40 protein-coding genes (2 of these 40 only partly in view) are annotated in these 57,671 nt (G+C 63.6%); 31 read left to right on the forward strand and 9 right to left on the reverse strand.

The window, feature by feature from the left end; translation table 11 throughout:
* The 3 genes in view from JAB4_RS10975 to JAB4_RS10985 are tightly spaced (at most 41 nt apart) and all read right to left on the reverse strand, a layout consistent with a single transcriptional unit that may run on beyond the window.
* Positions 1 to 1,592 carry the 5' portion of a cobalt chelatase gene (locus JAB4_RS10975; protein WP_070223844.1) on the reverse strand. 142 nt of this gene lie to the left of the window's left edge, so 1,592 of the gene's 1,734 nt are visible here — the first part of the coding sequence; the start codon lies at positions 1,590 to 1,592; its stop codon lies beyond the left edge, outside the window.
* On the reverse strand, positions 1,589 to 2,563 hold the full coding sequence (locus JAB4_RS10980; protein WP_227742137.1) for an AAA family ATPase: 975 nt from the start codon (positions 2,561 to 2,563) through the stop codon (positions 1,589 to 1,591). The genes JAB4_RS10975 and JAB4_RS10980 overlap by 4 nt, the downstream gene beginning before the upstream one ends.
* Positions 2,564 to 2,604: 41 nt before the next feature.
* The gene (locus JAB4_RS10985; protein ID WP_070223846.1) at positions 2,605 to 3,447 is read right to left on the reverse strand and encodes an IclR family transcriptional regulator; all 843 of its coding nucleotides are present in this window, start codon (positions 3,445 to 3,447) and stop codon (positions 2,605 to 2,607) included.
* 217 nt (positions 3,448 to 3,664) lie between these two features.
* Between JAB4_RS10985 and xsc the strand changes: the two genes are divergently transcribed.
* The 14 genes from xsc to JAB4_RS11055 all read left to right on the forward strand — a co-directional run bounded on the left by xsc (position 3,665) and on the right by JAB4_RS11055 (position 29,454).
* Positions 3,665 to 5,473 (forward strand): sulfoacetaldehyde acetyltransferase, encoded by a 1,809-nt coding sequence (gene xsc / locus JAB4_RS10990; protein ID WP_070308483.1) that lies wholly within the window; start codon positions 3,665 to 3,667, stop codon positions 5,471 to 5,473.
* Positions 5,474 to 5,767: 294 nt separating this feature from the next.
* The gene (locus JAB4_RS10995; RefSeq protein WP_070219222.1) at positions 5,768 to 6,175 is read left to right on the forward strand and encodes a nuclear transport factor 2 family protein; all 408 of its coding nucleotides are present in this window, start codon (positions 5,768 to 5,770) and stop codon (positions 6,173 to 6,175) included.
* A 25-nt stretch (positions 6,176 to 6,200) separates the two neighbouring features.
* Positions 6,201 to 7,640, forward strand: coding sequence for an FAD-dependent oxidoreductase (locus JAB4_RS11000; protein WP_070219226.1), 1,440 nt, complete (start codon positions 6,201 to 6,203; stop codon positions 7,638 to 7,640).
* A gap of 114 nt (positions 7,641 to 7,754) precedes the next feature.
* Positions 7,755 to 8,816, forward strand: coding sequence for a taurine ABC transporter substrate-binding protein (tauA, locus tag JAB4_RS11005; protein ID WP_070219221.1), 1,062 nt, complete (start codon positions 7,755 to 7,757; stop codon positions 8,814 to 8,816).
* A 71-nt stretch (positions 8,817 to 8,887) separates the two neighbouring features.
* Positions 8,888 to 9,703: a taurine ABC transporter ATP-binding protein gene (locus JAB4_RS11010; RefSeq protein ID WP_070219220.1), complete on the forward strand. Its 816-nt coding sequence runs from the start codon at positions 8,888 to 8,890 to the stop codon at positions 9,701 to 9,703.
* A gap of 79 nt (positions 9,704 to 9,782) precedes the next feature.
* On the forward strand, positions 9,783 to 10,577 hold the full coding sequence (locus tag JAB4_RS11015) for an ABC transporter permease subunit (protein ID WP_070219225.1): 795 nt from the start codon (positions 9,783 to 9,785) through the stop codon (positions 10,575 to 10,577).
* Between the two features lie 292 nt (positions 10,578 to 10,869).
* The gene (locus JAB4_RS11020) at positions 10,870 to 12,303 is read left to right on the forward strand and encodes an amino acid permease (protein ID WP_070219219.1); all 1,434 of its coding nucleotides are present in this window, start codon (positions 10,870 to 10,872) and stop codon (positions 12,301 to 12,303) included.
* Positions 12,296 to 13,528, forward strand: a complete 1,233-nt coding sequence (locus JAB4_RS11025) for a molybdopterin-dependent oxidoreductase (protein ID WP_070219218.1) — start codon at positions 12,296 to 12,298, stop codon at positions 13,526 to 13,528. Before JAB4_RS11020 ends, JAB4_RS11025 begins: the two co-directional genes overlap by 8 nt.
* A 10-nt stretch (positions 13,529 to 13,538) precedes the next feature.
* Entirely contained in the window at positions 13,539 to 14,156 is a 618-nt protein-coding gene (locus tag JAB4_RS11030; protein WP_070219217.1) for a c-type cytochrome, read from the forward strand.
* Positions 14,157 to 14,801: 645 nt separating this feature from the next.
* Complete coding sequence (locus tag JAB4_RS11035; protein ID WP_227742138.1) at positions 14,802 to 16,460, forward strand: ShlB/FhaC/HecB family hemolysin secretion/activation protein; 1,659 nt, start codon at positions 14,802 to 14,804, stop codon at positions 16,458 to 16,460.
* Between the two features lie 32 nt (positions 16,461 to 16,492).
* Positions 16,493 to 24,259: a YDG domain-containing protein gene (locus tag JAB4_RS11040; protein ID WP_070219215.1), complete on the forward strand. Its 7,767-nt coding sequence runs from the start codon at positions 16,493 to 16,495 to the stop codon at positions 24,257 to 24,259.
* A gap of 153 nt (positions 24,260 to 24,412) precedes the next feature.
* Positions 24,413 to 25,255 (forward strand): sulfotransferase, encoded by an 843-nt coding sequence (locus JAB4_RS11045; RefSeq protein WP_070219214.1) that lies wholly within the window; start codon positions 24,413 to 24,415, stop codon positions 25,253 to 25,255.
* A gap of 290 nt (positions 25,256 to 25,545) precedes the next feature.
* On the forward strand, positions 25,546 to 26,997 hold the full coding sequence (locus JAB4_RS11050; protein ID WP_227742139.1) for a glycoside hydrolase family 19 protein: 1,452 nt from the start codon (positions 25,546 to 25,548) through the stop codon (positions 26,995 to 26,997).
* 102 nt (positions 26,998 to 27,099) lie between these two features.
* A complete protein-coding gene (locus JAB4_RS11055; RefSeq protein WP_071650168.1) occupies positions 27,100 to 29,454 on the forward strand; it encodes a glycosyl hydrolase family 18 protein in 2,355 nt (784 codons plus the stop codon).
* A 109-nt stretch (positions 29,455 to 29,563) separates the two neighbouring features.
* On the opposite strand, the gene JAB4_RS11060 is transcribed toward JAB4_RS11055, so the two are convergent.
* Positions 29,564 to 30,832, reverse strand: a complete 1,269-nt coding sequence (locus JAB4_RS11060; protein ID WP_070308472.1) for a carbohydrate porin — start codon at positions 30,830 to 30,832, stop codon at positions 29,564 to 29,566.
* Positions 30,833 to 31,248: 416 nt separating this feature from the next.
* On the opposite strand from JAB4_RS11060, the gene JAB4_RS11065 reads away from it, so the two are divergent.
* The 8 genes from JAB4_RS11065 to JAB4_RS11100 all read left to right on the forward strand — a co-directional run bounded on the left by JAB4_RS11065 (position 31,249) and on the right by JAB4_RS11100 (position 40,856).
* A complete protein-coding gene (locus JAB4_RS11065; protein WP_227742170.1) occupies positions 31,249 to 32,454 on the forward strand; it encodes a sugar ABC transporter substrate-binding protein in 1,206 nt (401 codons plus the stop codon).
* A 126-nt stretch (positions 32,455 to 32,580) separates the two neighbouring features.
* Positions 32,581 to 33,441: a sugar ABC transporter permease gene (locus JAB4_RS11070; RefSeq protein ID WP_070219872.1), complete on the forward strand. Its 861-nt coding sequence runs from the start codon at positions 32,581 to 32,583 to the stop codon at positions 33,439 to 33,441.
* Positions 33,442 to 33,451: 10 nt separating this feature from the next.
* A complete protein-coding gene (locus tag JAB4_RS11075; RefSeq protein ID WP_070219870.1) occupies positions 33,452 to 34,270 on the forward strand; it encodes a carbohydrate ABC transporter permease in 819 nt (272 codons plus the stop codon).
* Positions 34,271 to 34,290: 20 nt separating this feature from the next.
* Complete coding sequence (locus JAB4_RS11080) at positions 34,291 to 35,340, forward strand: ABC transporter ATP-binding protein (RefSeq protein WP_070219868.1); 1,050 nt, start codon at positions 34,291 to 34,293, stop codon at positions 35,338 to 35,340.
* Positions 35,340 to 36,815, forward strand: coding sequence for a mannitol dehydrogenase family protein (locus tag JAB4_RS11085; protein ID WP_070219866.1), 1,476 nt, complete (start codon positions 35,340 to 35,342; stop codon positions 36,813 to 36,815). Before JAB4_RS11080 ends, JAB4_RS11085 begins: the two co-directional genes overlap by 1 nt.
* Positions 36,816 to 36,830: 15 nt before the next feature.
* The gene (locus JAB4_RS11090; protein WP_070219864.1) at positions 36,831 to 37,748 is read left to right on the forward strand and encodes an AraC family transcriptional regulator; all 918 of its coding nucleotides are present in this window, start codon (positions 36,831 to 36,833) and stop codon (positions 37,746 to 37,748) included.
* 55 nt (positions 37,749 to 37,803) lie between these two features.
* Complete coding sequence (locus JAB4_RS11095; protein ID WP_070219862.1) at positions 37,804 to 38,730, forward strand: AraC family transcriptional regulator; 927 nt, start codon at positions 37,804 to 37,806, stop codon at positions 38,728 to 38,730.
* Positions 38,731 to 38,801: 71 nt separating this feature from the next.
* Complete coding sequence (locus JAB4_RS11100; protein WP_070219860.1) at positions 38,802 to 40,856, forward strand: esterase-like activity of phytase family protein; 2,055 nt, start codon at positions 38,802 to 38,804, stop codon at positions 40,854 to 40,856.
* Between the two features lie 186 nt (positions 40,857 to 41,042).
* Here JAB4_RS11100 and JAB4_RS11105 read toward each other — a convergent pair whose 3' ends face one another.
* Positions 41,043 to 43,133, reverse strand: a complete 2,091-nt coding sequence (locus JAB4_RS11105; RefSeq protein WP_070219858.1) for a S9 family peptidase — start codon at positions 43,131 to 43,133, stop codon at positions 41,043 to 41,045.
* Between the two features lie 118 nt (positions 43,134 to 43,251).
* Entirely contained in the window at positions 43,252 to 43,959 is a 708-nt protein-coding gene (locus tag JAB4_RS11110; protein WP_070219856.1) for a glutathione S-transferase family protein, read from the reverse strand.
* Positions 43,960 to 44,071: 112 nt separating this feature from the next.
* Here JAB4_RS11110 and JAB4_RS11115 point away from each other — a divergent pair, with 112 nt between their 5' ends.
* The 4 genes from JAB4_RS11115 (at position 44,072) to JAB4_RS11130 (ending at position 48,475) form a co-directional block, all read left to right on the forward strand.
* Positions 44,072 to 44,437: a helix-turn-helix domain-containing protein gene (locus JAB4_RS11115; RefSeq protein ID WP_070219853.1), complete on the forward strand. Its 366-nt coding sequence runs from the start codon at positions 44,072 to 44,074 to the stop codon at positions 44,435 to 44,437.
* Between the two features lie 60 nt (positions 44,438 to 44,497).
* Positions 44,498 to 45,094: a hypothetical protein gene (locus JAB4_RS11120; RefSeq protein WP_070308470.1), complete on the forward strand. Its 597-nt coding sequence runs from the start codon at positions 44,498 to 44,500 to the stop codon at positions 45,092 to 45,094.
* A gap of 377 nt (positions 45,095 to 45,471) precedes the next feature.
* A complete protein-coding gene (locus JAB4_RS11125; RefSeq protein WP_070219841.1) occupies positions 45,472 to 46,728 on the forward strand; it encodes an HD-GYP domain-containing protein in 1,257 nt (418 codons plus the stop codon).
* Between the two features lie 145 nt (positions 46,729 to 46,873).
* Positions 46,874 to 48,475, forward strand: coding sequence for a PAS domain-containing methyl-accepting chemotaxis protein (locus tag JAB4_RS11130; protein ID WP_070219840.1), 1,602 nt, complete (start codon positions 46,874 to 46,876; stop codon positions 48,473 to 48,475).
* On the opposite strand, the gene JAB4_RS11135 is transcribed toward JAB4_RS11130, so the two are convergent.
* From JAB4_RS11135 to JAB4_RS11145, 3 genes are all read right to left on the reverse strand, one after another.
* Positions 48,447 to 49,295: a DUF2071 domain-containing protein gene (locus tag JAB4_RS11135; RefSeq protein ID WP_083287280.1), complete on the reverse strand. Its 849-nt coding sequence runs from the start codon at positions 49,293 to 49,295 to the stop codon at positions 48,447 to 48,449. The two genes, JAB4_RS11130 and JAB4_RS11135, sit on opposite strands and share 29 nt — an antisense overlap.
* Positions 49,296 to 49,464: 169 nt before the next feature.
* A complete protein-coding gene (locus JAB4_RS11140; protein WP_070219838.1) occupies positions 49,465 to 50,247 on the reverse strand; it encodes a 3-hydroxybutyrate dehydrogenase in 783 nt (260 codons plus the stop codon).
* A gap of 71 nt (positions 50,248 to 50,318) precedes the next feature.
* Complete coding sequence (locus tag JAB4_RS11145; protein WP_070219837.1) at positions 50,319 to 51,407, reverse strand: AraC family transcriptional regulator; 1,089 nt, start codon at positions 51,405 to 51,407, stop codon at positions 50,319 to 50,321.
* A 139-nt stretch (positions 51,408 to 51,546) separates the two neighbouring features.
* Between JAB4_RS11145 and JAB4_RS11150 the strand changes: the two genes are divergently transcribed.
* The 5 genes from JAB4_RS11150 to JAB4_RS11170 all read left to right on the forward strand — a co-directional run.
* The gene (locus tag JAB4_RS11150) at positions 51,547 to 53,157 is read left to right on the forward strand and encodes an FAD-binding oxidoreductase (protein WP_070219882.1); all 1,611 of its coding nucleotides are present in this window, start codon (positions 51,547 to 51,549) and stop codon (positions 53,155 to 53,157) included.
* Complete coding sequence (locus JAB4_RS11155) at positions 53,154 to 54,722, forward strand: glycerol-3-phosphate dehydrogenase/oxidase (RefSeq protein ID WP_070300374.1); 1,569 nt, start codon at positions 53,154 to 53,156, stop codon at positions 54,720 to 54,722. The genes JAB4_RS11150 and JAB4_RS11155 overlap by 4 nt, the downstream gene beginning before the upstream one ends.
* Positions 54,646 to 55,074 (forward strand): hypothetical protein, encoded by a 429-nt coding sequence (locus JAB4_RS11160; protein ID WP_070219833.1) that lies wholly within the window; start codon positions 54,646 to 54,648, stop codon positions 55,072 to 55,074. The genes JAB4_RS11155 and JAB4_RS11160 overlap by 77 nt, the downstream gene beginning before the upstream one ends.
* Positions 55,075 to 55,077: 3 nt before the next feature.
* Positions 55,078 to 56,655, forward strand: a complete 1,578-nt coding sequence (locus tag JAB4_RS11165) for an FGGY-family carbohydrate kinase (protein ID WP_070219831.1) — start codon at positions 55,078 to 55,080, stop codon at positions 56,653 to 56,655.
* A gap of 241 nt (positions 56,656 to 56,896) precedes the next feature.
* Positions 56,897 to 57,671 carry the beginning of a TonB-dependent hemoglobin/transferrin/lactoferrin family receptor gene (locus tag JAB4_RS11170; protein ID WP_070219829.1) on the forward strand. Its footprint extends 1,487 nt past the window's final position, so the window shows 775 of its 2,262 coding nt (coding positions 1-775); it begins with the start codon at positions 56,897 to 56,899; its stop codon lies beyond the right edge, outside the window.

Raw genomic sequence — 57,671 nt, forward strand, 5'->3', positions numbered from 1 at the left:
GCGCCCTGCGCTTCGCGGCGCGCCACCACCTGTTTCAGATGTTGCGCCAGGTAAAACTCGTCGTTGGCCAGATTCGTGGCCGTATCCATCGGGCAACCATCTGACACGACGAGCAGGATGCGCCGCCGCTCCGGCCGCGCCAGCATGCGCGTGCACGCCCAATCCACAGCTTCGCCATCGACGCCTTCGCGGTACAGGTCCGCCTTCAGCAGGGCGGCGATATCGGGCCGCGCGCGGCGCCAGTTCGTCTCGCCATCCTTGAACACCATGTGTACGAGTTCGTTCAAGCGGCCCGGATGGGCGGGCGAGCGGGCGCGCAGCCAGTCGCGCTTGACGCGGCCCCCGTTCCACGCGCCCGTCGTAAAGCCCAGCAATTCCGTCGTGATGCCCGCCTGGTCCAGCGCGCGCAGCAATATGTCCAGCAGCACGGCCACGGATTCCGCATGCGTCTTCATGGAACCGGAGCAATCGACGAGAAAAGTCACCAGGCAATCGGCCTGGGGCAGGAATTGTTCCTTGCGGAACAAGCGGCGCTCGGAGGGCGAGCTGATCAGCTGCGCCAGGCGCCGGCCATCGATATAACCTTCTTCCTCGCCGAACGACCAGCCGTCGCGCTGGGGCACGGCCAGCAATTGCGTGAAGCGCCGGGCCAGGCGCGCCGTGTTGATGCCCAAGCTGGCGATGCGCGCATCCATGCGTTCGCGGTACTCGAGCAGCAGGGCGCGGCGCACGAGGTCGCCCGCCTTGTCTTCGCGGTCGTAGGCCGTGGAGTACGCCTTGTAGCCGCCAGCGCCATCGCTGAAGGCGCGGCTCTCGCCCAGCGGGGCGGCGTCTGGCACATTGTCGTTATCGCTGTCGAAATCGAGCAGCAGCTTGAAGGCTGCCCGCGCCTTGGCGTCGCCCCCGTCGTCCTGGTCTCCCTCGCGCGCCGCCTGCGCCTCTTTCAGCATGGCGTCGACGGCATGGGCGATGGCCAGCGCGTGGCGGGCAAAGGCAAGCTGGTCGGCGCGGTGGCGGCGCAAGCCCGCCAGGTCGCCGCTCAGTTGCGAGGAAACGGACCAGCGCGTCGCTTCGATGAAATCTTCCGTCTTTTCCAGCACGGGCCGGGCCGTCAGGCGCGACCAGCACATCTGGAACACTGTATACAAGAGCAAGCCCGATGCGCCTTCGGCCAGGCCGGAATCGTAGAACGCGTGCGACCAGGCCGTGAAACGGTGGCGCAGGTTGGCGATGACGCCGGCATGCTGATCTGGCGCCAGCGTTTCCACGCGCAGTTGCTCCAGCAGCTCGAAGACGAGCCGCGCCACGGGCTCGGGCGGGCACAGCGACTTGTGCAGGGCCGCATCCGTGTGCAGCAGGCGCAGGGCCACGCTGTCGGCCGCGCCGCGCAGCGAGGGCAAATCCTGCAGCGCCGCATCGGGCTGCAGATGCGCCGCGTGGATGGGCAGGGGGCGGTGGCCGTCGTGCAGGCGCCGTCCCCGGTAGCGTATCGCCGCTAGGCCGCTGAGCGCCCGGATGGCGCCTGCGCACAGTTCATCCGTTTCCTGCTGCTCGCGCGTGTAGGCGGCGGGCGCCGTCGCTTCGGCCTTCATGGCGCCGTCGCCAGCAATTCCTCGTTGAAACAGCGCTGGTAATACTCGGCGACCATGGGCCGCTCGGCCTCGTCGCATTTGTTGAGGAAGGACAGGCGGAAGGCCAGGGCCGGATCGCGGAAGATCTGGCAGTTTTCCGCCCAGGTGATTACCGTGCGCGGCGACATCAGGCACGCGAGGTCGCCCGCCGCATAGCCGTGGCGCGTGAGGCTGGCCACGGCCACCATGCGGCTTGCCAGCTGGCGGCCCGCGTCGTCATTCATGGCGGGGACACGCGCCAGCACGATGTCCGTTTCTTCGTCCTGCGGCAAATAGTTCAATGTGGCAACGATGTTCCAGCGGTCGATCTGCGCGTGATTGAGCACTTGCGTGCCGTGGTACATGCCGTTCAGGTTGCCCAGACCCACCGTGTTCGAGGTGGCGAACAGGCGGAAGTGGGGGTGGGGCGTGATGACCCGGTTCTGGTCGAGCAAAGTAAACTTGCCGTCGCGCTCGAGGATGCGCTGGATGACGAACATCACGTCGGGGCGGCCCGCGTCGTACTCGTCGAAGATCAGGGCCACGGGCCGTTGCAGCGACCAGGGCACGATGCCTTCCTGGAATTCCGTCACTTGCTGCTGTTCGCGCAGCACGATGGCGTCCTTGCCGACCAGATCCAGGCGGCTGATGTGGCCGTCGAGGTTGACGCGCACGCAGGGCCAGTTCAGGCGCGCCGCCACCTGCTCGATATGCGTGGATTTGCCCGTGCCGTGCAAGCCCTGCACCATCACGCGGCGGTTATGCGTGAAGCCGGCCAGGATGGCCAGGGTCACGTCCTTGTTGAAGCGGTAGGCGGGATCGATGTCGGGCACGTGCGGGTCGCGTTCCGTGAAGACGGGCACGAGCAGGTCGCTGTCGATATGGAACAGGCTGCGCACGGACTGCAAGGATTGCGCTGCGGCGGCGGGGGGATGTTGGCGTGAATCTGGCACCTTGTTCTCCTGGTCAAGCCGCAGCATGGGTGCCGCAGCGGTTATGAATTACCTGTCTGCAATGCGTCGTCGTCCCCGCCCGTCGTCGGCATGGTTTCCGATTCGATGGCGGCCAGGGCTTGCGCGGCGCGTTGCAATGCTGGCAAGAAATGTAAAGCCTTGTCGTGCGTCAAACGGATGATGGGCGCCTGGATGGCCACGGCCAGGTTCGAGCGGCCGTTCGGGTTCGGCACCAGCACGGCCACGCACAGCAGGCCGGGCAGGAATTCCTCGTCGTCCAGCGCATAGCCGTTGCGGCGCACCAGTTCCAGTTCGCGCTCGAGCTTGACGGGGTCCGTTTCCGTCTTGTCCGTAAAGCGCGTCAATTCCATGTGGCCCAGCAGGCGGCGCCGTTGCACAGGCGTCATTTGCGCCAGGAACAGCTTGCCGCTCGACGAGCAGTGCGCGGGCACCCGCGAACCCGGATGCAGGTAGAAGCGCAGCGGCGCCGCCGTTTCCACGCGGTCCAGGTACACCACTTCGCTGCCGCTGAAGGCCGTCAGGTTGCAGCTTTCGCCCACTTCCTCGACCAACTGGCGCAAGACCATGCGGCGGGCGCCATGGAAGGTGTTGTTAATCAAGAGGTTAGACGCCAGGCGGCGCAGGCGCACGCCCGTGCTGTAGTGGCGGCCGTCGCTTTCGCGCTGCAGCACGCCCACGCTTTCCAGCTGTTGCAGCATGCGGTGCAGGGTGGGCTTCGGCAGCCCCGTTTCTTCCACCAGCGCTTGCAGCGACAGCAACTGGTCTTTTTCGGCAATCACTTCCAGCAAGGCAAACAAACGCATCGTGGGCGTGTCGCCTTCCAGTTTTTCCGGCTCAAGTTTTGGGGATGAAATCATGTCCATGGTGGCCTCGGTTGGGTATCTGAGTGTTACATCAGCTTATTTCATTTTCGAACTCAAATTGTACCGTTTCCTCGAAATTCTGTTTGACTTTTGATTGCTGAACGCTTAAATTGAATTGTATATCAAATTTCGGAACAAAATATACCGTTTTTTGATAAATAAGTTGATAAATACGCTGCAGTTCATTACCACAGACCAGGAGACACCCATGAATGACATGACCGAGCAAAAAGCCGCCGCCGCAGCGGCCACCCCCACCGGCCCGCAAAAGATGACGCCTTCCGAAGCGTTCGTGGAAACCCTGGCCGCCAATGGCGTGACCGACATGTTCGGCATCATGGGCTCGGCCTTCATGGACCCGATGGACATTTTTGCCCCCGCCGGCATCCGCCTGATCCCCGTCGTGCACGAGCAGGGCGCTGGCCACATGGCTGACGGCTATGCCCGCGTCTCGGGCCGCCATGGCGTCGTCATCGGCCAGAACGGCCCCGGCATCAGCAATTGCGTCACGGCCATTGCCGCCGCCTACTGGGCGCATACGCCCGTCGTGATCATTACCCCCGAGACGGGCACGATGAGCATGGGCCTGGGCGGCTTCCAGGAAGCGAACCAGTTGCCGATGTTCGAGGAATTCACGAAATATCAAGGCCACGTGACCAATCCCGCCCGCATGGCCGAGTTCACGGGCCGCTGCTTCGACCGCGCCATGTCGGAAATGGGCCCGACGCAACTGAATATCCCGCGCGATTATTTCTATGGCGAAATCAAGGCGGAAATCCCGAAACCGAACCGCCTGGACCGCGGCGCCGGCGGCGAGCAAAGCCTGAACGATGCGGCCGAGCTCTTGGCCAAGGCCAAGTTCCCCGTGATCATCTCGGGCGGCGGTGTCGTCATGGGCGAAGCGATCGAAGAATGCAAGGCCCTGGCCGAACGCCTCGGTGCGCCCGTCGTGAACAGCTATCTGCACAACGACTCGTTTCCCGCCAGCCACCCGCTGTGGTGCGGCCCGCTCGGCTACCAGGGTTCCAAGGCGGCGATGAAACTGATCGCCAAGGCCGACGTCGTCGTCGCTTTGGGTTCGCGCCTGGGACCGTTCGGCACCTTGCCGCAGCACGGCATGGATTACTGGCCGAAGAACGCGAAGATCATCCAGATCGACGCCGACAACAAGATGCTGGGCCTGGTCAAAAAGATTTCGGTCGGCATCTGCGGCGATGCCAAGGCGGCCGCCAAAGCCATCCTGTCCCGCCTCGACGGCAAGAGCCTCGACTGCGACGCCACGCGCGACGCGCGCTATGCCACCGTGCAAGCCGAGAAGGCGGCGTGGGAAGAGGAGCTGACCAACTGGACCCATGAAAAAGATGCGTACAGCCTGGACATGATCGAAGAGCAAAAGAAAGAGCCGGGCAATTATTTGCACCCGCGCCAGGTCTTGCGCGAGCTGGAAAAAGCCATGCCGGAAGACGTGATGGTGTCGACCGACATCGGCAACATCAACTCGGTGGCCAACAGCTATCTGCGCTTTGAAAAGCCGCGCAGCTTCTTTGCGGCGATGAGCTTTGGCAACTGCGGCTACGCGTTCCCGACCATCATCGGCGCCAAGGTGGCAGCTCCCCACCGTCCGGCCGTGTCGTATGCGGGTGACGGCGCCTGGGGCATGAGTTTGATGGAAACGATGACCTGCGTGCGCCACAACATTCCCGTCACGGCCGTGGTGTTCCACAACCGCCAGTGGGGCGCGGAAAAGAAGAACCAGGTCGATTTCTACAACCGCCGCTTCGTTGCCGGCGAGCTCGACAACCAGAGTTTCGCGGAAATTGCGCGGGCCATGGGCGCCGAAGGCATCACGGTCGACAAGCTGGAAGACGTGGGGCCGGCCTTGAAGAAGGCGATCGACATGCAGATGAATGAAGGCAAGACGACCATCATCGAAATCATGTGCACGCGCGAGCTGGGCGACCCGTTCCGCCGCGATGCGCTGAGTAAACCAATTCGTCATCTGGATAAATATAAAGACTACGTTTGATGCGTTGAGGTTGTTGGATTACGCCCGTTGGGCTAATCCAACCTACCCAACCTACGCAATTTACGCGTGGTGCTGGCGTAGGTCGGATTAGCCGGGCAAAGCCCGGCGTAATCCGACAAAGCGTTGTGACCAAATTCTCACAGATTGTCACGAAAACATCATAATTTCAATAAAGAAGACAAAGCGTCCCGGTAATTGAATTATTTGATTTGACAAGGCCATGCTTAAGGCTTAAATTCAATAAAAGACAAAAAACGGAACGTAGCGTATCAAAAACGATTTACGGAGACCACCATGAACCACCCTGTACCGCACACCGACGCCGTCACCACCGACTTCCTGCAAGCCTTCGGCGATGCCTGGAACCGCCACGATATCGAGGCCCTGATGGCCGCCATGGCCGACGACTGCGAATTTCACGCCGTGGCCGGCCCTGACTTGCTGGGCAAGAGTTTTGTCGGCCGCGACGCCGTGCGCGCCGGTTTCGAGCTGGCCTGGCAAACCTTTCCCGACGCCGCCTGGCTCAACCCGGAGCACTTCGTCAGCGGCCAGCGCGGCGTGACGGAATCGACCTTTGCCGGCACCAAGGCGGACGGCACGCGTATCGAGGCGCGCATGGTCGACATCTTCACTTTCCGCGACGGCAAGATCGCCGTGAAGAACGCCTTCCGCAAGGATCGCCCACCCGTCGTCAAAGCTTAAGCCAGTACGTTCACCGGGAATGATCATGAACAAACCTGTCGACACTCCATCTGACGTATTGGGCAACAGCACCGCCGCCCGCACGCCCTACGATCCCGCCTTCGATCCGCTGGTGGCCCAGCGCCCCGGCCACGGCAATGCCTACGCGCCCACCTACTGGATCGGCACGGCCGGCGAGCCGCCCGCCGACGACGGCCCCATCACGCATGACATCGACGTCGACGTGGCCATCATCGGCTCGGGTTTTACCGGTCTCTCCTGCGCCATCTTCCTTGCCCAGGAACACGGCATCAAGGCTACCGTGCTGGAAGCGAACCGGGTCAGCTGGGGCTGCAGCACGCGCAACGGCGGCCAGGCGCAATGCACGACGGGCCGCCTGAAGCGCTCGCAGTGGATCGCCCGTTACGGCATGGACACGGCCCTCAAATTGCACACGGAAGTGTGCGACGCGATGGAAACCTTCAAGAAGATCACGGCCGACATCGATTGCGACCCGCAGCCGGGCGGCCACCTGTACATCGCCCACAAAGCGAAAGCCATGCCCGCGCTGGAAAAAGAGGCCAAGGTCATGCGCGAGATCTTCAAGTACGACGCCCGCATCCTCGACGCCGACACCGTCAAGCGCGAATTCGTCGACGACAAGGAAGCGGCCGGCGCGCTGCACGAGCCGGAAGGCATCGGTATCCACGCGGGCAAGCTGGCCTTCGGCTACCTGCGCAAGGCCCGTGCGCTGGGCGCCAAGGTACACCCGTCCAGCCCCGTGATGGGCTGGGAAACGCGCAACGGCGTGCATTATCTGCAAACGCCGGGCGGCGTGGTGCGGGCCCGCTCTGTGGCCGTGGCCACGGGCGGCTACACCTCGCCCCATCTGCATCCGCAAGTGAAGAACCGCTTGCTGCCGATTCTGTCGAACTCGCTCGTCACGCGTCCGTTGACCCCGGCGGAAATCGAGGCGTGCAACTTCCGCACCCACCAGGTGATCACCGATACGCGCATTCTGCGCCACTACTACCGCCTGATGCCGGATAACCGCGTGCAGATCGGCAGCCGCAGTGCCATCACGGGCGCCGACGCGCCGGACGACAGATATAAACAGTTTTTGATCAACGATCTGCACCGCAAGTTCCCCGCGCTGACCGGTATTCCCATCGATTACTCGTGGTGGGGCTGGGTCGACGTCAGCCACGACATGATGCCGCGCATCGTGCAACCGGACCCCAAGCAATCGATTTTCTATTCACTCGGTTACGGCGGCAACGGCGTCATGTACTCGGCGCAGGCGGGCCGTCGCATGGCCGAACGCATCGCGGGCAAGGCCAGCGACACGGGCTTGCCGATCTTCAATTCGAAATTGCCGTATCCCAACATGATGGAACTGGTCGAGTCGCAAGCGTTCGCCCCGTTCCGCCGCCTGGGCCAGCGTTTCCTGTACCGCTGGTATCACTTGAAGGATGAAGTGTTTTAAATAGCAGTAGCCGTACTAAGCCGCCGCATGGTTGACAAAGAGCAAACAGCGGCGCCTCCCGCAAGGGATGAGATTGCCCGAACGTTCACACATAACAATAACTTGGAGTGAGACATGAACACATACACGAGCAAAAACGCGAGCAAAACGGTTTTTTCAACGCTGCGCCGCGCCGTTCTCGGCACCCTGGTGCTGGGCGTGGCGGTCGCATCGAGCGGCACGGCCTTCGCGCAGGGCAAGGAAGTAACGATTGCCTACCAGGAAATCAACGGCCCCTTCCTGGTGGCGATCGCCAGCGGCGAAGTGGAAAAGACCACCGGCTATAAAATCAACTGGCGCAAGTTCGACTCGGGCGCCAAGGTCGCCACGGGCATGGCGTCCGGCGACGTGCAGATCGGCGTCATCGGTTCCAGCCCGTTGACGGCGGCCGTCAGCCGCGGCGTCGACCTGCAGCTGTTCTGGATCATCGACGACATCAACGAAGCCGAAGCGATGGTGGCCCGCAATGGCGCCGGCATCAGCAAACCCACCGACTTGCGCGGCAAGAAGATCGCCGTGCCGTTTGTTTCCACCACGCACTTCCACACCATGTTCGCGCTGGAAACGTGGGGCATCAAGCCCACGGAAGTGAAATTGCTCAACATGCAGCCGAACCAGATCGCCGCCGCCTGGGAACGGGGCGACATCGACGCGGCCTTCGTGTGGGATCCGGCCTTGAGCAAACTCAAGCAAAACGGCAAGGTGCTCGTCACTTCCGGCGAACTGAGCAAGAAGGGCAAGGCCACGTTTGACGGCATGGCCGTCGAGCGCGCCTGGGGTGAGGCGAATGCCGATTTCATGGCCAAGTTCGTCAAGGTGATGGCCGCCGCCGATGCCGACTACCGCGCCAATCCGAAGGCGTGGACCATCGATTCCCCACAAGTGAAAGCCAACGTCAAGCATTCGGGCGCGGCTGCCAAGGACGTGGCCGCTTCCGTGGCCCTGTACGCCTACCCATCCTTGCAGGAACAGGCGTCGCCGGCCTGGCTCGGTGGCGGCGCGAAGGGCGGCGTGGCGCAAGCCTTGCTGGCCACGGCGCAATTTTTGAAAGCTGAAGGCAAGATCGACACCCTGGCTCCCGATTACGCCAAATATGTGACACCCAGGTATGCACAGGCCGCCGGCCTGCTGAAGTAAACGTTGTGCGATGGCGCGCCTGCGGGCGCGCTGACTGAACAGAGTGCGTTGAACAGAACTGTGGGGACACGATGGAAAATCTGTACGTCAAGGATGTCAGCGTGATTTATCCGGGCAAGACGGCCGGTGAACGCGTACATGCCTTAAATAATATCAATCTCACCATCAATAGCGGCGACTTTGTCGTCGCGCTCGGTGCTTCCGGTTGCGGCAAGACAACCTTGCTGAGCCTGATGGCGGGTTTTATCGCCCCATCCAAGGGGGAAATCATGCTCGGGGACAATAAAGTGGAAGGGCCGGGCGCCGACCGTGGCGTCGTGTTCCAGAAACACGCCTTGCTGCCATGGCTGAACGTGATGGAAAACGTGGAATTCGGCCTGAAGCTGCAAGGCGTGCCGAAAGCCGTGCGGCGCGAACAGGCGGCCAAGAACCTGGCGCTGGTCGGCTTGAAGGACTTTCACGACAATATGATTTATCAATTGTCGGGCGGCATGCAGCAAAGGGTCGGCATCGCCCGCGCCCTGACCAGCAATCCCGCCATGCTGCTGATGGATGAACCGATGGCGGCGCTCGATGCGCTGACCCGCGAAACCATCCAGGAATTGCTGCTCGATATCTGGGCCAAGTCCAGCACCATGTTCTTCTTCATTACCCACAGCGTCGACGAGGCGCTGTTCCTGGCGAACCGGCTGATCGTCATGTCGCCCCGTCCGGGCCGCATCACGCACACGTATGAACTCGATTTCAACAAGCGCTTCCTCGAATGCCGCGATGCGCGCGCCGTGAAATCGAGCCCGGACTTCATCAAGATGCGCGAAACAGTGCTCAACATCATTTATGGCGACGAGCGCGCCGTCAATAAAGAGCTGGAGGTGTCCCATGCATAGCCCATCCGCCGTGGGATTTCCTCCCACCAACGCCAAGCGCGCCAGCTTTTTTGGCCGCCTGTTCGCTCCCCGCTGCGCCATGCCCGGCGAAGCGTTCGGCGCGCCGGGGCAGGGCAATTCCAGCCGCATCGCCACCGTCACCGTCATCGCCGTGCTCTTGCTGTGGTTTGGCGTGACGGCCAGCGGCCTCGTGAAACCGCTGTTCCTGCCGTCGCCGCAAGCCGTGTATGAAAAATTCATCATGGCGGCCACCACCGGTTTCGGCGGCGCCACCCTGTGGGAACATACCGTTGCCAGCCTGGTGCGCGTGTTCGGCGCCTTCGGCCTGGCTTGCCTGTTCGCCATCCCCGTCGGCGTGATGATGGGCGTGAACCGCGTGGCGCGCGGCATCTTCGATCCCTTGATCGAGTTCTACCGTCCGCTGCCGCCGCTTGCTTACTTGCCACTGGTTATCATCTGGTTCGGCATCGGCGAGTTTTCGAAGGTCTACCTGATCTTCCTGGCCATCTTCGCGCCGATGGCCATCGCGGCCCGCGCCGGCGTCAGTTCCGTGTCGCTGGAGCAAATCCACGCCGCGTACTCGATGGGCGCCACCCGTTTCCAGGTGATCGTGCACGTGATCCTGCGCGCAGCGATTCCGGAAATCCTCACCGGCATGCGCATCGGCATCGGCGTGGGCTGGACTACCCTGGTGGCGGGCGAGATGGTGGCGGCCACGCGCGGCCTCGGCTACATGGTGCTGAGCGCCTCCGAGTTCCTCGCCAGCGATGTCGTGATCATGGGCATCATCGTGATCGGCTTCTTCGCTTTCCTGTTTGATTTGATGATGCGCTACCTCGAACGTACCCTCGTGCCATGGAAGGGCAAGGTGTAAGACGTTCCCGGGAGTGGCGCTAATGCCACAAGTGTTGCCGCCGCTCCCATTTTTTAACCAGCAATAACTGAGCCATACCCCGTACGTATCCTCCAGCGCGCTTGCCCCTTGGGCGCCGCGCCGGGCCGCTGCATTTCCAGATTGACTTATGGCATGCAGCCAACCAGACTGATTTGATGATGTATCGATGCTGCTTGACGGTGTTGCCCAAATAAAACAAAGCCGCGCGGCAGGAACCGGCCGCAGCAGGCGAGGGCGCACCGGGCTTCAGAGATTTTCAGGAGACAAAAACATGATTAGCGAATCGCATAACAGTACCGGCTTGCAGCACTCGCTGAAGCAACGCCACATGAGCATGATCGCCATCGGCGGCGTGATCGGCGCCGGCCTCTTTGTCGGCAGCGGCGTCATCGCCAAGGCTGCCGGCCCGGCCGCCATCCTATCCTTCCTGCTCACGGGCGGCCTGGTCGTCCTGATCATGCGCATGCTGGGCGAGCTGGCCTCGTCCCTGCCCGTGGTCGGCTCCTTTTACGAATATGCGCGCCTGGCCTTCGACGACAAGCCGAAGGTCTCGAAATTCCTCGGCTTCATGAGCGGCTGGATGTACTGGTATTTCTGGGTCGTCGTCGTGGCGCTGGAAGCCATCGCCGGCGCCAAGCTGGTCAACTTCTGGCTGCCCGACGTGCCCTCGTGGGCCATCAGCCTGGTGTTGCTCGTGTCGATGACGGTGCTCAACCTGTTCTCGGTGAAAGCGTTTGGCGAATTCGAGTTCTGGTTCGCCTCGATCAAGGTGGTCGCCATCGTCGTCTTCCTGTTCGTCGGCGCCCTGTTCATCACGGGCAGCTTGCCTAACAGCATCCCAAGCCTGGGCTTTTTGACCAGCCATGGCGGCTTCATGCCGCACGGCTGGGGCCCCGTGCTCAGCGGCGCCGTCGCTGCCACGGCCTTTTATTCGGGCGCCGAGATCGTCACCATCGCGGCCGCCGAAACGTCGGACCCGGCCAAGGCCATCGCCCGCGCCACCAATTCCGTCGTCATGCGCGTGCTGATGTTTTATGTGGGGTCCATGTTCGTCGTCGTCTGCATCGTGCCCTGGGATTCGCCGGCCATCGCCACGCCTTTCGTCAGCGCCCTGACCGTCATGAACATCCCGTACGCGGCCCACATCATGAACGCCATCATTTTGACGGCCGTGCTGTCGGCCCTGAACTCCAGCCTGTACGCCTCGTCGCGCATGATCTTCGCGCTGACGCGCCGTGGCGACGCGCCCACGGGCCTGGTCAAGCTGAGCAAGAATGGCGTGCCGATTCGCGCCATCCTGTTCAGCACCTTGTTTGCCTACTTCGCCATTGCCGTCTCGTATGTGTCGGCCGACCTGGTCTTCCCCTTCATCGTGAACTCCTACGGCATCCTGATCCTGTTCGTGTACTTGCTCATTGCGATATCTCAATTGCGTTTGCGCCGCCGCCTGGAACGCGAATGCCCGGAACGCATCAAGGTGCGCATGTGGCTGTTCCCCTATCTGACGTATTTCACCATCTTCGCCATGCTGGTGATCCTGGGCGCCATGAGCGTGTCGTCCGATACGGAGCAGCGCGTGTCGTTCTGGTTCGGCCTGTTGAGCGTGGCCATCATGAGCGTCATGTACTACATCAAGAAGCTGGTCAACGATGACCGCAACGGCGGCGAAGCGGCCGACACCAAAGTGGAGCTCAAACATGTCTGATACGACCTTGTTGCCTGCTGGCCGGCGCCGCTTCCTGCGCACGACGGCCGCCCTGGGCGCCGCCGCCGTGGCGGGGCCTGGGTCAGCCTTGGCTGCCTCCGCTTCCCTTACCTTGCCGTTTGAAAACGGCGAGCGCGAACTGGTGGCCTTCCCGCAAAAGCGCCCGCTGATCCTACTGACCAGCCGACCGCCCCAGCTGGAAACGCCGTTCAGCGTGTTCAACGAAGGCGCGATCACGCCCAACGACGCGTTCTTCGTGCGCTATCACTGGAGCGGCCTGCCCACCAGCATCGATGGCGGCAGCTATCGCTTGCGCATCGGCGGCCTCGTCAAGACGCCACTGGAACTGTCGCTGGCGGAACTGAAACAGCTGGCCGACCCCGTCGACGTGGTGGCCGTGACGCAATGTTCGGGCAACAGCCGCGGCTTCTTCGCCCCGCGCGCGAATGGCGGGCAGCTGGGCAATGGCGCCATGGGCAATGCCCGCTGGACGGGCGTCCCCCTGAAAACCGTGCTGGAAAAGGCCGGCATCGCGGCCAGTGCCGTGCAGGTGGCCTTCAACGGCCTGGAAACGCCGCCCGTGGGCGACGGCCCCGACTTCCAGAAAGCCTTGTCCGTCGAGCACATCATGGCCGGCGACGTGATGCTGGCCTGGGCCATGAATGGCGAGGACATTCCTTTCTTGAACGGCTATCCGCTGCGCCTGATCGTGCCGGGCTTCTATGGCACTTACTGGGTCAAGCACCTGAGCGACATCACCGTGCTCGACAAGCCGTTTGACGGCTTCTGGATGAGCACGGGCTACCGTATCCCCGACAACGGTTCCGGTTTCATCGAGCCGGGGACACCGGTGGGCAAGACGACGCCGATCAGCCGCCTCAACGTGCGCTCCTTCATCACCAGCGTGCAGGATGGCGCGCAAGTGAAGGCGGGGCGCGACCTGGCCTTGCGCGGCATCGCCTTCGATGGCGGGCAGGGCATCAGCGAGGTGACCGTGTCGGTGGACGGCGGCCAGACGTGGCAGGAAGCAACGCTGGGCAAGGACCTGGGACGTTTCTCGTTTCGCGAGTGGACGATGGTGATGAAGGCGCCGCGCAAGGGCAAGCATGTGCTGATGGTGCGCGCCGTCAACCGCATCGGCCAGAGCCAGCCGATGAAAGCCCTGTGGAATCCCATGGGTTATATGCGCAACGTGGTGGAAACCACGCGCATTCAGGCAGTGTGAGGAGAACCGGATGCTGATCAGAACACTCGCCACCGCCGTGGCCTTGATGCTTGCCGGCAGCGCCGGCGCACTGGAAATCCAGCTGCCGCCGGAAACGGCGGCCTATAAACCCAGCGAATTGCCCGGCTACCAGCTGGTGCAGCGCAACTGCATGACGTGCCACGCGGCCCAGTATGCATCGAGCCAGCCGCCCGCTTCGCCGCGCGCTTACTGGGAGGCGACCGTCAAGAAGATGAAAAAGCCGTTCGGCGCCCAGTTTGACGATGCGGACATGCCGGCCATGGTCGATTACCTGGTGAAAACCTATGGCGCGGAGCGGGGCGCCGCCGCGCCTGCCGCCGCAGTGAAGCCCGCCGCAGCGGCTGTCCCTGCCGCCAGCGGCAAGGATGTGAAAACCTTGCTGGCGGCGAACGGCTGCATGGCATGCCACGCCCTCGACCAGAAGGTGATCGGCCCCGGCTTTGCGGAAGTGGCCGCCAGATACAAGGGCAAGGACAGCGTCGCTGCCGTGGCGGCCAACATCCGCAATGGCGGGGCCGGCAAATGGGGCCCCGTGCCCATGCCGCCATTCAGCCAGCTCAGCGTAGCCGATGCGGCCACGCTGGCCAAATATGTGCTGTCCAGATAAGACCCGGCCAGCGCGGCCGCGTCGCTGATCTTCTCTTCCTTTCCGCCGGCATCCGGCGTGGCCGATGCCTGCCACGCCGGTTTTCCTCGCCGCGATCATATGCGCCGCCCGCTCCCCGCGTGGCCGCCATAAATAAGTTTCCATTCCTAATATTTATTCATTGATTATCTATTTTTTGCAAGAATGTGACATGTTAATTTGCAGCAAAAAAGTGTGTCATCAGATGAACATGCACATATGTAAAAAATAACATTGTTTTATATTGTGATAATGCCAATCTCTTGTTCATTTCGCATGCATGGTGCGCTCATGGAATAGCATGTCGATAGTGACAGCGATGCAATTTTGTTGTGTTATGACAACGAATTTCTTGCCGGAAAGGCGCATTTTCACGGTGTTTTGCGAATTTTAAGGGCATCCCTGTCGAGACCGCACCAATGTGGTGAAAGAGCTCATCAGATAGGTATTTTCTCGCCTGATGACGGGCTAAAATGGGTCAATGTTGCTGAGGGGAATTTATTTTTTTGTTGTCATTGTATTTGACAATGATGCTAAAAAAATACGTCCTTTGCAGCTCTTGTATTCCCCGTCAGCACAGCCGCCAGCGGCTTGCCTGGCGCGGGCGCGCCGCCTGAAAGGATGACCTTGAACACCACATTATTTCCATTGACCTTGCTGGCGCTGATCCAGACCGCCTGGGCCGTCGATCCTCCGGGCGCAGGCAGCCAGCTGCAGCAGATTCCCGCCGCGCCCCAGCTGCCGAAAGCGCCGCCAGCCATCCGCGTACAGCAGGGCAATGTGCCGGCCACGACGGTGGGCGATACCACGCGCATCACCGTACAGCGCCTGCGGATCACGGCGCCGCCCGTCTTTGCCGAAAGCGAACTGGTCGCCGCCACGGGTTTCGTGCCCGGGAGCGAGCTGACCCTGGGCGAATTGCGCACCATGGCGTCAAAAATTGCCAGTTATTACCAGAACCATGGCTATTTTCTTGCGCAGGCCTATCTGCCGGCGCAGGATATCGAGGATGGCGTCGTCGCCATCGACGTGCTGCCGGGCCGTTATGGTCAGGTGCAGCTGCGCAATCAGAGCACGCTGTCCGACGGCCTGGCCGGCACGATACTGGCCGGGCTCGACGGGCAAGTGATCGCCACGCCGCCGCTGGAGCGGCGCTTACTGCTGCTGTCGGACTTGCCGGGCGTGCAGGTGAGCTCGACCCTGGCGCCGGGGGCGTCCTTGGGCGCGTCCGACCTGATCGTCGACGTGCAGCCCGGTTCGCGTTTCAACGGCAGCATCGACCTGGATAACCAGGGCAACCGCTACACAGGCCGCAACCGCATCGGCGCCACCCTGAACATCAACGAGCTGGCCGGCATAGGCGACGTGGCCACCGTGCGCGCCTTCACTTCGGCCGATGGCTTGAACTACGGCCGCCTGGCCTATCAGGGACAGGCTGGCCTGTTGCGCCTGGGCGGCGCCTACACGTATATGGATTACAAGCTGGGCAAGGAATTTGCCGTGCTCGACGCCAAGGGAACGGCGAAGATCGCCAGCGCGTATGCCAGTTATCCGCTGATCCGCTCGCGCAGCAACAATCTGTATGCGCAAGTGAGCTACGACGACAAGACATTCCAGGACAGGACGGAATCGACGGGCAGCGTCAACGACAAGACAGCCAAGGTGTGGATGCTGAACCTGAATGGCGATGGCAAGGACGGCTGGGGCGGCGGTGGCGTGAGCACGTATTCGGTGACCTACACCACGGGCAAGATCGATATCGAGACGCCGGTGGCCTTGCTGATCGATCAGCTGACGGTGAAAAGCAACGGCCACTTCAACAAGCTTGCCTTCAATGCGGCGCGCGTGCAAAGCCTGGGCGGCGAGACCAGCTTGTTCGGCGTGATCAGCGGCCAGGCGGCCTCGAAAAACCTCGATGTTTCCGAAAAGATGGGCATCGGCGGCGTGGGCGGCGTGCGCGCCTATCCGGGCGGCGAGGCGTATGGCGACCAGGGCTATGTGCTGAATGTGGAATTGCGCCAAAACATCACGGCGTTCACGGCGTTTCCCGGCCAGCTGCAGGTGCTGGCCTTTGCCGACACGGGCACCGTCAAGCTGAACCGCGACGCCTGGGGCGCGGGCGAGAACCGCCGCACCCTGAGCGGCGCCGGCGTGGGCGTGACGTGGACGGGCGCCAATGCGCTCGTCCTGAAGGCGTATTACGCGCACAAGCTGGGCAATGCCAAGGCGACTTCCGCACCGGATGCGGCAGGCCGTTTCTGGCTGCAAGCCATTAAATACTTCTAATTAAGACAAGTTAATAGAATCAGGACACTGCCATGAACCGCATCTACCGCTCCATCTGGAACCAGGCCACCGGCGCCTACGCCGCCGTTTCCGAAAACGTCAAATCCGCCGGCAAGCGCTCGCTGCCCGGATGCAGCGGGGGCGGGGCGCATTTTGCCTTGACCGGCATGGCGGCGGCGCTGATGCTCGGTTATGGCTCCTTGGCGCTGGCGGGGCCGGCGGGCGGCACGGTGGTGGCGGGCCAGGCAACGATCAATGGCGCACCGGGCGCCACGGTGATCAGGCAGGGCAGCCAGAACGCCGTGATCAACTGGGCCAGTTTCAATATCGGCAAGGGCGAATCGGTGCAGTTCCAGCAGCCCAACAGCAACGCGGTGGCCCTGAACCGCGTTCTGGGCGGCGACGGTACTACCATCCTGGGCAACTTGTCGGCCAACGGCAAGGTGTTCATCGTCAATCCGAACGGCATCCTGTTCGGCCAGGGCGCGTCCGTGAACACGGCCGGGCTGGTGGCGTCCACCCTGGACATCAGCAACGCCGACTTCATGGCGGGCAAGTACCAGTTTTCCGGCAATGGCACGGGGAAAGTCCTGAACCAGGGCAGCATCAGCGCGCCGGGCGGCTATGTGGCCCTGCTGGGCGCGCACGTCTCGAATAAAGGCACGATCCAGGCACGTCTGGGTTCGGTAGCCCTGGCCGCGGGCAAGGCGATCACCCTGGACGTGGCCGGTGACGGCTTGCTCAATGTGGCCGTCAACGCAGGCGCCGTGGGCGCTTTGGTCAACAATGGCGGCCTGATCCAGGCCGACGGCGGCAGCGTGGTGCTCACGGCGCAGGCGGCGGGCGACTTGCTGAAAACCGCCGTCAACAACACGGGCGTGATCGAGGCGCACACGATAGCCACGCGCGGCGGCACGATCAAGTTGCTGGGTGACATGCAAAGCGGCACGGTGAACGCGGCCGGCACCCTGGACGCCAGCGCGTCCGACGGCGGCAATGGCGGCTTCATCGATACGTCGGCCGCGCACGTGAAGATCGACGATGCGCTGAAGGTGACGACGGCATCGAGCAAGGGCCTGGCCGGCACCTGGCTGATCGACCCGACCGACTTCAATATCGCCGTTTCCGGCGGCGACATGACGGGCGCTTTCCTGAGCAACTCCTTGAAATCGGGCAATGTGCAAATCCAGAGCGTGTCGGGCGGCAGCGGCACGCAGGGCAACATCAACGTCAACGACAACATCAACTGGACCGCCAACAAGCTGACCCTGACGGCACAGAACAACATCAACATCAACAAGGCCATGCGCGGCGCAGGCACGGCCAGCCTGGCGCTCGAATACGGCCAGAGCGGGGTCGCCGCCGGCAATCTGTCGACGTACAACGTCAAGGCCGAAGTGGATTTGCCATCGGGCAATAACTTCAGCACCAAGCTGGGCAGCAATGGCAGCGTGACCGTGTATCAGGTGATCAACAGCCTGGGCGCCTTCAACAGCACCACCGGCAGCGACGTGCAGGGCATGCAGGGCAATTTGTCCGGCAAGTACGTGCTGGGCAGCAATATCGATGCGCGCGGCACCTCCGGCTGGGATGGCGGCAAGGGATTTGCGCCCATCGGCAGCGATGCGGCGCCTTTCACGGGCACGCTCGATGGCCTGGGCCATGAAATCGTGGGGTTGACGATCAACCGCCCTGACGTGCCTGTCGGGATGTTCGGCAATATCGGCGCTGCCGCTGCCGTGCGCAATATGGGTTTTAGCGGCGTCAGCGTTGCCGGATCGGCCGCCAACTATAGCAGCACCTATGCGGGCATAGGCGCACTGGCTGCCGTCAACAGCGGCAAGATCGATAATGTGTATAGCAGTGGTGCCGTGAGCGCCTCCGGTTATGTCAATCTGGGCGGCCTGGTGGGCATCAATGCCGGAACGATCAGCAATAGCCGCGTCTCCGGCACGGTCGTCTCCGCGGGCGATCCCGGGCCGGGCGGCTACGGCGCGGCAGGCGGCTTTGTGGGCCTCAACGCCGTAGGCGGCTTGATCAAGAACAGTTCCAGCTCCGCCACCACCAGCTCCACGCGCTACGTGGCGGCCGGGCTGGTGGTCACCAACTCCGGTGCGATCAGCGATAGCTATGCGACGGGCACCGTGAACGCAGGAGCCAACTATGGCGGCGGCCTGGTCAGCTTTAATAATGGCAGTATCAGCAATAGTTACGCGACCGGCGCGATGAACGCCTCGGGCAGTGCCGGCGGCCTGGTGGGGACCAATAACAGCGGCAGCGCGACCATCAGCAATAGCTACGCGACGGGCAAGGTCACCTCCACCGGCGGCTATGTCGGCGGCCTGGTGGGCCTGTTGCGTGGAACCTTGAGCAACAGCTATGCGACGGGCGACGTGCAGACCACCGGGCTGGCCGGCGGCGTGGTCGGCTACAACGTGGGCGGCACCATCACGAATGTCTATACCACCGGCAAGGTGACGGGCGGCGGCGCCAGCGTGGGCGCCATCGTCGGCGAGCACAACGGCGGTAGCGTCAACCGCGCCTATTTTGACAGCACGATCAATTCCGGCCTGAATGGCATCGGCCGAAGCTTCAATGGCGCCACCTCGAATGCGCAAGGGCTGAGCACGGCGCAGATGCTGGTATCGAGTAATTATGTGGGGTTCAATTTCACGGCCACGGGCGGCGCCACCGGCAATAATTGGGTGGCGGTCAGCGCCGACGGCACCCTCAATGGCGCTGCCGGCACGCGCCCCATGCTGGCGTCGGAGTGGTCAAATACCATCAATTCGGCGCACCAGCTGCAATTGATGGCGATGAACAAGACAGCCAGCTACACGCTGGGCAGCAGCTTCAGCGCCGCCACGACGGCGGCCAATGGCCAGGATATCTGGGGAACCACTGGCTTCATCCCCGTCGGCGCGGCAGGTTCGGCCTTCACGGGCAGCCTCGACGGCACCGGCCATATCATTTCCAGTCTGACCATTGCCAAGGCGGGCGTGAACAACGTGGGCCTGTTCGGCGCCATCGGCAGCGGCGGGGTGGTGGCGAATGTGGGCTTGTCCGGCGGCAGCGTAGCGGGCGGCACGAATGTGGGCGCCCTGGCCGGCAGCAATGCCGGCACGATCAGCGGCAGCTTTGCCACCAGCGGCGTGACGAGCACGTCCACCGGAGGCGGCCTGGTGGGCAGCAATACGGGCACGGTGGCGGACAGCTATGCCAGCGGGGCCGTGAGCGGCACCAGCATCGTCGGCGGCCTCGTCGGCAGCAATGGCGGCAGCATCGCCAACAGTTATGCGAACGGCAGCGTGAGCGGTTCCAGCAATGTGGGCGGCCTGGTGGGCGCCAGTACGGGCAGCACTACGGGCAGCTATTGGGACACGACGGCCAGCGGCCAGGCGAACAGCATGGGTGGTACCGCCATGACGACGGCGCAGCTGAAAAACCTGTCGAATTACACGGGCGCCGGCTGGGAACTGGCGCAGATGTGGGTGGTCTACGACGGCCAGAGCGCGCCTTTCCTGCGCTCGTTCATGAAGCAGATCGCCGTGCGCGTTTCCTACGACAGCAAGGTGTATGACGGCGTGGCCTACGCAGGCGGCAGCAATAGCGTCACCTACTCGAACACGGTGGATGGCGCCAACCTGCTCGGTACGGTCGTGTATGCGGGCAATGCCGCCGGCGCCGTCAATGCGGGCACCTATGGCGTGTCGGCCAGCGGCCTGTACGCTTCGGGTGGCCAGTCCGGCTACGCCATCAGCTATATCGATGGCGGCCTGGTGATCACGCCCAAGTCCGTCACCCTGAGCGGCGCGGCGGTGGGCGACAAAGTGTACGACGGCACCACCGTGGCCGCCATCAGCGGCACCCTGAACGGCGTGCTGGCGGGCGACCTGGCCAATGTCAGTTCGACCGTGAATGGCACGTTTGTCAGCAAGAATGCCGGCAACGGCATCGCCGTGACGGTCAACGCGGCCCTGGGCGGCAGCGCCGGCGGCAACTATGCGCTGGTGCCCGTGAACGGCTTGACGGGCAATATCAGCAAGGCCACCATCAGCGGCGTGAGCGGTATTGTTGCTGGAAATAAAGTGTATGACGGCACCGCCACGGCCAGCCTGAACACGGCGGGCGCCACGTTCGCGGGCATGATCGGTGGCGACAGTCTGAGCGTGTCGGGCGCCAGCGGCAGTTTTGCCGACAAGAATGCAGGCACAGGCAAGACGGTCAGCATCAGCGGCATCGTACTGGGCGGCACGGATGCCGGCAACTACAACCTGACCGGCACCACGGCCAGCAGCAGCGCCGATATCAGCAAGGCCACCCTCAGCGGCGTGACCGGTATCGTTGCCGGAAATAAAGTGTATGACGGCGGCCAGGCCGCCAGCCTGAACATGGCTGGGGCGTCGTTCACGGGGATGGTGGGCGGCGACAACCTGACGGTCTCGGGCGCCAGCGGCAGTTTTGCCGACAAGAACGCGGGCACAGGCAAGACGGTCAATATCAGCGGCATGGTCCTGGGCGGCACGGATGCTGGTAATTATAATTTCACCAATACTTTGGCCAGCAGCACAGCCAACATCAGCAAGGCCACCATCAGCGGCGTGAGCGGTATTGTTGCTGGAAATAAAGTGTATGACGGCACTGCCACGGCCAGCCTGAACACGGCGGGCGCCACGTTTGCGGGCATGATCGGTGGCGACAGCCTGAGCGTGGCGGGCGCCAGCGGCAGTTTTGCCGACAAGAACGCGGGCACAGGCAAGACGGTCAGCATCAGCGGCATCGTGCTGGGCGGCACGGATGCCGGCAACTACAATTTGACCGGCACCACGGCCAGCGGCAGCGCCGATATCAGCAAGGCCACCATCAGCGGCGTGACCGGTATCGTTGCCGGAAATAAAGTGTACGACGGCGGTGTGGTCGCCAGCCTGAACATGGCTGGGGCGTCGTTCACGGGGATGGTGGGCGGCGACAACCTGACGGTCTCGGGCGCCAGCGGCAGTTTTGTCGACAAGAACGCGGGCACAGGCAAGACGGTCAATATCAGCGGCATGGTCCTGGGCGGCACAGACGCTGGAAATTATGATTTTACCAACGCTACCGCCAGCAGCACGGCCAATATCAGCAAGGCCACCATCAGCGGCGTGAGCGGCATTGTTGCTGGAAATAAAGTGTATGACGGCAGCACGGCCGCCAGCCTGGATGCGGCGGGCGCCACGTTTGCGGGCATGATCGGTGGCGACAGCCTGAGCGTGTCGGGCGCCAGCGGCAGTTTTGCCGACAAGAATGCAGGCACAGGCAAGATGGTCAGCATCAGCGGCATCGTGCTGGGCGGCACGGATGCCGGCAACTACAATTTGACCGGCACCACGGCCAGCGGCAGCGCCGATATCAGCAAGGCCACCATCAGTGGCGTGACCGGTATCGTTGCCGGAAATAAAGTGTACGACGGCAGCACGGCCGTCAGCCTGAACACGGCTGGCGCCGCTTTCAGCGGCATGGCCGGCGGCGACAACCTGACGGTATCGAACGCGACCGCCTCCTTCAGCGACAAGAACGCGGGCAATGGCAAGACGGTCAATGTCAGCGGCATCGTGCTGGGCGGCACGGACGCAGGCAATTACAACCTGGCCAGCGACACGGCCAGCAGCAGTGCCAATATCAGCGCCAAGGCGCTGACGCTGACGGGCTTTACCGGCAACAATAAAGTCTACGACGGCACAGCCAGTGCGAACCTGACCGGCGGCACCCTGAATGGCCTGGTCAATTCGGAAACCCTGGCCTTCACTGTCCAGGGGGCAAGCTACAGCGACAAGAACGCGGGCACGGGCAAGGCCATTACGGTGGGCGGCGTGAGCTTGAGCGACGGCAGCGGCCTGGCCGGCAACTACACGCTGAGTACGCCAAACGGCATGACGGGCGATATCGCGAAGGCAACGATTTCCAGCATTAGCGGTTTGAGCGCCCTGGACAAGATCTATAACGGCAACCTCAACGTCAGCCTCAGTCCCGGCCAGGCGGTGATCAACGGCAAGATTGCTGGCGACGATGTGCAATTGTTCAGCGCGAGCGGTGCATTCACGGATAAAAACGTGGGCAGCAACAAGGCCGTCAATATCACGACTATCACCTTGTCCGGCAGCGATCTGGTCAATTATGACTTCCTCAACAATACGGCCAGCGCCACGGCCAGTATCACGCCCAAGGCCGTCACGCTCTCCGGTGTGACTGCCGGCAATAAAGTCTACGATGGCACGACAGCGGCAGTCTTGTCGGGCGGCACCCTGACCGGCATGGTCGCGGATGAAACGCTGGGCTTCAGCGGCGGTGTCGGCAGCTTTAGCGACAAGAATGCCGGTACCGGCAAGGTGGTGACCATCAGCGGCGCCAGCTTGCAGGATGGCACTGGCCTGGCCAGCAATTATGCCTTCAGCAGTCCCGCCAACGTGAACGCCGACATCAGCAAGGCGACCATCAGCGGCGTGACAAACGTGGGTGTCAACAACAAGACCTATGATGGCTCGGCCATGGCCACGCTCAACGGCGCGGCGACCTTCAATGGCATGGTGAACGGCGACAGCCTGACCGTGGCCGGCAACGGCGCCTTCAGCGACAAGAATGCGGGCACGGGCAAGACGGTGGCGGTCAGCGGCATCACGCTCGGCGGCGCCGATGCGGACAATTACAACCTTGCCAGCACGGTTGCCAGTGGCACGGCCAGCATCACGCCGGCGTCCATCAGCGCTATTTCCGGCATCGTGGCGGCAAACAAGGTGTATGACGGCGGCACGGCGGCCAGCCTGAATCTGGCGGGCGCCAGCTTCAATGGCATGGTGGCCGGCGACGTCCTGAGCCTGGCTGGCGGGCCCGTCCTTGGCGCGTTCAGCGACAAGAATGCGGCAACGGGCAAGACCGTGAATATCAGCGGTCTGGGCCTGGCCGGCGCCGATGCGGGCAATTACGTATTGGCCAGCAGCCTGGCCAGCAACACGGCCGATATCACGCCGGCGGCCCTGACGGTCAGCGCCACCGGCATCAACAAGGTGTACGACGCCACCACGAACGCCGCCGTTTCCTTGCGCGACAACCGTATCGGCAATGATCAGCTCAATATTGCCAGCAATGGCGCCAGTTTCAGCGACAAGAATGCGGGCGCGGGCAAGACGGTGACGGTGGCGGGCATACGCCTGAGCGGGGCCGATGCGGGCAATTACGTGGTCAACACCACGGCCAGCACCACGGCCACGATCTCGCAGGCACTGCTGACGGTGAAAGTCGACAATGCGGCAAAAGACCAGGGACGCGCCAATCCCGACTTCAGCGCCAGCTACAGCGGCTTGCTCGGCGGCGACACGCTGGCCACCGAAGTGAGCGGTCAGCTGGCCTTCGGCACGCCGGCGACGACGGCTTCCGCGGCAGGCAATTATCTGGTCTCGGCCTCGGGCCAGGCGTCGACCAATTACGCCCTGAATTATGTGGACGGCGTGCTGAAAGTCAATCCGACGGAAGCGCTGCAAAGCGCCGTTGCGAACGTGATCGCGGCTGTTGCCGTGGCGCCGTCGCAGGGCAATATGGTGCAGGCCGACATGATCGTCAGCGGCGAGACGGCGCCAGGCAAGCCTGCCGCCGCGCAGGATGCGCCGCGCGAGGGAGAGAAGGGTGGCTCGGGCAGCGCACCGCTGGTGCAACTGGCCGGCAACGTCGTCAGCAATGTCTTGCCAGGCCTGCGCCTGAGCGTGGTGGACAGCGGCTTGCGCTTGCCGGTTGAGGTTTCCGTCGGTACGCGCCAGGACAGCCAGTAAGGTCCGCCGCGTCACCAGATGCCGGCGCCGGAGTGCCGCTTCGTGTTTCGAGGCGGCATTTTCATGCCTTCGCATCGTCGCAACACTTTTACAATGGCTGCATCATCCTTGTTTTCCGTCAGAGGCGCAGCGCTGAACAGAAAGTACAATCGCATGACATCCCATTTCATCGGCGTGGCAGGCTTGCCACGCGCCGGTTCCACCTTGCTGTGCCAGCTGCTGGCGCAGCATCCCGACTTGCATTGCGAAGGCAATAGCTCGCCCTTGTGCAACGCCTTGCTGGGCATGCGGCGCATGGTCAGCGACGACGCTTTTTTCCTGTCGCAGCTCGACAGCACCTTCGACGCCAGTTACGGCCACCTGAAAACGGCCATGCAGGGCTTTCTGCGCGGCTGGTACCGGGATTGCGGCAAGCAGGGCGTGGTCGACAAGAACCGCGCCTGGCTGCATTGCGTGGAAATGCTGCTGCAGCTGGCGCCGGAAGCGAAGATCATCGTCTGCGTGCGTGAACTGGGCCAGGTCTACGGCTCCATCGAAGCGCAGCACCAGCGCACCATCCTGCTCGATTTTGTCGACCATCTGGCCGATTTTGACCGCCTGGGCCGGGCTGACATGCTGTTTGCCAAGGACCGCACCATCGGCGCTCCCCTGAGTTCCCTGCATGCCGTGCTGGACCTGCCTGCCGAAGTGCAGCAAAAGCTGTATTTCGTGCGCTTCGAAGACTTGATGGCGCGGCCCGTGGAATGCATGTCCCACCTGTACACCTGGCTGGGCCTGGCACCGTTCCAGATCGACCCGCACGATCTTGCCGTGGGTATCCAGGAAAGCGACAGCCACTACCGCATGAAATACACGCACCGCCAGCAGGCGACGATCAGCGCGCCCGGGCAGCATGCGATTCCGCCGCGCATCCAGGCGCAGATCGAAAGCGCCTATGGCTGGTTTTACGACCTGTATTATCCGCAACACCAACGTGCGGCAACGCCATCGGCCTGAAAACACCTGCGGCAGTGCCAATACCACTTGCCGCAGTGCTGCCGGCGCGGTATTGCCGGCAGTTGTCTTGAAAACGCCTTTTTTCTCTCTTCCCACTCTTCGCTTGCCGCACCGTGGCCGCGCCGCCTGAAGTCACTGGTATTGTAAAAAACACCGTATTATAAAACCACTTGACTACCAATTTTCGGCGTCGCATTCTTGGTGCAGAAAGCCGACGCTTCGCTGTGCTTTCTTTACGTACAACATAAAAAGCTACTTCGATAGTTTTCGTATAACGTTCAGGAGACACTGTGAAGACACGGCAAATTAGCCGGCTGGCCTCGCCCTTGATGGCTGGCCTGCTGGGCAGCGCGCTGCTCGCTTGCGGCGGCAATTCCACCACCGAACCCCCATCGACCCTGCTGGCCGCCACGGCCGCCAGCGACAGTTGCGCAGCCTGGAGCGCCAGCGCCGTCTACACGGCGGGCCAGTGCGCCGTCTACGACGGCAAGGTATACCGGGCCAAATGGTGGGTGCAGGGCACGGCGCCGAACAACGACCAGTGGGGACCGTGGCGTCTCGATACCACCACGCCGACGCCCACCCCGACGCCGACGCCAACGCCAACGCCTACACCCACGCCCACGCCCACGCCTACTCCCACGCCGGGCGTGCCCACCAGGGCCCAGGCCGAGGCGAACGAGGCGGCGCTGACGAACAACGATTTCTTCCGCAAAGTCAAGGCGTCGATCCGCACGCTGGGCAATGCGGCCGTCGAAGCCGTCCAGCCTGGACTGGCCGGCAATCCGCTCAACGTCAAGCGCGTCGAACGTCTGCTGCCGGCGGCGAAGTGGGATTATTATTTTGCCGCGCGCGATACAAGCTATACCTACCAGCGCTTCCTGCAAGCGGTGGCCAAGTTTCCCGCCGTGTGCGACGACTACAGCGACGGGCGCAATGCGGACGCCATCTGCCGCCACAGCCTGGCCACCATGTTCGCCCATTTCGGGCAGGAAACGGGCGACCATAACGCCAGCAGCCCGCTGCCGCAATGGCGCCAGGGCTTGAAGTATTTGCGCGAACTGGGCTGCGACGAGACGGGCGCCGGCTGCGGCTACAACGTCGAGTGCGCCGATCCCGTCTTCAACAAGGTATGGACGTGCGGCAAGAATGCCGACGGCAGCTTCAAGAAGTATTTCGGCCGCGGCGCCAAGCAGCTGTCGTACAACTACAACTACGGCCCGTTCTCGCAAGCCATGCATGACGGCGACCAGTCCGTGCTGCTGAAAAATCCCGACCTCGTCGCCTCGACCTGGCTGAACCTGGCGTCGGCCACTTTCTTCTTTGTCTATCCGCAACCGCCGAAACCATCGATGCTGCACGTGCTCGACGGCACCTGGGTGCCGAACGCGGCCGATACGACGGCAGGCGCGGGCAATAATTTCGCCACCACCATCATGATCATCAACGCCGAATGCGGGCAGGGCACGGAAAAGCAGGCCGCGCAAAACCGTATCGATTACTACAAGCAATTTGCCGCCGACATGGGCTGGGATTATTCCGGCGAACAGCTGTCCTGCGCCAACATGCAACGCTTCACCCCGGCCAGTTCCGCTGCCTACAACATCTATTGGGAAAAGAACTGGAGCGCCGGTGGCGAGAACCAATGCCAGCTGGTCAGCTATCAAACCCCGTACAGCGCCTTGCTGGCCGGGAACTACGTGAAATGCGTGGAAGCCAACTGGAATGTGAAGTTGCAGTAGCAGTCTATGCAGGACAGCCGGCCAGGGATAACAGTTGACAAGAGCCCCTCGAGGGGCCTGCAACAGCTCTCGATGTAAAACCATAACGGAGACCAATACAACATGAAATCGAATGCATTATTGATGGCCCTGCTCAGCGGCGTGCTCGTCGCTTGCGGCGGGGGCCAGGAAGGCACGACCGCCACGCCAAACACCTTGCTCGCCGCCGTGGAAGCGTGCGCCGTCTGGGATGCCGCCACCGTCTACACGGGCGGCCAGTGCGTGACGTACCAGGGTGTCACCTACAAGGCCAAATGGTGGACGCAAGGCAATGTCCCCAGCGCGGCCGACCAGTGGGGCCCCTGGGCCGTGACGGATACGCCAACTCCGACACCAACGCCGACCCCGACCCCGACGCCGACGCCGACACCGACACCGACTCCGACTCCGACCCCAACGCCGACCCCAACGCCGACTCCCACGCCAACCCCCACGCCAACCCCCACGGCTTGCCGTCCCGACGGCCTGATTTCGGCCGTGCCGAATGTGCCGTATTGCAAGGTATATGACGCGAATGGGCGCGAAGTGCTGGGCAATGGCTTGAACCGGCGCATCGTCGGCTATTTCGCCAGCTGGCGCACGGGTGTCGATGGCAGCCCGACTTACCTGGTGAATAACCTGCCTTGGGATAAGATCACCCACCTGAATTATGCGTTCGCTTCCGTCGATCCGGCCACGTCGAAGATCGCCATCGGCAGCGGCGCGGCCAATCCCGATACGGGCCTCACCTGGCCGAACGTGCCGGCCGCGGCCATGGACCCGTCCCTGCCGTACAAGGGCCATTTCAACTTGCTGGCCCAATACAAGAAGAAGTATCCGGGCGTGAAACTGATGATTTCCGTGGGCGGCTGGGCCGGCAGCGGCGGCTTCTACACGGCCACGACGAACGCGGACGGCAGCATCAACACGGCCGGCATCAACACTCTGGCCGACTCGATGGTGGCCTTCGTGCGCCAGTACAACTTCTTCGATGGCGTCGACGTCGATTACGAACACCCGACCACCAACAATGAAGCGGGTAATCCGAACGACTTCGCCGTGTCGAAACCGCGGCTGGCCGGGCTGATGACGAGCTACAACGTGCTGCTGAAAGTGCTGCGCCAGAAGCTCGACGAAGCGGCCGTGCAGGACAATAAATACTATCTGCTCACCATCGCCGGTTCCGCCTCGGGCTGGGTCTTGCGGGGCGAGGAAAATATGTCGGGATTGAAATATCTCGATTACGCCAGCCTGATGAGCTATGACTTGCACGGTGCGTGGAATCAGTACGTGGGACCGAACGCGGCGCTGTTTGACGATGGCAACGATGGCGAATTGCGTGCCGGTAACGCCTACCAGTTCCAGAACATCGGCTACCTGAACACGGACTGGGCCTACCGCTACTACCGGGGCGCCATGCAGGCGGGCCGCATCAATATCGGCGTGCCGTTCTACACGCGGGGCTGGAAGGATGTGACGGGCGGCACCAATGGCTTGTGGGGCACGACGCCGCTGATCAGCTCCACCGTCACCTGCGCCGGCACCAAGACGTGCGGCACGGGCGCCACCGGCATCGACAACGTGTGGTACGACCTCGATACACAAGGCAAGCCCACGCCAGGCGGCGGCAACCCCATCTGGCATGCATTGAACTTGCAAAACGGCATCGTTCCAAGCTACCTGGACGCGTATAAAGTCACGGACAAGGCGCTGGTGGGCACGTATGTGCCGTACTACAGCAGCACCATGGTGGCGCCGTGGCTGTGGAATGCGACCAAGAAAGTGTTTATTTCCACGGAAACCACGCAGTCGATCGCGGCCAAGGCCCAGTACATCGTCAACAACAATATCGGCGGCGTGATGATCTGGGAAATGGCGGGCGACTATGCCTGGGATGCCACGCGTAATGGCGGCAAGGGCGAGTACTTCATGGGCACCACCTTGACGGACGTGCTGTACCAGGCATTCCGCACGGCTGGCGCGTACGGCAACAAGCGCGCCGAAATCGCCATGCCGGGCACGGCGGCCAACGTCAGCATCACCCTGGGCGGCTGGAAGCTGGGCGACAACAACTTCCCCATCAACCCGGTGATGACGGTGAAGAACAACACCACATCGACCCTGCCGGGCGGCACCGTGGTGGAGTTCGACTATCCCGTGTCGGCACCGTCGGACATGAGCGACCAGTCCGGCTTCGGTTTGACGGTGATCAATGCCGGCTACACGGGGCCGAACAATATCGGCGGCTTCACGAAGAACTACAACCGGGCCCGCTTTGCGATTCCCGCCTGGCAATCGCTGGCGCCGGGCGGCTCCGTGGCGCTGACCCTGAACTACCGTTTGCCGATCTCGGGACCGGCCAACTACACGGTCACCGTCGGCGGCACCAAGTATGCCTTGACGCAGGAGTATCCGGAACTGCCGGTGGCCTTGCCGTAAGTTGAATCCGGCAGGGTAAACAGAAAAGGGCGGAATCGAGGTTCCGCCCTTTTTTCGGGGTCAGACCCGTCGGGTCTGACCCCAGCCTTTGCTTCTGGGTTGTTTCAGCTTAAAACCACGTCTCCACCTGGAAACCATAGGAAGTACCGCTGGTATTGTTGTTGTAGATCGGGCCGCCGTTGTTCGACGCATTGACCGAGGCGGTGGCCGCATCGTTCCATTTGCCGTAGGTCACGAAAGCGCGCAGTTCAGGGCGCGACCACAGGCCAGGGCCGGCCGAGATCGTCGGGGCGATGGTCAGCTTGGTCAGGCGCTTGGCCGGCAGGCCGCCCGCTTGCGTCACGCGGTCCGTGCCCAGTTCGCCCACCAGCTTGAAGTTGTTGGTGAACGCGTACACGGGACGCACGCCGACCGAGGTCCAGGTCGAGGAACCGTTGGCGTTCGATTCGTCTTTTTGCCACAGGGCGACGAATTCCATGCCGAAATTGGCCATCGGCTGGATCGCCATGTCATTGAAGATGCGCGTGCGTTTCACGTCCGAACCGAAATTGGTGTCGCCCGACGCGCCGAACTGCGCGCCCTTGCCGGTGCCGGGACCGACGCCGTACTGCACGCCGAAGGTATTGCCGCCGCCGAACACTTTCGCCTGGCGGTGGAAGGCCGACAATTGCCAGCCGTTATGCTTCTGGCCGTAAGCGTCGTTGTCCTTGCCTTCGCCGATGATGTAGGTCGCGGCCAGGTCCAGGGTACCGTTTTCATTGACGGGAATCTCGCCGTAGATGAAGTTCTGGCGCACGGCCGATTTGGTGCTGACGACGCCGGTCTTCGACACGGTGTTGATGTCGTTGTCCTTGAAGAAAGCGTACGAGAATTTACCGGGGCCGGCAGGAATGCGGTCCAGGCCGGCGCCCGTCCCGTTCATGTTGATGTACTGCAAGTCCAGCATGTGGATGTCAGGACGGTAGTAGAAGCGCTTGCCGATCCAGGCCGTGCCGCCGTTCAGGAAATCGAGTCCCTGTGCTTCGACATAGGCCTTGACGATGCCCAGTTTGTTGTCGCCGAAATCCGAGTTGGGCGCGTAAGCGTTGACCCAGATGGTGGCCAGATAGTTCACGCCGCCGGACTGGGCGACGGACTTGGTGTAGCCGAATTCCGTGTAGGCGTCGCACTCATTGCCCAGACGATATTTCATGGTATTGCCGCCCAGACCGAAGCAGCCTTGCGAACCGCCGCCGCCCGAGGTGTTGCTGCCAGCGCCGGCGCGCAGGTAGCCATGGAAGCCTTCGGCGTCGCTTGGGTACATGGGGTCGGCCATGGCGGAAGCGCTGGCAATGGCCAGGAGCAGGGCAGGTAAAGTTTTCAATGCAGTGCGATTCATGCGGTCTCCAGAAGAATGTTGGTGGTAGCGGTGGCGCCCCGAAAGGCCGGTCACCGCACACGGTCTAATGCCGAAAACCAAGTCTAGCAGCGCTTTTTTAACCACCCTGATACAAATCGAACAAGTACCGATACTTTCTTTCAAAGTGTTGTTTTTACTCAATATCGATACTCTGGTGCATGGAGGGGGTGCAAAAGAGTATCGAATTGCGGTTTTGGAGTATCAGAAAGTATCAAAGTCCGGTGCTACATTGTGGTCGTGGTGCTAAGTACCTGAGCATTGCCAACGACAAAAAACACTGGAGACACACAATGAAACGTTCCGCCATTGCCGCGCTGTGCGCCGGCGCGCTCTGCCTCAGCTCGTCCGCTTTTGCCGCAACCGACCTCGTCATCGCCACCGTCAACAACGGCCACATGATCGAAATGCAAAAGCTCAGCAAGTTCTTCGAGCAAGCCAATCCCGACATCAAGCTCAAGTGGGTGACCCTGGAAGAGGGCGTCTTGCGCCAGCGCATGACCACCGATATCGCCACCAAGGGCGGCCAGTTCGACGTGATGACCATCGGCCTGTATGAGACGCCCATCTGGGGCAAGAAAAACTGGCTGATCCCGATCAAGCCGGACGCCAAATACGATATCGACGATCTGCTGCCCGCCATCCGCGAGGGACTGTCCGGCGACGGCAAGCTGTACGCGTCGCCGTTCTATGGCGAAAGCTCGATGATCATGTACCGCAGCGACCTGGTCAAAAAGGCGGGCGTGACGATCGAAGACCGCCCCAGCTGGAACCAGCTGCGCGACGTGGCGGCCAAGCTGCACGATCCGGCCAACGGCGTGTACGGCATCTGCCTGCGCGGCAAGCCGGGCTGGGGCGACAACATGGCGCTGATCACCACCATGGCCAATTCCTACGGCGGCCAGCTGTTCGACATGCAATGGAAGCCGCAATTTACCAGCAAGCCGTGGAAGGACGCGGTCACCATGTATGTCGACCTGATGAAGAAATACGGCCCGCCGGGCGCGGCGGCCAACAGCTTCAATGAAAACCTCGCGCTGTTCAACCAGGGCAAGTGCGGCATCTGGATCGACGCGACGATCGCCGCCTCCTTCATCACCGATCCGAAGCAAAGCAAGGTGGCCGACAAGGTGGCGTTCGCCCAGTCGCCCGTCGGCGTGACGGAGCGGGGCGCCAACTGGCTGTGGATCTGGTCGCTGGCGATTCCATCGAGCTCGAAGCATCCGAACGAAGCGCAGCGCTTCATCAACTGGGCCACCTCGCCCGATTACGTGAAACTGGTGGCCAAGGAAACGAGCTGGGCCAACGTGCCGACGGGCACGCGCAAGTCGACGTATGCGAGCCCCGAGTTCCAGAAAGTGGCGAAATTTGCCGCCGCCGAAGGCAAGGCCCTGGCCACCACACGCGCCGTGCAAAGCACCTTGCCGCCGTCGCCGTACGTGGGCGTGCAATTCGCGTCGATTCCCGAATTCCAGGTGATCGGCGTGGCCGCCGGCCAGCAGATGGCGGCAGCGCTGCTGGGCAAGGTGACGGTGGAGCAGGCGCTGGAGTTGTCGCAGCAGACGGCGGAACGTGAGATGCGCAAGGGTGGGTACTACAAGTAAGACCTTTCTTGCCGTCTGGTTTATCAACAGGCGAAGAGATTGGTGGCTTAAAACTGGGGTCAGACCCGACGGGTCTGACCCCGGATTTCTGTTGATGATCATTCCCTCACGTCCCAAGAGTATCCTATGAAACGCATTATCCCCCGGACTTTGCTGACGCCGGCCGTGCTTGCCGTCTCCGTCATTTCCGTGATCCCGTTGCTGATCACCCTGTATTACGCGTTCGTGCGCTATTCCATGCTCGATCCGAGCGGCCATCCTTTCCATGGTCTGGCCAATTTCCACTTTTTCTTTACCGATGCCTCGTTCCTGCCGGCCTTGCAGAACACGTTCACCTTGCTGTTTTCCGTCATGCTGATCACGGTGGTGCTGGGCACGGCGCTGGGCTTGCTGATCAATGAAGCGTTCCCGGGGCGCGCCATCGTGCGCGTGCTGCTGATTTCGCCCTTCCTCGTCATGCCGGCCGTCAATGCCCTGATGTGGAAGAACATGCTGCTCAACCCGATCTACGGCCTGTTTGCGCAAATCAGCCTCTTCTTTGGCGCCACGCCCGTCGACTGGCTGTCGGCCCACCCCCTGTTTTCCATCATCATGATGGTCTCCTGGCAATGGCTGCCGTTTGCCTGCCTGATCTTCATGACGGCCCTGCAATCGATGGACCGCGAACAGCTGGAAGCGGCGCGCATGGATGGCGCCACCTATCTGCAGCAACTGCGTTACCTCTACATTCCCCACCTGGGCCGCGCCGTCTCGGTGGTGCTGATGATCGAGATGATCTTCCTGCTGTCGATCTTTGCGGAAATCTTTACCACCACGGGCGGCGGTCCCGGCTTCGACACGACCACCATCACCTTCATGATCTATCAGCAGGCACTGCTGTCGTATGACGTGGGAGCGGCTTCGGCCGGCGCCCTGTTCGCCGTGCTCATCGCCAACATCGCCGCCTTCTTCCTGATGCGCGTCATCGGCAAGAATCTGTCGAAATAAGGAGACCTTGATGCATAGCAAACTCAATCTGTATGGCCGCACGGCCGCCGCCTGGCTGTGCGCGCTGCTGCTGTTCTTTCCCATCTTCTGGTTGGGTCTGATGGCCTTCAAGACGGAAGGGCAAGCCATTTCCACGCCGCCGCTGCTGTTTTTCACGCCGACCCTGGACAGCTTCCGTGAAGTGCTGGCGCGCGACAATTACTTCGGCTACGCGTGGAACTCGCTGTTTACCAGCGTGGTGTCGACGGCCATCGGCCTCTTGATCGCCATCCCGGCCGCGTATTCGATGGCCTTCTTTCCCACGGGCGGCACCATCGGCTTGCTGAAATTCATGCTCAGTTCGCGCTACATGCCCGGCGTGGGCGCGCTGATGCCCATCTATATCTGCTACCAGTACTTCGGCCTGCTCGATACGCGCATCGGCCTGACCATCATGTTCATGCTGATGAACCTGCCCATCATGATCTGGCTGCTGTACACGAGCATGAAGGAGCTGCCGCGCGAAATCCTCGAGGCCTCGCGCATGGACGGCGCCACCGTGTGGGACGAGTTCCGCCACGTCGTGCTGCCCCTGTCCGTGGGCGGCATCGCTTCCACGGCGCTGGTCTGCATGGTGTGGTCGTGGAATGAATCGTTCTGGTCGCTGAACCTGGGCGCCTCCAACGCGGGCACCCTGGCCTGGCTCATCGCTTCGTATTCGAGCCCGGAAGGCCTGTTCTGGGCCAAATTGTCGGCCGCTTCGCTGATGGCCATCGCGCCCATCATGGCACTGGGCTGGTTCTGCCAGAAGCAGTTAGTACAAGGCATGACCTTTGGCGCAGTCAAATAATTAAAGAATTGAGAAAAATCATGGCTTACCTTCAACTGAGCAATATCGAGAAATTCTTTGGCGAGCACCGCGCCATCAAGGGCATCGACCTGGACATTCAACAGGGCGAGTTCGTCGTCTTCGTCGGGCCGTCCGGCTGCGGCAAATCCACCCTGCTGCGCCTGATCGCGGGCCTGGAACCGATCGACGGCGGCAAGCTGTCGCTCGACGGGCGCGACATCACGGCGCTGCCGTCGTCCAAGCGCGACCTGGCGATGGTGTTCCAGTCGTACGCGCTGTATCCGCACATGACGGTGTTCCAGAACATGTCGTTCGCGCTGAAACTGGCCGGCGTCGATCCGGCCATCATCCGCGAGAAAGTCGACAAGGCGGCGGCCATCCTCGACCTTGGGCGTTACCTGGAGCGCACGCCGAAGGAATTGTCGGGCGGCCAGCGCCAGCGGGTGGCCATCGGCCGCGCCATCGTGCGCGACCCGAAAGTGTTTCTGTTCGACGAGCCGCTGTCGAACCTCGATGCGGCCCTGCGCGTGCAGACGCGCATCGAGATCGCCAAGCTGCACCGCGAGCTGGGCGCCACCACCATCTATGTCACGCACGACCAGGTCGAGGCGATGACCCTGGCCGACCGCGTGGTGGTGCTGCGCGACGGCCAGATCGAGCAGCATGGCTCACCCCTGGAATTGTATGACCGCCCGGCGAACCGCTTCGTCGCGCAATTCATCGGCACGCCCAGCATGAACGTGGTGCCGGCCGATGCGGCGCCGCAGCTGCTGGCGCAGGCGGGCAGCGCGGCGCAGGCGGACGGTTTTGTCGGCATCCGCCCCGAGCACGTGCACCTGGGCGCGGCGCAGCCGGGCAGCGTGCCCGTCACCGTCGACCTGGTGGAGTCCTTGGGCGTGGAAACGCTGACCTATGTGCGCTTGCCGAACAATGTGCAGGTGGTGTCGCGCGGCGCGGAGCGCAGCAGCCTGCAGCCGGGCCAGCAGACCCACCTGACGTTCGAGCCGGGCTTCGTCCATTATTTCGACCGCGCCGGCAAGACCTACGCGGCGGCGAAAGGAGCGCTGTAATGGAAGCGATCGCATTGAAGCAATCGAACCTGGCCAAGCTGCCAGGGAACGTGGCCGTGCCTGCGTATGCGCGCGAGACGCTCGTGCCCGGCATCGTGCACATCGGCGTGGGCGGTTTTTTTCGCGCCCACCAGGCCGTGTATCTCGACGATTTGCTGGCCTTGCCAGGCAACGCAGAATGGGGATACTGCGGCGTGGGCTTGCTCGCGATTGATGCGGCCATGCGCGACGCCATGCGGGCGCAGGACGGTTTATATACGGTGGTCGAGCGCAGCGCGGCCGGCGACTCGGCACGTATCATCGGCTGCATCGGCGACTACCTGTATGCGCCCGACGAGCCGCAAGCCGTGCTGGAAAAGCTGGCCGACCCCGGCACGCGCATCGTCGCGCTGACCATCACCGAGGGCGGCTATTACGTCAACCAGGGCACGGGCGAATTCGATGCGCAGCACCCCGACATCGTGCAGGAACTGGCGCACCCGGAGGCGCCGCGCTGCTCGTTCGGCTACCTGGCCGCCGCCCTGGCCCTGCGCCGCCAGCGGGGACTGGCGCCATTTACCATCATGTCCTGCGATAACCTGCAAAACAATGGCGATGTGACGCGCAAGATGCTGCTGGCCTTTGTCGCCTTGCGCGACGCAGAACTGGCGCGCTGGCTGGCCACGCATGGCAGCTTCCCCAACAGCATGGTCGACCGCATCACGCCGGCCACCACGGATGAACACCGGGCGCTGGTGCGCGACAGCTTCGGCATCGTCGACGCCTGGCCCGTCGTGTGCGAACCGTTCCGCCAGTGGGTCATCGAAGACGAATTCCCGCAGGGCCGGCCGGCCTGGGAATTGGTGGGTGCGCAGATGACGCACGACGTGCTGCCGTATGAAAAGATGAAGCTGCGCTTGTTGAATGCCAGCCACCAGGCCCTGTGCTACATCGGCATGCAGCTCGGCTACACGTTTGCGCATGAAGCGATGGAGGATGCGGGCATCCGCGCGCTCGTGCGGCGCATGATGGATGACGAGGTCACGCCTTTGCTCGATAGCGTGGAAGGCATCGATCTGGCGCAATACAAGGACACCCTGATCGAGCGCTTTTCGAATCCGGCCGTGCGCGACCAGCTGGCGCGCATCGGCACGGAAGGCTCGGCGCGCATCCCGAAATTCGTGCTGCCGTCCGTGCACGAAGCGCTGGCCCGGGGCGGCGCCATCAAGCTGCTGGCGTTTACCGTGGCGTGCTGGTTCCGCTACCTGGAAGGCCACGACGAAGCGGGGCGCGAGATGCCCTTGAACGACCCGTACGCGGTGCGCCTGCGCGCGCTGGCGCTGCAGGGCGGGGTGGACGCCGCGGCGCTGCTGTCACTGCGCGAACTGTTCGGCGACCTGTCCGACGCACCCGCGTTCACGCAGGCGGTGGGGCAGTCGCTGGCCAGCCTGTATGGGCTGGGCGCGCGCGCGGCGCTGGAACAGATCGTCGCCTGACGGGGAGGGCACGCCATGCCACGCAAAGCCGATGCCACCTTGCCGCAGATGGAGCTGGAACAGCAGCGCGACGCCACGCCCGGCTTCGAGCCGAAAGGCAGTTTCGGCTTCATCCGCTACCTCGAGCACGGCTTTCCGAATGCGCTGGTGCGCTGGCATTACCACGACGAGTACGAACTGCACCTGATCGTCGAGAGCAGCGGCAAGGTCTTTGTCGGCGACTACATCGGTCAGTTCACGCCTGGCCACCTGGTGCTGACGGGGCCGCGCGTGCCGCACAACTGGGTCTCGCTCGACACGCCGGCCGAGGGCGTGGCCCTGCGCGACATGGTGATCCAGTTCGGCCATGCGCCGCTGGCGTCGATGGCGGCCGCCATTCCCGAATTGAAGGGCATCTTCCCGCTGCTGCAGCGCGCCCTGCACGGCGTGGAATTCTTTGGCGTCAGCGAACAGTCGCTGCGGCGCTTCCGGCGAATCCGCGACACGAGCGGCCTGCCGCGCTTCATCGAATTTCTCACCCTGCTGGGAGAACTGGCGCAGACCAGCGACTACCAGCTGCTGTCGACGGTGCCCATGCAGTCGAGCGACGACGACGTGGCGCTGGCGCGCATCAGCTCCGCCATCAACTTCATCGTGCACAATTACAGCAGCCAGTTCTCGCTGAAACAGCTGGCCGAGCAGGTGGACATGCCAGAGCGGACCTTTTCGCGCTTCTTTCGCAGCGCCACGGGCAACAGCTTCACGGATTTCGTCAACCGCCTGCGCATCAACAAGGCGTGCCAGCTGCTGATGGAGACAGAGCGCTATGTGAGCAACATCTGCTACGAGGCGGGTTTTAACAATGTGGCCAATTTCAACCGGCGCTTCCTGGAATTGAAGGGCATGACGCCGAAGGAGTTTCGCCAGCAGGCGCTGGGCCGTTTTGGCGAGTGAAGCTTTTTGAGGTACATTCGATGGCACGGGCGGGGACAGCCTGAGAGAGACAAGCATGGAACACCTATGGCACAAGGACAGCGAGCGCAAGGCGCCCGAGCTGGAACGCGAAAGCTACGACGGCATCATCAATTACCTGGAACATGGCTATCCCAGCTCGCGCGTGCGCTGGCACTGCCATGAAGAGTATGAGCTGCACCTGATCGTCGCCACCAGCGGGCGCCTGTTCGTGGGCGACTATATCGGCGAATTCTCGCCCGGCCACCTGGTGCTGACGGGCCCGCGCCTGCCGCACAACTGGATTTCCAACGTGATGCCGGATGGCGGCGTGGCCCTGCGCGACATGATCGTGCAGTTCGCCCATGCGCCGCTGGCCGGCGCCGCGCGCGTGATTCCCGAACTGCGCGAGTTGCTGCCGCTGCTCGAGCGCTCCAGCTATGGCGTGGAATTTTTCGACATGGGCCACGAGGCCGAGCGCCACCTGGCGCGCATCCGCGCCACGCATGGCGCCGAGCGCTTCGCCGAATTCGTGCAATTAATGAGCAAGCTGGCGCGCACGGCCAACTACCGTCTGCTGTCGAGCGCCTCGCTGCGTTCCTATGACGATGACGCCACCCTGGCCAAGGTCAATTCCGTCCTCAACTACATCACGGACAATTACCGCGAGCCGATTTCGGCGGAAATGCTGGCCGAGCAGGTGGGCATGTCGCTGAGTAAATTCTCGCGCTTCTTCCGCAAGGCGACGGGCAACAGCTTTACGGATTTCGTCAGCCGGCTGCGCATCAACAAGGCGTGCCAGCTGCTGATGGACACCGACCAATACGTATCGAACGTCTGCTACGACGTGGGTTTCCAGAACGTGGCCAACTTCAACCGCCGCTTCCTGCAGGTGAAGGGCGTCACGCCGAAGGAATTCCGGCGCCAGGCCGATGGCCGCTTCGGCGGCATCGGCGGACCTGTTGCGGATACGCCACTGGCGTGACGGCTGTCATGGGCTTGTCACTTTGAACAGTTACTCTCCACGGCTTCAATCCCACCTTAGCCGAGGAATGCATGAATACTGCTGTAACGTCGACCCCGAAACTGACCCTGCTGGCCATCGCCGCCGGCCTGGCCCTGGCCGCTTGCGGCGGCAGCGATAATCCGCCGGCGGAGCCTTCCAAGCCCGTGGCGCAGACGGGTGTGTTCCTCGACGGCGCGGTGGAAGGACTCGATTATGTGGCCGGCAGCGCCCCCAAGGCCAGCACCAACGCCAAGGGCGAATTCATTTGCAACCCGGGCGAGACGGTGGCCTTCAGCGTGGGCGGCCTGGCCCTGGGTTCGGCGCCATGCGGCGCCGTCGTCACGCCGCTGGCGCTGGCCGCCAGCACAAATGTGGCGGACGACAAGGTCGTCAACCGCCTGCTGGCGCTGCAACTGCTCGACGACGACAGCGATCCGTCGAACGGCATCAAGCTGACGGCCGAAGTGAAGGCCGCGCTGGCCGGCAAGACACTGGACTTTGCCACCGCCCCGGCCGTCTTCAACACGGCCCTGGCCGCGCACCTGGCGTCGGTAGGCGGAAAATTCGCCGGCCGCACGGTCGATGCCGAACGCCGCGCCCTCGTGCGCGAGCATTTTGAAGACACGCTGGCCTCGAAGGCGGGCGCGCCCGTCAACGAAGCGCTGACGCAAGCCAATCCGGTGGGCGAAGTGAAAGTGACGGTGACGCGCTACCAGATCCAGGCGGCCGACAAATTCTACGTGCCGTACGAAGGCGCGAATGCGAAAATTAAGGGAGAATTCCCGAACGGCTTCCTGCCGTCGTACGGCTCGGGCCTGGCCTACAAGGGCAAGAACGCGGCCGGCGACCTGGAATTCTATGGCTTGACGGACCGCGGCCCGAACGGCGACGGCCCGCTGGTGCCCGATCCTTCGGGCAAGGGCACCATCGGCAGCAAGATCTTCCCGTCTCCCAGTTTTACGCCGTCGTTCGGCGTGATCACCGTGGGCAAGAACGGCGCCGTGCTGGGTTCGTCGACGCCGATCAAGGTGTCGGCCACCGTCAACAGCTCGGGCTTGCCCGTGCCCGTGGGCGCGGTCGGCAATTCTGCCGAGATTCCCGTCATGGATGCGATGAAGTTCGACGCCGCCGGCAAGGCCGTCTTCAACGCGGGCGGCCTCGATTCGGAAGCCATCGTCGTCGATGCCAAGCGCAATGCGCTGTGGGTGTCCGACGAATACGGTCCCTTCATCGTCAGGATCGATGCGGCCACCGGTATCATCCAGGCCAAGTACGAGCCGGGCAAGGGCTTGCCGGCGCTGTTCGCCAAGCGCCGCGCGAACCGCGGCATGGAAGGCATGACCTTAGATACGAGCAACGACAAGCTGTACGCCTTCCTGCAAAGCCCTCTGTCCGACGGCACGGCACCATATTCTGTGACGAAGAAGAATGAACAGGTCGAGCGCTTTGCCCGCTTCACGCGCTGGATCGAATTCGACCCGGTGACGGGCACCAGCGGCAAGATGTACGCGTATCCGCTCAACGCGGCCGACTACCAGGATGGCCGCACGGGCAACGCCAAGCTGGGCGACATGGTGGCGCTGGGCGGCGGCAAGTTCCTCGTCATCGAGCAGGGCGCCGCACCGTCGGGCAAGGTCTTCAACAAGCTGATGCTGGTCGAACTGAAGGGCGCCACCGACATCGCGGCCGCCGCCTTCAACGCGACGACGTCCGATCTGGAAAAGAGCAGCATGGGCGGCGCAGCCGTCAATGGCGCCGACTGGGCCGCTGTCATGCCGCTGAAGAAAACCCTGCTGCTGGACTTGAACGCCATCGGCTGGGCGGCGGAAAAGGCCGAAGGCCTGACCTTGATCGACGACTCCACCATCGCGCTGGCCAACGACAATGACTTCGGCCTGAAAACCAAGGTCTTCGACGCGAATGGCGTGGAAGTGGCGGACGCCGACGTGACCAAGTGCACGGTCGATGCCAATGGCACCATCGTCACGAGCAGCGCGGCCGGCTGCAATGCCGCCAACACCATCCGCGTGGCGCGCGGCGACGACCGCGAGCGTCCTAGCCGTTTGTGGATCGTGAAGTTCGCCAAGGCGCTCAATAGCTATTGAGCGGGAGCGGTGGTGATGTCGGATTACGCGCCGCTGCGCGGCGCTAATCCGACCTACAAAACAAAAAACCGCGCGGTGCAGAGATGCACCGCGCGGTTTTTTTAACCCCTGAAGGCGAAGTACCGGGGTCGGACCCTGAGGGTCCGACCCCAGCCTTTGCGCTGCGGGTTATTTCTTTGCTGCGGGTTATTTCTTTGTATACGTATTCAACCAATCGAGCACCGTGTGATGCCACAGCAGCGAATTCGCCGGCTTCAGCACCCAGTGGTTTTCGTCCGGGAAGACCAGCAGCTTGCTTGGGATGCCGCGGCGCTGCAGCGCCGTGAAGGTACCCAGGCCTTGCGCGGTGGGGATGCGGAAGTCCAGGTCGCCCTGGAGCACCAGCATCGGCGTCTTCCAGTTCTTCACGAAGCTGACGGGGTTGAACTGCTCGTACTTGGCCGGCGCGTCGTAATAGGTACCGCCGTTTTCCCACTCGGTGAACCACAGTTCTTCCGTCGCGTATGCCATGCCGCGGTTGTCGAACACGCCGTCGTGGTTGACCAGGCATTTGAAACCGTCCGGCCAGTTACCGGCGATCCAGTTCATCATGTAGCCGCCGTACGACGCGCCCAGCGCGCAGCTGCGCTCGCGGTCCAGCCACGGGAACTTCTTGGTGGCCGCTTCCAGACCCTTCTGCAGGTCGACCAGCGGCTTGCCGCCCCAATCGCCGCTGATGGCATCCGTGAACTTCTGGCCATAGCCGGTGGAACCGTGGAAGTCGATGAAGACGGTGGCGTAGCCGGCGCCCGCATACACTTGCGGATTCCAGCGGTAGCTCCAGCTGTTGCCGAAGCTGCCTTGCGGGCCGCCGTGCACCAAAAAGGCGATCGGATACTTTTCGCCGGCCTTGGCGTTCCATGGCTTCATGACGTGGCCGTAGACGGTTTCGCCATCCGCGCCCGCGAACGAGAACTGCTCATATTCGCCGAAGCGCACGTTGGCCAGCGCTGCCGCATTCTGTTTCGTCAGCTGCACCATCGGTGCCGATTCGGACTTCGCATCGAGCTTGCGCGTGTACAGCTGCGCGCCCGAAGCCAGGTTCGCCTGCGCCAGCACGATGGTATTGCCGCGCACGTCGAATTCGCCCACGGCGCCCTTGCCCGTCAGTGCGTTGACCTTGCCGCTGGCCGCGTCGATGTGGAACAGACGGTGCTGGCCCACGTCATCGGCGGCGACGAGGAAGGCCTTGCCGTCCGGCGTCCAGCGGAAATCAGCCACGGAACGGTCCCAGTCGTCGGCCAGGGTGCGCTTCTTGCCTGTGGCAACGTCCATCAGCACCAAATGAAAACGGTCCGCTTCGAAGCCAGGCTTGGTCATGGCGACATACGCGAGGGTGCGGCCGTCCGGCGAGTAGGTGGCTTTCGCATCCCAGGCGGGATTGTCGGCCGTGAGGTTGCGCGGCGCCTGGCCGCCGGCGGCAGGAATCGTGTAGACGTCGAAATTGGTCGACCACGATTCCGTGCGGCCGGCCACGCGCACCGAGAAGGCCACCGTCTTGCCGTCCGGGCTGAAGTGGTATTCGCTGTTGTCGCCGAATGGCTTCGATGGCGCGTCGCCGTCGAGGGTGCCGCTCAGGCTCACCGGCGTGGCGCTGACCTTGCCGGCCGCGTCGATCGGCGCCGAGTACAGCGCATTGCGGCGGCCGTCGGCCCAGGTATCCCAGTGGCGCACGAACATCTGGTCGTAGACCATGCCGCTGGCCTTGTTTTTCGCTTTTTCATCGAGGCGCTTTTTCGTGCAGGCGATGTCCGCGCAATCGAGGAAGACGCCCATGCTGAAGGCCAGGCGGTCGCCCTGCGGCGACAGGCGGTAGGTATCGACGTCCAGTGCCAGGTCGGTGACCTTGGCCGCTTCGCCGCCGTTCAGGGGCAGTTGCCACACTTGCGAGGAGCCGGAACGGCTTGATAGGAAGTAGATGGCGTCGCCGTTCGGCGACCATTGCGGATCGCTGGCGCTGGCGTCGCCGCGCGTGAGCTGGCGCGGCGACGCGTTCGGCGCGCGCAGGTCGATCATCCACAGCTGCGTGTTGCCGCGGTTTTTCTCCAGGTTGGTCGTGCGCACCGTGTAGACGACGCGCGTGGCGTCCGGCGACAGCACGGGGCTGCCCACACGTTCCATGGCCACCATGTCTTCCACGGTGAAGCCGCGCGGCGCGGCCGGCGCCGATTCCGCAGCAACGGCGGTGGTGGCCATGGCGGCACTGAATGCTCCCAAGAGCAGCAGACGTAAACTCATTCAAACTCCCGATTCTGATGACGACGTTATCGATATGGTATTGACGTGGCCGGCTGTACCGCCGGCAGCCCGACATCATAGCAATAAAGACGCGCCCGCTGCGGGAGTTGACCGCCGGTTAGCCGGCCGGAACTGCCAGTTGGTCGAGCGCCACGTGGCCCAGGAAACCGCCCCGGCTGGCGGCCGGCAAGCCCGCTTCGATGGCGTGGGCAAAGCGGATGCCGGGGTCCTGTTCCAGCGCCGCCAGCACGCGCGCCACCTGCGGATAGTCGCTTAGCCGCGCCAGCTGCAGCGGTTCGGCCCAGCGCGCCGTGGCGGCCAGGTAGGCGTCGGCAATCGTCGGCGCGGCATCGGAAGCGAGCCAGGCGCGGCCTTCAAGCAGGCGTTCCAGGTGCGCCAGGCTTTTGTTGACCTTCTCGACGGCCATTTCGCGCCAGACGGCCGCGCGCGCATCGTTTTCTGCCGCGCGGCTGGCCTGGAAGGCGGGCATGAAGGCGGCGTGGAAGGTCGTGTGCAGAAACGACAGCGCGCTGTTCAGGCGGTCGCAGGCGGGCGTGCCCTGCGCAAAGCCCAGGCCGCTGTTCGGCGCGCGGGCGGCGATATGCAGCAGGATCGCCATGCTTTCCAGCAGCGGCGTGCCCGCGTGCGTGAGCAGGGCCGGCGTCTGGCCCAGGGGATTGATGGCGAGAAAGGCCGGATGCTGCTTGCTGGCCGGGTCGCGCGCTTCGACGCGGGCCAGGCGATACGGCAAGCCGCTCCATTCGAGGGCGGCGATGGCGGCAAACGAGCAGCCGAACGGCACGCTGTAGATCAGGGTGGTTTCCATGCTGGAGTTCCATTCAGGTGAGGGAAGGGCAGTCTAATCGCGATAGTTACTATTTGGAAGAAGGCAGAATAATGTGGTATAGGTACACTTTTTATACCAGATAGGGATCGCCATGAAGGACAATGTCTCCGGCTGCGCAGTGGAAGAAGCGATGCGTTTGCTGGGCGGGCGCTGGAGAGCGGTGCTGCTCAGCTATCTGATGGCAGGGCCGAAGCGCTTCAGCGAAATCCGCCGCGCCGTGCCGAATATCTCGCAGCGCATGCTGACCCTGGACTTGCGCGCGCTGGAAGAGGCGGGCTTGCTGACGCGCACGATCTATGCGGAAGTGCCCGTCAAGGTCGAGTATCAACTGACGGACGAGGGCCTGCGCCTGCGCGAGCTGGTCGAGATGCTGCGCGCCATCGGCCTGCGCCTGCGCGGACAGGCGGACGGGGGCGGCGCCTTTCTCGCGCCCGATGCCGTGGATAGTTCTCTATAGGAACAGCTGTTTTTATGCAAAGTGCTAGACTGCCGGCCTTTGATCACTACTTTTGACACCATGCGCCTGACTACCCTCGCCCTGACCGCCGCCGCCCTGTTCGCCGCCTTGCCGGCCCAGGCCGCTACCATGCCCACGCTCGAACACATCCAGGCCGCCGTGCAGGCGGGCGTGGCCAAAACGCAAGCCAGGATGCAATCGTCGATACCGGTTCCCATTCCCGTCAAGGCCACCAGCCTGCAGGGTTGCCAGGATTCGCAGGAAGTGCCGGGCGAGGTGGTGTGTCTGGTCGGCATGAGCGCCGGCATGCGCGACGGTTTTATGGTCTTGCCGCTACGTAACGATAACGGCACCTGGGTCGGCGTCGAGCGCAAGGATGCCAAGTTTGCGGGACCGTCGCCGGCCGAGGCGCAAGCGATGATACGCGCCTGGGCCAAGGAAGAAGTGGCGCGCAATCCGGAGGCGGCCAAGGACGTGCAGATGCAGGAAGCGCAAAGCACCATGCAGGTCAAGGCCGTCAACGAGTGCGACGTCAAGCGCAAGACGGGCTACCTTGTGTGCGATACGCAATTGAGCGTGCCGAGCCGCCCGGAAGGCATCAAGACGGAACTGACCTTCATGCTGGAAAACGCCGGCTGGCGCTACGTGCCGCGCTAAGCTGCCGGCCGCCAGCCCGCTCGCCCAGCGGCCTGACATTCCTTTCTCCATAGCACCAGCCCCACTTCGGGGCGTCTGGCGCTCACGCACTTCCCTCCTGCACGTCCAGCCTGCGTGGCGGCCCACGCGGCCGCCGGCAGGCATATCGCATCCCTCATCAGCACCAGACATACAGTTTAGCGTAGGCAATATGGCTGAATTGATATATTTGTTGATTCAATATTTTATGAAATGAAAATGATAGAATTGATGATTATTTTTATTTATGTTGTGATTCTGCCATATAAAGCAATATATTTGGTGTAATCGTTATTTTTGGCGTATGATATTGATAATGCGCAAGTAAATGCTGCGATTTGAATGTCTGGAGAACCGCCGTGCTGAAAAAAATAACGAGTAGCGAACTGATGCTGGGAATGTATGTCGAACGTCTGGGCCGTTCCTGGCTCGATACCCCTTTCTGGACGCGTTCTTTCTTGCTGGAGTCGCCGGCTGACCTCGAGCGTATCCGCTCGGCACGCCTGTGCGAAGTGTGGATCGACACGACGCGCGGGCAGGCGCCGCAAGTCGCGCCGCCCGCCGTGCCTTCTGCCGCGCCGCCGGCCGCGGCAGGCGCTCCCGCGGCCGCGCCAGCGACGGTGCCCGCAAGCAAAACCGTCGCCGATCCGGGCCCGCCCCGCTCGCGCGAGGAGGAACTGGCGCGCGCCCGGCGCCAGATCGAACGCTCGCGCCAGGCCGTGCAGACGATGTTCGACGAGGTGCGCATGGGCAAGGCCTTGTCCGCGGCGCAAGCTTACGAACTGGTCGACGATATTGCCGCCTCGATGCAGCGCGGCGGCGACGTCCTGCTGGGCCTGGCGCGCCTGAAATCCGCCGACAATTACACGTATATGCACTCGGTGGCCGTGTGCGCGCTGATGACGGCGCTGGCCAGGGAGCTGGGCCTGGCGCCCGAGCAGGTGCGCTCGGCCGGCCTGGCGGGTTTGCTGCACGATATCGGCAAGATGGCCGTGCCGTCCGCCATCCTCAACAAGCCGGGCAGCCTGAGCGAAGCGGAATTTTCCTCCGTGCGCGCCCATCCGGCCGCCGGCCACCGCATGCTGCAGGAAGTGGGCGAGATCGACCCGGTAGCGCTCGACGTGTGCCTGCACCACCATGAAAAACTTGATGGCAGCGGCTACCCCAAGGGGCTGCGCGGCGAGGAAATCAGCCTGTTTGCGCGCATGGGCGCCATCTGCGACGTGTACGACGCGATCACCTCGAACCGGCCGTACAAGCAGGGCTGGTGCCCGGCCGATTCGCTGCGCCGCATGGCAGGCTGGCGCGGCGGACACCTGGATGCGCAACTGTTTGCCGCCTTCGTCAAATGCCTGGGCATCTATCCGCTGGGCACCCTGGTGCGGCTGCAGTCGGAGCGCCTGGCCGTGGTGGTGGGACAGTCGCCGGGCAAGCCGCTGACCCAGCCCACCGTGCGCGTGTTTTTTTCCATCCGCGCCGGCACCTGCATCGCCCCGACTCTGCTCGACCTGGCCGCGCCGGGTTGCCAGGAGCGCATCGTTTCCACGGAAAGCGCAGCCCAGTGGCGCCTGCAGGACATCGACCGTTACTGGGCCGGCGAACCTGCCGTGGCATGACGGCCGGCAGGGCCGTAATAAAGTGCATTTTGTTAATAATAAAATATTAAAATAATGGTGCCAGTGCCGTGCCCGCTTTGCTGGCTGGCGACCGTTCCTTGTCCGCAAACCCGTCACCGTACGGGCTACTTTTGAGGATGTGACCATGCGACTCAATCTTCCCGTCAGCGATACCGAACTCACACTGAGCGATAGCGAGACCATCGTCTCGACTACTGACTTGCAAGGCAATATCACCTATGCCAACCCGTATTTCATCGCCGTCAGCGGTTACAGCGCGGAAGAATTGATCGGCGCGCCGCAAAACATCCTCCGGCATCCGGACATGCCGGCCGAAGCGTTCGCCGATTTCTGGGCGACCATCCGCTCGGGACGCTCGTGGAGCGGCATGGTGAAAAACCGCTGCAAGAGCGGCGATTATTACTGGGTGCTGGCGAACGTGACGCCGGTGGTCGAAGACGGCGTGGCCGTCGGCTACATGTCCGTGCGCACCAAGCCGACGCGCCAGCAAGTGGCGCAGGCGTCCGCCCTGTATGCGCGCATCAAGGCGGGGCAGGCCGACGGCATCGTCATCAGCCAGGGCGCGGCCGTGCGCACGGGCTGGCTGGCCAGACTGGCGCGCTTGCGCGACCTGCCGCTGGCCCAGCGCATCGGCTGGAACCTGGGCTTGCTGAGCCTGGTATTACTGCTGCAACTGGCGTGGAATGCGGGCGCGTTGCCGGCTGCGGCCCACGGCTGGCTGACGGGCCTGTCCGCGCTGGCTTTGTGCGCGACCCTGTATTTCTGGCACAGCTTGCACCGCGCCGTGCTGCAACCGCTGCAGCGGGCGCGCCAGGCCTGCGACGTGATGGCGGGCGGCGACCTGACGGGCGAGCTCGACACCACGCGGCGCGACGAGATGGGACAGTTGCTGCGTTCCTTGCGCCAACTGCGCGTGAACCTGCATTCCATCGTTGGCGACGTGCGCGGCAATTTCCTGCGCATCAGCATGGCCAGCCAGGAAATCGCCGCCGGCAATATGGATTTGTCCGGCCGCACGGAAGCGCAGGCCTCGGCCCTGCAGCAGACGGCGTCGAGCATGGAGCAGCTGGCGGCCACGGTGCAGCAAAATAGCGGCAACGCCGTGCAGGCCAGCGACATGGCGGGCAAGGTGCACGGCCTGGCAGGGCGCGGCGGCGAAATCGTCGGGCAGATGGTCCGCATGATGGAAGGCATTAACGTCTCGTCGAAGAAGATTGGTGACATCACGGGCATTATCGAAGGCATCGCTTTCCAGACGAATATTCTGGCCTTGAACGCGGCCGTCGAAGCGGCGCGCGCGGGCGACCAGGGGCGCGGTTTTGCCGTCGTGGCGGGCGAAGTGCGCAGCCTGGCCCATCGCAGCGCGGCGGCCGCCACGGAAATCAAGCAATTGATCACGGCGTCGCTGGAGCAAGTGCAGGCGGGCGCGAAGCTGGCGCAGCAGGCGGGCGTCAGCAGCGCCGAAATGCTGGGCGCCGTGCAGGGCGTGCACGGCATCATGGAAGAGATCGCCTCGGCGTCGCGCGAGCAAAGCCATGGCATCGGCCAGGTCAACATGGCCGTCACGCAAATGGATGAAGTGACGCAACAGAACGCGGCGCTGGTCGAGGAATCGGCGGCCGCCTCCGCATCGCTGCAGGGCCAGACCTTGCAGCTGGAACAGGCGATGGCCCTGTTCAAGCTGGAACGCCGGGGTGCTACAGCAGGCGTTCCGACAACGCCTTGAAGGCAACCTTGGGCACGAGGAAGGCAAACGGCTTCGATGCGGGCGGCAACTGCCCCAGCAAGCCGCAGTCGGCGCGCAAGGGCGTCAGTGCTTGCACTTGATCCACATCAACGGGCAAGTCGATTTCGCCGAAGACCAGCTTGCCGTTGCGCGGCACGTGCGCGATGGCCCCATCCTGGCAAGCGAGGAAAGCGACGGCGTCGCGCCAGTTGCCGAACAGTTGCTGCCAATCCGTATCGAGGCCATGCGCCGCCGTGATGGCCGCCTGCACATCGAGCGCCGGAGCGCTGCCGGCGCCGCTGGCAATGCTGCAGCGGGCCTGCGTGGCCGTGACCTCCAGCGCCATGCCGGCGGCCAGGTGCGTGGGCAGTATATCGCTGAACAGGCGCGTGCCCAGCGCATGCGGCAGGCTGGCCATGATGTTTTTCAAGAAATATACGCAAGGAACGGCCGGCGCGCCCGGCGGCGTATGGTCCAGGTACAGGCGCCAGTTGCTTTGCAGGGGAGACGGCAGCAGACGGCGCAGCGGGCCGAGCAGTGCAGGGCCGAAATGCCCGTGGCGGTACGTCAGCACCGTGAATGGCGTCTTGCCGTCGCGCTGCCACAGGGCCACGCCTGGCGGCAATAAGTTCTGCGCCGCAGCGGCGTCGACCAGCCAGCTCACGTAGACGACGTCGCGCACGTCGCTGTGCAGGTTCAGGAAGGGCAGGCGCGACATGACGGCCTGGCGCAGTTCGGCGAAATGCGCGCAATTGGCGAGCGCGGCAAACACGCGCCCCGGCCAGCCCGCGCGCGGGTGGCGGTAAGTGTTGTCTTGCAATTGGGAACTTTCGGGGAAAAAACTGAGGGGTAACACTCACGCAACAGCGCCCGTCCACATCATCGCGAGCGGCAGCGATGTGTGGCCGAGACGCGCAGCTGTGCTGGAGCACAGCGAGCATCGCAGGCCGCACAGGGCGCCGCGCAGCCGATGTGGGCGGGCGTCACTATTACTGCATATGCCAGCCGTGGCTGACCACGATCGACTGGCCGCTCAGGGCGTTCGACGGGAAGGCGGCCAGGAAGATGGCCGTTTGCGCCACGTCCTGCGTGGTGGTGAATTCGCCGTCAATCGTGTCTTTCAACATCACTTTCTTGATCACATCTTCCTCGCTGATGTGCAGCTGGGCCGCCTGTTCGGGGATTTGCTTGTCGACCAGCGGCGTGCGCACGAAGCCGGGGCAGATGACGTTGGCGCGGATGCCGTCCTTCGCGCCTTCCTTGGCCACCACCTTGGCCAGGCCCAGCAAGCCGTGCTTGGCCGCCACGTAGGCGCTCTTGAACGGCGAGCCTTCGTGCGAGTGCACGGAACCCATGTAGATGATGGCGCCGCCGCGGCCCGCCTTGATCATTTCGCGCATGCAGGCGCGCGTGGTGAGGAAGGCGCCGTCCATGTGAATGGCCAGCATCTTTTTCCATTGGTCGAACGGGTAGTCGACGACGGGGCTGATGATCTGGATGCCCGCATTGCTGATCAGCACATCGATGCCGCCGAAGTGGGCCACGGCGTCCGCCACGCCCTTGTCGACCTGCTCTTCGCTGGAGACATCCATGGCGACGGCAAACGCCTGGCCGCCCGCTTGCTTGATTTCCTCGGCCGTCTTGCTGGCCGCTTCCAGGGCCAGGTCGGCGATGACGACCTTGGCGCCCTGTTTTGCGTATTCGATGGCCATTTCCTTGCCGATGCCGCTGGCGGCGCCGGTAATCAGTGCGACTTTGTCTTTGAGTTGCATATTAATCCTTTGCATTGCGGGTTGGAGTGATCGTGGGAAGTCAGACTTTGCCAGTATAGCCAGAAAACGCGTCAGGCATGGCCCGCGCACGCCTGTAAGCCGGCTTGCTTTTCCTGTAATTGCTGCAGGCGCCAGGCGCCGGGATTGGTGCCCGACCAGGTGCGGAACGCGTGGTTGAACGCGCTTTGTTCCTGGTAGCCGAGCAGGAAGGCGATGTCGACCAGCGACAGGTCCGGCTCGCGCAGATAGTCGCGCGCCAGGCCATAGCGGGCCTGATCCAGCAGGGCCTGGAAGCTGGTGCCCGCGTCGGCCAGCTTGCGCTGCAAGGTGCGCGGCGTGACGGCCAGGGCGGCGGCAACGGTGGCCAGCCGCGCCGAACCCTGACGCAAGCCTCTCACGATGGCCGCGTGCACCTGCGCGTCGATGGTGCCGCCAGTGTCCGTTTCAGCCTCGCGCTGCGCCAGCAATTGTTCCGCATGCCGGCACAGCACGGGATACAGGCTGACGTCCGCGTTCGGCACGGGCCAGTCCAGCAATTGCGCGTCGAAGGTGGCCGTGTTGGCGGGGGCGTTGAAGGCGGGCAGACTGCCCAGCACGCGCACGTATTCGTCGCGGTGCGCCGCATGGCGCAGCAAGTCGCCGCCGCCATCGTGGGTAAAGGCCAGCCGGGCCGGCGGCAGCGGCATGCCCGCCAGCCAGTCGCCGCACACGCGTATGCCGGCAAAAACGCTGTCGACCAGGTGCCGGCTGGCGCCCGGATAGTTGCTGGCCCAGCGGTAATGTGCGATGGCGCCGTCGCGCTGCAGGGTCGAGCGGCCCAGGTCGTGCGCCAGCCGTTCATAGCGGGCCGTCTGTTCCAGCGCCTGGCCCACGTTGCTGCAACTGAGCAAGATCAAGCCATAGGCGCTGTACGTGCCCATGCGCACGCGCTGGCCCACGTGCAGGCCGAAATGCGCGTCGCCCGCCAGCAGCGCGCCCGCATCGAGCAGACGCACGTAGTCGCGCGCGGCCAAGCCCATGCCAGGCGCGGCCGCTTCCAGGCCGTGCGGCGCCACGCCGGCCGCCTGCGCCAGGGTGACGCTATCGATGCCGTGGGCGCCGGCCGCTTCCAGCAGCGGCAGCAGATAGGCGCCGGCGACCCGGCCGTCAGTGCTTGTCATGATGGAACAATGCGATTGTCATGAAAAACCAATACCCTTCGTCTGTGGCGGCATATGCTATTGATCTAGCAAGAAAATCAGGCAAGAACAGTATAGCAAGCCGCCGTGGCGCGCAACTGGCCGAATACAGGGGATGTCCATGCAACGCTGGAATGGCTGGGGAGATGAAAGCATCGTGTATGCGCTGAACGAGGATGCGCTGGCATTCCTGCGCGAGCGCCTGGGGCCGGGCAGCGTCATAGCCGACGCCAGCTTCGACGACGCCTGCGCGCAGGTGCCCGCCTCGCGCCTGGCGCCGCATCCGCTGATCGACACCCAGCCTGCCACGCGCGTGCGCCATGCGCTCGGTCAAAGTCTGCCCGACTGGTTTAAATTACGCCACGGCCGCATCGGCGCGGTGCCCGACGGCGTGGCCTTTCCCGACAGCGCGCTGCAGGTGCGCCAGCTGCTCGCGTATGCGCGTCAGGCGTGCGTGACCGTCATTCCTCATGGCGGCGGCACCAGCGTGGCCGGGCATTTGACGGTGGCGGCGGGGCCGCGCCCCGTGCTGTCGATCAGTCTCGTGCGCCTGTGCGCGCTGGGCCACCTGGACCGCGAGGCGCAGCTGGCCACGTTCGGCGCGGGCGTGTATGGCCCCGACCTGGAGGCGCAGCTGCGCGCGCAGGGCTACACCCTGGGCCATTATCCGCAGTCGTTCGAGTATTCCACATTGGGCGGCTGGATCGCCACGCGCTCGTCGGGCCAGCAATCGCTGCGCTATGGCCGCATCGAGCAGCTGTTCGCGGGCGGCGAGGTGGAAACGCCGTCCGGCACCTTGAGCATCCCCACGTTTCCCGCCTCGGCGGCCGGCATCGACCTGCGCGAAATGGTGCTCGGCTCCGAAGGGCGGCTGGGCATCGTGACGCAGGCCACCGTGCGCGTTTCGCCGCTGCCGCCGTATGAGGCGTTCCACGCCGTGTTTTTCGCCGAATGGGGCCAGGCGCAGGCGGCCGTGCGGACGCTGGCCCAATCGCGCCTGTCCTTGTGCATGCTGCGCCTGTCGAACGCGCTCGAAACGCAAACCATGCTGACCCTGGCCGGCCATAAAAAACTCGTGGGACTGCTGGAGCGCTACCTGTCGCTGCGCGGCTGCGGCGAAGGCAAGTGCATGCTGATGCTGGGCGTCAGCGGCGACGAAAAACCGGCGCGCGCGGCCCTGCGCGGGGCGCTGGCGCTGGCGCGGCGGAACGGGGGCGTGCATGTGGGACGCCACATGGGCGACAAGTGGAAGCAGGGACGCTTTCGCAACGTCTACCTGCGCAACGGCGCGTGGGAACACGGCTATGTCATCGACACGGTGGAAACGGCTGTGGACTGGCCACGCGTGGCGCCCATGATGGCGGCGCTGGAGCAGGCGGGCGCCCGCGCGCTGGCGCAGCACGGCGAGCAGGTGCACGCGTACACGCATTTGTCGCACGTGTACGCGCAAGGCGCCAGCGTCTACACCACATATGTGTACCGGCTGGCGCCCACGTATGAAGACAACATGGCGCGCTGGCGCAGTCTGAAAGACGCGGCCGGCGCCGCCATCGTCGCCAACGGCGGCACCATCAGCCACCAGCATGGCGTGGGCACGGACCACGCGCCGTGGCTGATGGCCGAAAAGGGAGAACTGGGCATCGCCGCCATGCGTGCGCTGCTGCGCCAGTTCGACCCGCAGGCCATGATGAATCCCGGCAAACTGCTGCCCGAGGCCGGAGGCCCATCGTGAACAGGGCGGATCTGCCCGGCGTCCTGGCGCGCGAGTGGGATGTGCTGATCGTCGGCGGCGGCATCACGGGCGCCGGCATCCTGCTGGAAGCGGCGCGGCGCGGCCTGGCGGCGCTGCTGGTGGAGCAGCGCGATTTCGCCTGGGGCACGTCGAGCCGGTCATCAAAGCTGGTGCACGGCGGCTTGCGCTACCTGAAGCAGGGACAGTTCGCCATGACGCGCGAGTCGGTGCACGAGCGGGTAGCCTTGCTGGCGGATGCGGCCGGGCTGGTCGAACCGCAAGGCTTCGCCTTCGGCGACTACGCGGGCCGGAAGCCGGGGCGGCGTCAGTTCATGCTGGGCCTGGCCATCTACGACGTGATGGCGGGCAAGCGCGCGCGCCGCTATGTCGATGCGTCTGATTTTGCCATGCTGGCGCCGCACGTCCGGCGCGACGAGCTGCGGGGCGGCATGCTGTACCAGGACGCCAAGACGGACGACGCGCGCCTGGTGCTGCGCGTGCTGCAGGAGGCACGGCGTCATGGCGGCGTGGCGGTCAATTACCTGGGCGTGGCATCGCTGCTGCGCGAAGATGGCAAGGTCGCCGGCGCCACCTTGAACGATGCGCTCGATGGCATGGCATGCACCGTGCGCGCGCGCCTGGTGATCAGCGCCACGGGCGCCTGGGCCGACGCCTTGCGCGGCCAGGTGGGAGAACGGCCGAAACTGCGGCCCCTGCGCGGCAGCCATCTGCTGCTGCCGGCCTGGCGCTTGCCGCTGGCGCAAGCCGTCAGCCTGATGCACCCGCACGATGGCCGCCCCGTCTTCGCCTATCCGTGGGAGGGCGTGACCCTGGTGGGCACCACCGATGTCGACCACGGCGCCAGCCTGGACCTGGAACCGGCCATCACGCGCGGCGAACTCGATTACCTGCTGGCGGCGCTGCGCTGGCAATTCCCGCAGCTGGCGCTGGGCGAAGACGACGTGCTGGCCACGTTTGCCGGCGTGCGCCCCGTGATCGACAGCGGCCGGCTTGACCCGTCGAAGGAAGCGCGCGAACATGCGCTGTGGCTGGAAAACGGCTTGCTGACGGTGGCGGGCGGCAAGCTGACGACGTTCCGCGTGATCGCCCTCGACGCCTTGCGGCGCGCCGCGCCGCTGCTGCCGGGCTGGCAGGCGGATTTGCGTCCGCTGCCGATTTTCGACGCCACGCCGCCCTTGTCGGGCAAGGCCTTGCTGCTCGACGGTGAGCAGCGCGAACGGCTGCTGGGCCGTCATGGCGCGGGGGCGCAGGCCCTGTGCAATGCGGCGCGGGACGGCGAACTCGAACCGATTCCCGGCACGCAGACGCTGTGGGCGCAGCTGCGCTGGGGCGCGCGCATGGAAGACGTGCAGCACCTGGACGACTTGCTGCTGCGGCGCACGCGCCTCGGTTTGCAGCTGGCCGGCGGCGCGCTTGCTATCATGCCGCGCCTGCGCGCCATCTGTCAGCATGAACTGGGCTGGGACGATGCGCGCTGGGAGGAAGAACAGCGGCGCTACCTGGCCCTGTGGCGCCGCCATTACAGCGTGCCGCAGGGCGATTGAAAAAACCATAAAAAATAAACAAGAGGAGAACATCATCGACACGACCCTGTTTGGCCAGCCCCTGGCGCTGGGCGACGCGCGCATCACCTACGACAGCCTGTCGCCGCTGGACTTGCGCCAGCCCATCGATACCCTCGTCGACGACCTGGGCGAAGACCTGCTGCAAATCACGTGCGCGAATGGCGACATCGTCGACGTGGGCTGGTATCCGGCCTGGAGCGAACAGGGGCGCTTGCGCGTGGTGGCCGTGCGCGGGCAGGACTGGGAAGCGCCCGTCTTCAGCGCGCAGCCTGAAAAAGATCCGCAGGCGCTGCTGCAGGCGCTGCGCGCCGCGCTGGTCAGCCTGGCATAAGCCATGACCAGCGTCTCCGGCCAGGGGCCGTACATTCTTGCCATCGACAATGGCACGCAAAGCGTGCGCGCGCTGCTGTTCGACCGGGAGGGGACGCTGGCGGCGAAGGCGCAAGTGTTCCTCGAAGCGTATTACTCGGACCACCCCGGGTGGGCCGAGCACGACGCCGACGGCTACTGGCAAGCCGTGTGCGCAGCGTGCCAGCAGCTGTGGCGCAGCACGGACATCAATCAGTCCTCGGTGGCTGGCGTGGCGGTGACGACGCAGCGCGGCACGGTGGTCAACGTGGACGAACACGGCGCGCCGCTGCGCCCCGCCATCACCTGGCTGGACCAGCGCAGCACGCGCGACATTCCCCCGCTGGCGCCGTGGTGGCGCGCCGCCTTCCGCGCCACGCGCCTCGACGGCACGATCACGTACTTCCGTCGCGAGGCCGAGATCAACTGGATCGCGGCGCACCAGCCCGACATCTGGCGCCGCACGCATAAATTCCTGCTGCTGTCGGGCTTTTTGAATCACCGCCTGTGCGGAAAATATATCGATTCGACGGGCTCGCAGGTGGCCTACATCCCGTTCGACTACAAGCGCCATGCCTGGGCCGGGCGCTTCGACTGGAAGTGGCAGGCGCTGGCGATACGACGCTCGATGCTGCCGGAACTGGTGACGCCGGGCACGCGCATGGGCGCCATCACGGCGTCGGCCGCCGCGGCGACGGGCATCCCGGAGGGCACGCCCTTGCTGGCGGCGGCCGCCGACAAGGCGTGCGAAGTGCTGGGCGCCGGCTGCGTCGAACCGCACGTGGCGTGCCTGAGCTATGGCACCACGGCCACCATCAACACGACCAGCCGCAAATACGTGGAAGTGACGCGTTTTATTCCGCCGTACCCGTCCGCCATGCCCGGCGCCTACAGCACGGAAGTGCAGATTTTCCGCGGCTACTGGATGGTCAACTGGTTCAAGGAGCAGTTCGGCGACCGCGAACGGGCGGCGGCCGCCGAGGATGGCACGGGCTTGTCCGCCGAAGCGCTGTTCGACCGCCTGGTCGAGGCCGTCCCGCCCGGCTCCATGGGTCTGATGCTGCAGCCGTACTGGAGTCCCGGCATCAAGGTGCCGGGGCCGGAAGCGAAGGGCGCCATGATCGGCTTTGGCGACGTGCACACGCGCGCGCACATCTACCGCGCCATCCTCGAAGGCCTCGCCTATGCGCTGCGCGAAGGCAAGGAGCGCATCGAGCGGCGCAGCGGCGTCGCCATCACGGAGCTGCGCATCGCGGGCGGCGGTTCGCAAAGCGATGCGGCCATGCAGCTGACGGCCGACATCTTCGGCTTGCCCGCCGCGCGCGCCCACGTGTATGAAAGCTCGGGCCTGGGCGCGGCCATCGCCGCTAGCGTGGGCCTGGGCTGGCATGCGGACTTTCCCGCCGCCGTGCAAGCGATGACGCGCAAGGGCAAGGTCTTCCAGCCCCATCCCGAGCACCGCAAAATCTATGAGCAGCTGTACCGGCGCGTGTACAGCAAGATGTATGCGCGGCTGCAACCGCTGTACCGCGAGATCGCCGACATCACCGGCTATCCGGAATAACTACGCCTTCAATGCTATTGCGAATCATTCTCATCCAGTATATGATGTGTTCCGCATTTCACCAAGGCAACGTATCCCGGTGACTGCAGTGCGCCGCCGGCCATGCGCCGGCGGCGTGTCCGCGCGGGCAGGGTTCCGCCGCAACGCTTCCGTCAACGCCGCCGCTTGATCGTGCACCGCCTGTCCTCTGCCCAGCGTTTTTCATTCCACAAGCATCAAGCAAACCCAGGCAAGGATAGCGATGAAGAGCAGCAAACAACGATTGACCCCGCTGGCCGCCGCGCTGGCGCTGGCATTGGGCGGCGCGCACGGCCATGCGTGGGCGGCGGCGATGGCGGACAAGGCCGATGCGGTACAGATGCCCGCCATCAGCGTGTTTGGCGACGCCATCAGCTCCGGCACGGCCGGACGCTCGTATATCACCAGCGCCGACATCGAACGCCAGCAGGCCGACAATGTCGCATCCTTGCTCGACACCTTGCCCGGCGTGGACCTGGCCGGCACGGCCCGTCCCAGCGGCCAGAGCCTCAATATCTGGGGCTTCAACAAAGTGCAGGACGTAAAAGTCATCCTCGACGGCGTGCCCAAGGGTTTTGAAAAATACCGCCAGGGTTCCATCTTCATCGAGCCGGAACTGATCAAGCAGATCGAGGTGAACAAGGGCGCGCATACGAGCTTGTACGGCAATGGCGGCTTCGGCGGCGTCATCACGGTCGAGACCAAGGATGCGCAGGACTTGCTCGAAGGCGGCAAGAGCGTGGGCGCCATGCTCAAGTACTCGCGCCACTCGAACAATGCAGAAAACGACGCCACCGTGGCCGTCTACGGCCGCACGCAAGACGGCCGCTTCGACGCGATGGCCTTCACCACGCGGCGCAAGTCCGACGATTTGCGCAAGCCTGACGGCAAGCCATTCCGCTTTTCCGCCATCGACGCGCCATCGAGCCTGGCCAAGCTGAATATCCGGCTGACGCCGGAGCAGCTGCTGACCCTGACGGCGATGAAGAGCGGCAGTT

Origin of the sequence: Janthinobacterium sp. HH102 (assembly GCF_001758625.2) — a bacterium.
Lineage (GTDB): Bacteria > Pseudomonadota > Gammaproteobacteria > Burkholderiales > Burkholderiaceae_D > Janthinobacterium.

Coding starts and splice junctions, on each gene's coding strand:
- JAB4_RS10985 (WP_070223846.1), bottom strand. CDS start 3,447: ATGGACATGATTTCATCCCCAAAACTTGAGCCGGAAAAACTGGAAGGC.
- xsc (WP_070308483.1), top strand. CDS start 3,665: ATGACCGAGCAAAAAGCCGCCGCCGCAGCGGCCACCCCCACCGGCCCG.
- JAB4_RS10995 (WP_070219222.1), top strand. CDS start 5,768: ATGAACCACCCTGTACCGCACACCGACGCCGTCACCACCGACTTCCTG.
- JAB4_RS11000 (WP_070219226.1), top strand. CDS start 6,201: ATGAACAAACCTGTCGACACTCCATCTGACGTATTGGGCAACAGCACC.
- tauA (WP_070219221.1), top strand. CDS start 7,755: ATGAACACATACACGAGCAAAAACGCGAGCAAAACGGTTTTTTCAACG.
- JAB4_RS11010 (WP_070219220.1), top strand. CDS start 8,888: ATGGAAAATCTGTACGTCAAGGATGTCAGCGTGATTTATCCGGGCAAG.
- JAB4_RS11015 (WP_070219225.1), top strand. CDS start 9,783: ATGCCCGGCGAAGCGTTCGGCGCGCCGGGGCAGGGCAATTCCAGCCGC.
- JAB4_RS11020 (WP_070219219.1), top strand. CDS start 10,870: ATGATTAGCGAATCGCATAACAGTACCGGCTTGCAGCACTCGCTGAAG.
- JAB4_RS11025 (WP_070219218.1), top strand. CDS start 12,296: ATGTCTGATACGACCTTGTTGCCTGCTGGCCGGCGCCGCTTCCTGCGC.
- JAB4_RS11030 (WP_070219217.1), top strand. CDS start 13,539: ATGCTGATCAGAACACTCGCCACCGCCGTGGCCTTGATGCTTGCCGGC.
- JAB4_RS11040 (WP_070219215.1), top strand. CDS start 16,493: ATGAACCGCATCTACCGCTCCATCTGGAACCAGGCCACCGGCGCCTAC.
- JAB4_RS11045 (WP_070219214.1), top strand. CDS start 24,413: ATGACATCCCATTTCATCGGCGTGGCAGGCTTGCCACGCGCCGGTTCC.
- JAB4_RS11055 (WP_071650168.1), top strand. CDS start 27,100: ATGAAATCGAATGCATTATTGATGGCCCTGCTCAGCGGCGTGCTCGTC.
- JAB4_RS11060 (WP_070308472.1), bottom strand. CDS start 30,832: ATGAATCGCACTGCATTGAAAACTTTACCTGCCCTGCTCCTGGCCATT.
- JAB4_RS11065 (WP_227742170.1), top strand. CDS start 31,249: ATGATCGAAATGCAAAAGCTCAGCAAGTTCTTCGAGCAAGCCAATCCC.
- JAB4_RS11070 (WP_070219872.1), top strand. CDS start 32,581: ATGAAACGCATTATCCCCCGGACTTTGCTGACGCCGGCCGTGCTTGCC.
- JAB4_RS11075 (WP_070219870.1), top strand. CDS start 33,452: ATGCATAGCAAACTCAATCTGTATGGCCGCACGGCCGCCGCCTGGCTG.
- JAB4_RS11080 (WP_070219868.1), top strand. CDS start 34,291: ATGGCTTACCTTCAACTGAGCAATATCGAGAAATTCTTTGGCGAGCAC.
- JAB4_RS11085 (WP_070219866.1), top strand. CDS start 35,340: ATGGAAGCGATCGCATTGAAGCAATCGAACCTGGCCAAGCTGCCAGGG.
- JAB4_RS11090 (WP_070219864.1), top strand. CDS start 36,831: ATGCCACGCAAAGCCGATGCCACCTTGCCGCAGATGGAGCTGGAACAG.
- JAB4_RS11095 (WP_070219862.1), top strand. CDS start 37,804: ATGGAACACCTATGGCACAAGGACAGCGAGCGCAAGGCGCCCGAGCTG.
- JAB4_RS11100 (WP_070219860.1), top strand. CDS start 38,802: ATGAATACTGCTGTAACGTCGACCCCGAAACTGACCCTGCTGGCCATC.
- JAB4_RS11105 (WP_070219858.1), bottom strand. CDS start 43,133: ATGAGTTTACGTCTGCTGCTCTTGGGAGCATTCAGTGCCGCCATGGCC.
- JAB4_RS11110 (WP_070219856.1), bottom strand. CDS start 43,959: ATGGAAACCACCCTGATCTACAGCGTGCCGTTCGGCTGCTCGTTTGCC.
- JAB4_RS11115 (WP_070219853.1), top strand. CDS start 44,072: ATGAAGGACAATGTCTCCGGCTGCGCAGTGGAAGAAGCGATGCGTTTG.
- JAB4_RS11120 (WP_070308470.1), top strand. CDS start 44,498: ATGCGCCTGACTACCCTCGCCCTGACCGCCGCCGCCCTGTTCGCCGCC.
- JAB4_RS11130 (WP_070219840.1), top strand. CDS start 46,874: ATGCGACTCAATCTTCCCGTCAGCGATACCGAACTCACACTGAGCGAT.
- JAB4_RS11140 (WP_070219838.1), bottom strand. CDS start 50,247: ATGCAACTCAAAGACAAAGTCGCACTGATTACCGGCGCCGCCAGCGGC.
- JAB4_RS11145 (WP_070219837.1), bottom strand. CDS start 51,407: ATGACAAGCACTGACGGCCGGGTCGCCGGCGCCTATCTGCTGCCGCTG.
- JAB4_RS11150 (WP_070219882.1), top strand. CDS start 51,547: ATGCAACGCTGGAATGGCTGGGGAGATGAAAGCATCGTGTATGCGCTG.
- JAB4_RS11160 (WP_070219833.1), top strand. CDS start 54,646: ATGCGCGCTGGGAGGAAGAACAGCGGCGCTACCTGGCCCTGTGGCGCC.
- JAB4_RS11165 (WP_070219831.1), top strand. CDS start 55,078: ATGACCAGCGTCTCCGGCCAGGGGCCGTACATTCTTGCCATCGACAAT.